The sequence below is a fragment of the Cryptosporangium phraense genome (assembly GCF_006912135.1).
In the GTDB taxonomy this organism is placed as follows: Bacteria; Actinomycetota; Actinomycetes; order Mycobacteriales; family Cryptosporangiaceae; genus Cryptosporangium; species Cryptosporangium phraense.
The window spans coordinates 170,531-222,375 of sequence record NZ_VIRS01000013.1; the positions used below are offsets into that span (position 1 = coordinate 170,531).

The 51,845-nt window shown below is 74.3% G+C and carries 42 protein-coding genes and 1 pseudogene; 23 read left to right on the top strand and 20 right to left on the bottom strand.

The features are described from left to right. Positions 1-113 precede the first annotated feature (113 nt). Positions 114-569: a helix-turn-helix transcriptional regulator gene (locus FL583_RS40990; RefSeq protein ID WP_205752283.1), complete on the bottom strand. Its 456-nt coding sequence runs from the start codon at positions 567-569 to the stop codon at positions 114-116. Next, a complete protein-coding gene (locus tag FL583_RS40995; protein ID WP_205752284.1) occupies positions 566-1,150 on the bottom strand; it encodes a hypothetical protein in 585 nt (194 codons plus the stop codon). Before FL583_RS40995 ends, FL583_RS40990 begins: the two co-directional genes overlap by 4 nt. Before the next feature lie 89 nt (positions 1,151-1,239). Here FL583_RS40995 and FL583_RS19720 point away from each other — a divergent pair, with 89 nt between their 5' ends. From FL583_RS19720 to FL583_RS19735, 4 genes are all read left to right on the top strand, one after another. Then, positions 1,240-1,983 carry a hemerythrin domain-containing protein gene (locus FL583_RS19720; protein WP_142706156.1) on the top strand — a complete coding sequence of 248 codons (744 nt, stop codon included), beginning with the start codon at positions 1,240-1,242 and terminating at the stop codon, positions 1,981-1,983. Between the two features lie 26 nt (positions 1,984-2,009). Further along, positions 2,010-2,399: a YybH family protein gene (locus FL583_RS19725; RefSeq protein WP_142706157.1), complete on the top strand. Its 390-nt coding sequence runs from the start codon at positions 2,010-2,012 to the stop codon at positions 2,397-2,399. 136 nt (positions 2,400-2,535) lie between these two features. Continuing rightward, the gene (locus FL583_RS19730) at positions 2,536-3,498 is read left to right on the top strand and encodes an alpha/beta hydrolase (RefSeq protein WP_142706158.1); all 963 of its coding nucleotides are present in this window, start codon (positions 2,536-2,538) and stop codon (positions 3,496-3,498) included. 43 nt (positions 3,499-3,541) lie between these two features. Further along, entirely contained in the window at positions 3,542-4,816 is a 1,275-nt protein-coding gene (locus tag FL583_RS19735; RefSeq protein WP_205752285.1) for an MFS transporter, read from the top strand. An 8-nt stretch (positions 4,817-4,824) separates the two neighbouring features. Here the strand turns inward: FL583_RS19735 and FL583_RS19740 are convergent, their stop codons facing one another. Further along, positions 4,825-5,862 (bottom strand): thiamine ABC transporter substrate-binding protein, encoded by a 1,038-nt coding sequence (locus tag FL583_RS19740; protein WP_142706159.1) that lies wholly within the window; start codon positions 5,860-5,862, stop codon positions 4,825-4,827. Positions 5,863-6,017: 155 nt separating this feature from the next. Between FL583_RS19740 and FL583_RS19745 the strand changes: the two genes are divergently transcribed. Next, the gene (locus FL583_RS19745; protein WP_142706160.1) at positions 6,018-7,751 is read left to right on the top strand and encodes a thiamine pyrophosphate-dependent enzyme; all 1,734 of its coding nucleotides are present in this window, start codon (positions 6,018-6,020) and stop codon (positions 7,749-7,751) included. Between the two features lie 6 nt (positions 7,752-7,757). Then, positions 7,758-9,797, top strand: a complete 2,040-nt coding sequence (locus FL583_RS19750) for a hypothetical protein (protein WP_142706161.1) — start codon at positions 7,758-7,760, stop codon at positions 9,795-9,797. On the opposite strand, the gene FL583_RS19755 is transcribed toward FL583_RS19750, so the two are convergent. Then, positions 9,791-12,538, bottom strand: coding sequence for an ATP-binding protein (locus FL583_RS19755; RefSeq protein WP_142706162.1), 2,748 nt, complete (start codon positions 12,536-12,538; stop codon positions 9,791-9,793). The genes FL583_RS19750 and FL583_RS19755 overlap by 7 nt on opposite strands. A 141-nt stretch (positions 12,539-12,679) precedes the next feature. Here FL583_RS19755 and FL583_RS19760 point away from each other — a divergent pair, with 141 nt between their 5' ends. Further along, the gene (locus FL583_RS19760; RefSeq protein WP_142706163.1) at positions 12,680-14,707 is read left to right on the top strand and encodes a helix-turn-helix transcriptional regulator; all 2,028 of its coding nucleotides are present in this window, start codon (positions 12,680-12,682) and stop codon (positions 14,705-14,707) included. Between the two features lie 5 nt (positions 14,708-14,712). Here the strand turns inward: FL583_RS19760 and FL583_RS19765 are convergent, their stop codons facing one another. Beyond that, positions 14,713-17,568, bottom strand: coding sequence for a LuxR C-terminal-related transcriptional regulator (locus tag FL583_RS19765; RefSeq protein ID WP_142706164.1), 2,856 nt, complete (start codon positions 17,566-17,568; stop codon positions 14,713-14,715). A gap of 154 nt (positions 17,569-17,722) precedes the next feature. On the opposite strand from FL583_RS19765, the gene FL583_RS19770 reads away from it, so the two are divergent. Further along, positions 17,723-18,436: an alpha/beta fold hydrolase gene (locus tag FL583_RS19770; protein ID WP_142706165.1), complete on the top strand. Its 714-nt coding sequence runs from the start codon at positions 17,723-17,725 to the stop codon at positions 18,434-18,436. Between the two features lie 36 nt (positions 18,437-18,472). On the opposite strand, the gene FL583_RS19775 is transcribed toward FL583_RS19770, so the two are convergent. Beyond that, positions 18,473-19,315, bottom strand: a complete 843-nt coding sequence (locus FL583_RS19775) for a helix-turn-helix domain-containing protein (protein ID WP_142706166.1) — start codon at positions 19,313-19,315, stop codon at positions 18,473-18,475. A gap of 101 nt (positions 19,316-19,416) precedes the next feature. Between FL583_RS19775 and FL583_RS19780 the strand changes: the two genes are divergently transcribed. Then, on the top strand, positions 19,417-20,166 hold the full coding sequence (locus FL583_RS19780; protein ID WP_142706167.1) for an SDR family NAD(P)-dependent oxidoreductase: 750 nt from the start codon (positions 19,417-19,419) through the stop codon (positions 20,164-20,166). A gap of 4 nt (positions 20,167-20,170) precedes the next feature. Here the strand turns inward: FL583_RS19780 and FL583_RS19785 are convergent, their stop codons facing one another. Next, positions 20,171-20,728: a CGNR zinc finger domain-containing protein gene (locus tag FL583_RS19785; protein WP_142706168.1), complete on the bottom strand. Its 558-nt coding sequence runs from the start codon at positions 20,726-20,728 to the stop codon at positions 20,171-20,173. 98 nt (positions 20,729-20,826) lie between these two features. Between FL583_RS19785 and FL583_RS19790 the strand changes: the two genes are divergently transcribed. Continuing rightward, a complete protein-coding gene (locus FL583_RS19790; protein ID WP_142706169.1) occupies positions 20,827-21,588 on the top strand; it encodes an SDR family NAD(P)-dependent oxidoreductase in 762 nt (253 codons plus the stop codon). 1 nt (position 21,589) lies between these two features. On the opposite strand, the gene FL583_RS19795 is transcribed toward FL583_RS19790, so the two are convergent. The 5 genes from FL583_RS19795 to FL583_RS19810 are packed head-to-tail and all read right to left on the bottom strand — an operon-like array spanning position 21,590 to position 25,800. Further along, positions 21,590-22,330, bottom strand: a complete 741-nt coding sequence (locus FL583_RS19795) for an isocitrate lyase/PEP mutase family protein (protein WP_142706170.1) — start codon at positions 22,328-22,330, stop codon at positions 21,590-21,592. Next, a complete protein-coding gene (locus tag FL583_RS19800) occupies positions 22,327-23,781 on the bottom strand; it encodes a DHA2 family efflux MFS transporter permease subunit (protein ID WP_170323748.1) in 1,455 nt (484 codons plus the stop codon). Before FL583_RS19800 ends, FL583_RS19795 begins: the two co-directional genes overlap by 4 nt. 14 nt (positions 23,782-23,795) lie before the next feature. Continuing rightward, positions 23,796-24,080 (bottom strand): hypothetical protein, encoded by a 285-nt coding sequence (locus FL583_RS40210; protein WP_170323749.1) that lies wholly within the window; start codon positions 24,078-24,080, stop codon positions 23,796-23,798. After that, on the bottom strand, positions 24,077-25,057 hold the full coding sequence (locus FL583_RS19805; protein WP_142706172.1) for an RNA polymerase subunit sigma-70: 981 nt from the start codon (positions 25,055-25,057) through the stop codon (positions 24,077-24,079). Before FL583_RS19805 ends, FL583_RS40210 begins: the two co-directional genes overlap by 4 nt. 17 nt (positions 25,058-25,074) lie before the next feature. After that, positions 25,075-25,800: an SDR family NAD(P)-dependent oxidoreductase gene (locus FL583_RS19810; protein ID WP_142706173.1), complete on the bottom strand. Its 726-nt coding sequence runs from the start codon at positions 25,798-25,800 to the stop codon at positions 25,075-25,077. 160 nt (positions 25,801-25,960) lie between these two features. Here FL583_RS19810 and FL583_RS19815 point away from each other — a divergent pair, with 160 nt between their 5' ends. The 4 genes from FL583_RS19815 to FL583_RS19830 all read left to right on the top strand — a co-directional run bounded on the left by FL583_RS19815 (position 25,961) and on the right by FL583_RS19830 (position 29,931). Then, on the top strand, positions 25,961-26,971 hold the full coding sequence (locus FL583_RS19815; protein ID WP_142706174.1) for a hypothetical protein: 1,011 nt from the start codon (positions 25,961-25,963) through the stop codon (positions 26,969-26,971). Positions 26,972-27,154: 183 nt separating this feature from the next. Beyond that, positions 27,155-28,051, top strand: a complete 897-nt coding sequence (locus FL583_RS19820) for an SRPBCC family protein (RefSeq protein ID WP_205752287.1) — start codon at positions 27,155-27,157, stop codon at positions 28,049-28,051. Beyond that, the gene (locus tag FL583_RS19825; protein WP_142706175.1) at positions 28,048-29,223 is read left to right on the top strand and encodes a zinc-dependent alcohol dehydrogenase; all 1,176 of its coding nucleotides are present in this window, start codon (positions 28,048-28,050) and stop codon (positions 29,221-29,223) included. Before FL583_RS19820 ends, FL583_RS19825 begins: the two co-directional genes overlap by 4 nt. Positions 29,224-29,280: 57 nt before the next feature. Further along, positions 29,281-29,931 (top strand): DUF2267 domain-containing protein, encoded by a 651-nt coding sequence (locus tag FL583_RS19830; RefSeq protein WP_142706176.1) that lies wholly within the window; start codon positions 29,281-29,283, stop codon positions 29,929-29,931. Here FL583_RS19830 and FL583_RS19835 read toward each other — a convergent pair. Then, on the bottom strand, positions 29,921-31,546 hold the full coding sequence (locus FL583_RS19835; protein WP_142706177.1) for an alpha-amylase family protein: 1,626 nt from the start codon (positions 31,544-31,546) through the stop codon (positions 29,921-29,923). The two genes, FL583_RS19830 and FL583_RS19835, sit on opposite strands and share 11 nt — an antisense overlap. Next, a complete protein-coding gene (locus FL583_RS19840; protein WP_240746745.1) occupies positions 31,546-32,355 on the bottom strand; it encodes a SigB/SigF/SigG family RNA polymerase sigma factor in 810 nt (269 codons plus the stop codon). Before FL583_RS19840 ends, FL583_RS19835 begins: the two co-directional genes overlap by 1 nt. Before the next feature lie 215 nt (positions 32,356-32,570). On the opposite strand from FL583_RS19840, the gene FL583_RS19845 reads away from it, so the two are divergent. The 3 genes from FL583_RS19845 (at position 32,571) to FL583_RS19855 (ending at position 35,590) form a co-directional block, all read left to right on the top strand. Further along, entirely contained in the window at positions 32,571-34,280 is a 1,710-nt protein-coding gene (locus FL583_RS19845) for a PucR family transcriptional regulator (RefSeq protein ID WP_142706178.1), read from the top strand. An 11-nt stretch (positions 34,281-34,291) separates the two neighbouring features. Next, positions 34,292-34,882, top strand: a complete 591-nt coding sequence (locus tag FL583_RS19850; protein WP_142706179.1) for an MEDS domain-containing protein — start codon at positions 34,292-34,294, stop codon at positions 34,880-34,882. Positions 34,883-34,951: 69 nt separating this feature from the next. After that, on the top strand, positions 34,952-35,590 hold the full coding sequence (locus FL583_RS19855; RefSeq protein WP_142706180.1) for a DUF1345 domain-containing protein: 639 nt from the start codon (positions 34,952-34,954) through the stop codon (positions 35,588-35,590). Positions 35,591-35,599: 9 nt separating this feature from the next. Here the strand turns inward: FL583_RS19855 and FL583_RS19860 are convergent, their stop codons facing one another. After that, complete coding sequence (locus FL583_RS19860) at positions 35,600-35,905, bottom strand: STAS domain-containing protein (RefSeq protein ID WP_170323750.1); 306 nt, start codon at positions 35,903-35,905, stop codon at positions 35,600-35,602. A gap of 163 nt (positions 35,906-36,068) precedes the next feature. Here FL583_RS19860 and FL583_RS19865 point away from each other — a divergent pair, with 163 nt between their 5' ends. Continuing rightward, positions 36,069-36,860 carry an SAM-dependent methyltransferase gene (locus FL583_RS19865; protein WP_142706182.1) on the top strand — a complete coding sequence of 264 codons (792 nt, stop codon included), beginning with the start codon at positions 36,069-36,071 and terminating at the stop codon, positions 36,858-36,860. Positions 36,861-37,788: 928 nt separating this feature from the next. Continuing rightward, positions 37,789-39,099 (top strand): annotated as a pseudogene (locus FL583_RS41765) (putative bifunctional diguanylate cyclase/phosphodiesterase); the annotation flags it as partial. 108 nt (positions 39,100-39,207) lie between these two features. On the opposite strand, the gene FL583_RS41770 reads toward FL583_RS41765, so the two are convergent. After that, complete coding sequence (locus tag FL583_RS41770) at positions 39,208-40,980, bottom strand: sensor histidine kinase (protein ID WP_142706183.1); 1,773 nt, start codon at positions 40,978-40,980, stop codon at positions 39,208-39,210. Further along, positions 40,977-41,660, bottom strand: coding sequence for a response regulator transcription factor (locus FL583_RS19880; RefSeq protein ID WP_142706184.1), 684 nt, complete (start codon positions 41,658-41,660; stop codon positions 40,977-40,979). The genes FL583_RS41770 and FL583_RS19880 overlap by 4 nt, the downstream gene beginning before the upstream one ends. A gap of 97 nt (positions 41,661-41,757) precedes the next feature. On the opposite strand from FL583_RS19880, the gene FL583_RS19885 reads away from it, so the two are divergent. Genes FL583_RS19885 through FL583_RS19900 form a run of 4 tightly spaced genes read left to right on the top strand, consistent with a single transcriptional unit; the run spans position 41,758 to position 45,279 of the window. Then, positions 41,758-42,909, top strand: coding sequence for an efflux RND transporter periplasmic adaptor subunit (locus FL583_RS19885; protein WP_142706185.1), 1,152 nt, complete (start codon positions 41,758-41,760; stop codon positions 42,907-42,909). Continuing rightward, entirely contained in the window at positions 42,906-43,577 is a 672-nt protein-coding gene (locus FL583_RS19890; protein WP_142706186.1) for an ABC transporter ATP-binding protein, read from the top strand. Before FL583_RS19885 ends, FL583_RS19890 begins: the two co-directional genes overlap by 4 nt. Next, positions 43,574-44,758 carry an ABC transporter permease gene (locus tag FL583_RS19895; RefSeq protein ID WP_142706187.1) on the top strand — a complete coding sequence of 395 codons (1,185 nt, stop codon included), beginning with the start codon at positions 43,574-43,576 and terminating at the stop codon, positions 44,756-44,758. The genes FL583_RS19890 and FL583_RS19895 overlap by 4 nt, the downstream gene beginning before the upstream one ends. 8 nt (positions 44,759-44,766) lie before the next feature. Further along, entirely contained in the window at positions 44,767-45,279 is a 513-nt protein-coding gene (locus FL583_RS19900) for a hypothetical protein (protein WP_170323751.1), read from the top strand. 60 nt (positions 45,280-45,339) lie between these two features. On the opposite strand, the gene FL583_RS19905 is transcribed toward FL583_RS19900, so the two are convergent. The 3 genes from FL583_RS19905 to FL583_RS19915 all read right to left on the bottom strand — a co-directional run. Then, the gene (locus tag FL583_RS19905; protein ID WP_142706189.1) at positions 45,340-46,038 is read right to left on the bottom strand and encodes an alpha/beta fold hydrolase; all 699 of its coding nucleotides are present in this window, start codon (positions 46,036-46,038) and stop codon (positions 45,340-45,342) included. Positions 46,039-46,175: 137 nt separating this feature from the next. Next, on the bottom strand, positions 46,176-48,851 hold the full coding sequence (locus FL583_RS19910; protein ID WP_142706190.1) for an FtsX-like permease family protein: 2,676 nt from the start codon (positions 48,849-48,851) through the stop codon (positions 46,176-46,178). Beyond that, a partial coding sequence (locus FL583_RS19915; RefSeq protein ID WP_142706191.1) for an FtsX-like permease family protein occupies positions 48,848-51,845 on the bottom strand: 2,998 nt, incomplete at its 5' end. The genes FL583_RS19910 and FL583_RS19915, both read right to left, overlap by 4 nt.

Genomic DNA, 51,845 nt, shown 5'->3' on the forward strand with positions numbered 1-51,845 from the left:
CGCGCCGGACCGGTTCCGGCGCCCTCTCGAGGAGAGCAACCGCACCTTCCGACGGCCGTGGAGAAACCTTGGAGACGCCTTACAGCCCCTCGGCGGGGGCCTGGGTCCGGTCGTCAGGCCAGGACGAGCTGGGCGATCATCTCGCGGCGGCTGCGGACCCCCAGCTTGTCGAAGATCGCCTTCAGATGGTCCTGCACGGTGTGCGGCGAGAGGAACAGTGCGGACGCGATGGCCTGCGTCGACGCGCCCCGGAGGACGAGCTGGGCGACGTCTTGCTCGCGGGCGGTGAGCCCGCGGGCGGCCAGCGCCATCTGGCCGATGGCCGCCTGCGCGGCCGGATCGATCGTGACGACGACGGACCGGCCGGCGCCGTGGCCGTGGCCGTCGCCGTGGCCGCTCAGAGCCATCGCCCGGAGGGCGAGCCAGCGGCCGGTGCGGGCCAGCACCCGGGTTTCGGCGGGCCGGCCGCCGGACCGGGCCAGCGCCACGACCGCGAGGACGTTCGCCGGCAGCGACCCGTTGTCCCAGCTACCGAGGTCGTCGATCTGCGCCCGGGCGGCCGCGGTCATGTCGTCACCGTGTCGTCGGCGCCGACGAGGAGGACGGCGGCCTCGGCGGACGGGCCCGGTGCGTTCCCGGCGAAGAGGACGCGTTGCAGTTGCTCGGCGATCAGTTCGTGGACCGGCACCAGCAGGTCGGCGTCGGCCTGGGTGAAGGCCGGCTCGCCGGGTCCGCGGTAGAGCGCGAGGGCGCCCCAGGTGGTGTTGCGGGCCCGGCAGGCCAGCCGGAGCTCGTCGGTGAAGCCGAAGACCGGGGCCATGAACTCGCGGAAGCGTCGGCAGCGGCCGGGCTCGCCCCGGGTGTCGAGCGAGAGCACGCCGACCGGCGCCGGTCTTCGGGCCAGCTCGGCGAACTGGTTGACGTCGGGCGCTCCGTACTCGGCGGCGGCGAAGTCCTCGTCGCCGATGTCCACCGGCCGGGACTTGAAGGCCCGGGTGATCAGCTCGCTGGCGGGGTCGGTGGTGGCCAGGCAGGCGAAGTCGAACGGAACGTCCGGCGCGATCGTCTCGAACACGACCCGGGCCAAGGTCTCGACGTCCGGGCAGGTGGCGGTGGCCGCGCGGAGCCGGTCGGCCAGGGGTCTGGGCATGCTCCGATCGTGACGGACGTTGCCGTCGGGGCATAGACCCCAGCTTTCTGGGATGTTCGCCGCGGCCGCGAACAGCGACCGTTCTTGCCATGACCACCGAGACGCACCACCACACCAACCGCTGCTACTGGAGCCCCGGCGACGCCGGCTGGAACTGCGACGGGGGAGGCTCCGAACGGGTCCTCGTCGACGTCCGGGACATGATCGTCGTGCACACCGCGATGCTGCGCGAGTTCCGGCTCGCCCCGGCGGCGGTCCGGCGCACCGAGGCCGGCGACCGGAGACGGGCCCGGGTCGTCTCCGGTCACCTCCGGTTCCTCACCGAGCTGCTCCATCACCATCACGCCGGCGAGGACGAGCTGCTCTGGCCCACGTTGCGGGCCCGGACGTCCGCCTCGGCCCACCGGTTGATCGACGACGTCGAGGCGCAGCACGTCGAGATCGACGTCGCGTTGCGTCGCGGAGAGGAGCTGCTCGACGCGTGGGCGCAGGCGCCCGACGCCGGGCGTCGCGAGCAGCTCGCGGCCGCGCTGGAGCACCTGCACGCGGTGCTGAAGGACCACCTCGACCTGGAGGAGCGTGCGCTGCTGCCGCTGGCCGCCGGCGCGCTCACGGAGGGCGAGTGGCACGCGATCGGCGAGGCGGCGGTCGCGGCGATGCCCAAGCCCGCGCTGGCCTTGGCGTTCGGCATGTTCGCCTACGAGGGGGAGCCCGAGGTGCTCCGCGCGATGGTCGCGAGCGCGCCGCCGGTTCCGCGCACGCTCCTGCCGCTGGTCGCCCCGCGCCTCTACGCCCGCCGGGCCAAGGCCGTCCACGGCACCGCCAAGCCCTGAAGTTCGTCGAGAGAATGGAGTCAGTCATGTCCGAAGCGATCCGTCCCCACGAGTTCAACGAGCAGTGGGGCGACGCCTTCAACGCCGGCGACCTACCGCGGCTGATGGAGATGTACGAACCCGGCGCGGTGATCGTTCCCGGGCCCGGCGCCGAGCCCATTCACGGGCACGCGGCGATCGAGGCCGCCCTGGCCGGCTTCCTCGGCCTGGGCGGGAAGCTCCGCTTCACCCCGCGTCACTGGTTGGTCGCGGGCGACCTCGCGTTCAGCAGCGTCGCGTTCACGATGGACGGCGGCCGCGACCCCGAGGGGAGGCCCGTCGAGCTGACCGGCGTCACCGCCGAGATCCTCCGCCGCCAGCCCGACGGCCGCTGGAAGTACGTCGTCGACCACCCTTTCGCCGACGCGCGGACGTGAGAATCCGCGCCCGGCGGGCCGGAATGGCAGTAATCCGACGGGCGCTTCCCGACGGTCGGTGCGGTCATGCTCGGTTTCGTTCTCGACGCGAACCGGCGTCGCGAAACCTCCGACCCACCGACCAGGGAGCCTCGCCATGCCCGCAAACCCCCACCACGTCTCACTGGAGCCGGCTGCCCAGCAGTTCGCCGAGGCGACCGCCGAGCCTCCGTTCCTGTACGAGATGGACCCCGCCGAGGGGCGCAAGGCCGTCGACGGCGTGCAGGACAGCCCGATCGAGAAGCCCGAGATCGACGACAAGTGGATCACGGTCGAGGGCGGTCCGACCGGCTCGGTGAAGGCCCGCATCGTCACGCCGAAGGGCGCGACCGGGCCACTGCCGGTGGTGCTCTACACGCACGGCGCCGGCTGGGTGTTCGGCGACGCCCACACGCACGACCGGCTCGTCCGCGACCTCGCCGTCGGCACCGGGGCGGCGGTGGTGTTCCCCGAGTACGACCGGGCCCCGGAGGCGCAGTACCCGGTGGCGAACGAGCAGTCGTACGCGGTGGCCACCTGGGTCGCGAAGCACGGCGCCGACGAGGACCTCGACCCCACCCGGATCGCGATCAGCGGCGACTCGGTCGGCGGCAACATGGCGATCGCGCTGACCCTGATGGCCAAGGAGCGCGGCGACGTCTCGTTCCGGGCCCAGGCGCTGTTCTACCCGGTCACCGACGCCGGCTTCGACACCGACTCCTACCACCGCTGGGCCGACGGCTACTGGCTCACCCGGACCGGCATGCAGTGGTTCTGGGACCAGTACACGACCAGCGCGGACGACCGCGCCCAGATCACCGCGTCGCCGCTGCGGGCCACCCCCGAGCAGCTGCGCGACCTGCCCCCGGCGCTGATCATCAACGCGCTGGAGGACGTCCTGCACGACGACGGCGCCGGTTACGCCGACAAGCTGCGCGCGGCCGGGGTCCCGGTCACCCACGTGACGTACTCGGCGATCATCCACGACTTCGTGATGGTCAACTCGCTGCACGGCACCGAGGCGTCGAAGGCCGCCCTCGCCCAGGCCGTCGCGTTCCTGAAGGCGGCGCTGAGCGCCTGATCCACCCTCGTGATCGGAGGTAGGGCGGAGGAGGATGCCGACCGTGGATCGTGACGGGCTGAGCGTGATGCCGGAGACGGCCCCGGCCGAGCCCGCGGCCCGGCGGCGGGGGACGTTCCGGGCGCTCGGGTCGCGGCCGTTCCGGCTGTACTTCGCCGGCCAGGTCGCCTCGGCCAGCGGCACGTTCCTGCAGCAGACCGCGATCGGCTGGCTGGTTCTGCAGCTCACGCACTCGGCGAGCGCGCTGGGCCTGGTGCTGGCGGCCGGCGGCATCCCGTCGCTGCTGCTCGGCCCGTGGGGCGGTGCGCTGGCCGACCGGATCGACCTGCGCCGGCTGCTGCTGGCCACCCAGGCCGCCTACGCGGTCTGCGCCGGGCTGCTCTGGGCCCTCGCCGCGTCCGGGCACGCGTCGGTGGCGGCCATCGTCGCGATCAACGTCGTCGCCGGGCTGGTGTCGATTCCGGACTCGCCGGCCCGCCAGGCCTTCGTCAGCGCGCTCGTCCCGCCGGACGACCTGGCCAGCGCGGTCAGCCTCAACGGCGTCGTCGTCAACGGCGCGCGGGTGATCGGGCCCGCGCTGGCCGGCGCGCTGATCGTCACCGTGGGGACGACACCCTGCTTCGCGGTGAACGCGATCTCCTACCTCGCGGTCATCGTCGCGTTGCTGTTCGTCCGGCCGCGGTCGGCCGGACGCCGTCCGGCCGGCCGCGCGGGCGTCGGAGCCGCGCTGACCTACGCCCGTGGCCGGCAGCAACTCTGGCTCCCGCTGACGATGATGGCGCTGGTCGGCCTGTTCGCGTTCAACTTCGCGGTCGTCCTGCCGGTGCTGGCCGACCGGACCTTGCACGGCGGCGGCGGCACGTACAGCCTGCTCTCGACGATGCTGAGCATCGGATCGGTGGCCGGGTCGCTGGCGGTCGGGCTGGTCCGGCATCCGCGCCGCCCGTACCTGGTCGCGGCGGCCGCGGCGTTCGGCGTCGGGCTGGCGCTGACCGCGGTGGCCCCGGGGGTCGTCGTGGCCTGCGCGAGCCTGCTGGTCACCGGCGTGGCCGCGTTCTCGTTCGTCACGCTCTGCTCGACGACGCTGCAGCTGCACTCGTCGTCGGAGTTCCGCGGCCGCGTCATGGCGCTCTGGGTGTTCGTCTACCTCGGGACCACCCCGATCGGCAGCGTCTTGACCGGCTGGATCGTCTCGGCCGGTGGGCCCCGGGCGGCGCTCTGGGTGGGGGCCGCGGCCTGCCTGGTGGCCGCACTCGTCGCGGGACGCGTCCACACGCCACCGCACCCCGACGCGGCCTACGCCGACCTCCCGCGGTGACCGGCGGGTCAGCGCAGGACGGAGGCCGTCCACCGGGAGATCCAGGCGTCCCGGTGCGCGTCGATCTCCCCGGCCGGCAGCGTGAGCGGCCGGGCCGGGAGCGTCGCGTAGGCGGTGAACTCGCGCGGTAGCGGGGTGCCCGGCAGGACCGGGAGCACGAACTCCTGCAGCGGCAGGTCCCGCTGGAACTCGGCCGAGAGCAGGAAGTCGACGAGCTTGCGGCCACCGGCCGAATTCTTCGCCCCGGCCAGCAGACCGGCGAACTCGATCTGCCGGAAGCAGGTGTCGACGAGGACGCCGGAGGGCGCGGTCGCCGGGCGCTCGGCCGCGTACAGCACCTCGGCCGGTGGGCTGGACGCGTACGAGACGACCAGCGGACGGTTGCCCTGGCCCCCGGAGCCGACGGTGAACCGCTGACGGTAGGCCTCGGCCCAGGTGTCGGTCACCAGCGCCCCGTTCGCCCGCAGGCGTTTCCACCAGCCCGTCCACCCCGCCTCGCCGAAGGAGGCGATCGTGCCGAGGAGGAACGCCAGCCCCGGCGAGGACGTGGCCGGGTTCTCGACCACCAGTTGGTTCCGGTAGGCCGGCGCGGTCAGGTCCTCGAACGTCCGCGGGGGCGCCAGCCGGTGCGCGGTGTACCAGGCCTTGTCGTAGTTGACGCACACGTCGCCGTAGTCGATCGGCGTGACGGCCGGGTCGAGGTCGAAGGCGCGCGGGACCTGGGTCGCGGTCGGCGCCCGGTACGGCGTGAAGATCCCGGCCCGGACCGCCCGGGAGAGGAACGTGTTGTCGACGCCGTACAGCACGTCGCCCTGCGGGTGACCCTTGCTCAGGACGGCCTGGTTGACCAGCGTTCCGGCGTCCCCGGAGCGCAGCACCCGGACCTTCAGGCCGCTGCGGTGCTCGAAGTCGGCCAGCACGCCCGGGCTGATCCGGAACGAGTCGTGGGTGAGCAGCGTGACGACCGTGGGATCGGCGTCCGGCGACGAGCACGAACAGATCGCCAGCACCGCCGTCACACAGAGCAGTGCGACCAGCCGTTTCAACTCGAGTCCTCCGGTCGCTCGTCGGCGCGGGCCATGCTAACTCCCGGGCGAGCGCGGTCCAGGGCTTCGCGTTCGCCTTGGGTCAGATGACGGATGCGTCGGGCCCATCGCTGGGTTTGGCTTAGGTCGTCAGCCGCCGCCGGAGGGAGCATCGCGTGAGCCACACTGTCGCCGATCAACTCGTCGCCTTTCTCGCCGAGGCCGGCGTGCGCCGCATCTACGGCATCGTCGGCGACAGCCTCAACGCGTTCAGCGACGCGGTCCGGCGCAGCGGCCGGCTGGAGTGGGTGCACGTCCACAACGAGGAGGCGGCCGCGTTCGCGGCGTCGGCCGAAGCGCAGGTCACCGGTCGGCTGGCGGTCTGCGCCGGCAGTTGCGGGCCGGGCAACACGCACCTGATCCAGGGCGTGCTCGACGCGCACCGGTCGGGTGCGCCGGTCCTCGCGCTCGCCTCGCACATCGCGTCACGGCAGATCGGCAGCGGGTTCTTCCAGGAGACCAAGCCCGAGGCGCTGTTCGCCCCGGCCAGCCATTACTGCGAGACGGTCGCCCACCCCGAGCAGATGGCCCGGCTGTCCCGGCTGGCGGTCCAGAACGCGGTCGGGAAGAGCGGCGCCTCGGTGCTCGTGCTCCCCGGCGACGTCCTGGCCGCCGACGCGGTGGAGCACGACCGGCCGGAGCGGCTGGTCACCTCCGCCCCGCGGACCGCTCCCGACCCCGAGGAGATCCGCGAGCTGGCCGATCGGATCGCCGCGGCCGACAAGGTCGCGATCTTCGCCGGCATCGGCTGCACGGACGCCCGCGCCGAGGTGCTCGAGCTGGCCGGGCGGCTGCAGGCCCCGATCGGGCACACGCTGCGCGGCAAGGACGTCTTCGGGTGGGACAACCCGTTCGACGTCGGCATGACCGGGCTGCTCGGCTATGGCGCCTGCTACGAGGCGCTGCACGAGGCCGACCTCGTCCTGCTGCTCGGCACCGACTTCCCCTACGACGACTTCCTGCCCGGCGCCCGGACGGTCCAGGTCGACCGCGACCCGGCCCGGCTCGGGCGTCGGACGCCGCTGGTGCAGGGCGTGGCCGCGGACGTCGGGCTGACGCTGCGCGCGCTGTTGCCGCTGCTGGAACAGCGCACCGGGCGGAAGTTCCTCGACACGATGCTGCGCCACACCGAGCACACGCTGCGCACCGCGGTCGAGGCGTACACCGGCGAGCACCACCAGCGCATCCCGATCCACCCCGAGTACCTGGCCCGCGTCGTGGACCGGGCCGCCGCCCCGGACGCCGTCTTCACCGTCGACACTGGCATGTGCTGCACCTGGGCGGCCAGGTACCTGACGCCCACCGGGCAGCGCCGGATCCTCGGCTCGTTCGTCCACGGGTCGATGGCCAACGCGCTTCCGATGGCGATCGGCGCGCAGTTCGCCGCGCCCGGCCGCCAGGTCGTCTCGTTCTCCGGCGACGGCGGTCTGGCGATGCTGCTGGGCGAGCTGCTCACGGTCAGGCGGCACCGGCTCCCGGTGAAGACCGTCGTCTTCAACAACTCCAGCCTCGGCATGGTGCGGCTGGAGATGATGGTCGCCGGCGACCCGCCGTTCGAGACCGACCACGAACCGGTCGACTTCGCCGCGATCGCCGCCGCCGCGGGCCTCTACGCCGAGCGCGTCACCGACCCCGCTAATCTGACCGGAGCGGTCGAGAAATGGCTCGCGCACGACGGCCCGGCGCTTCTCGACGTCGTCACCACGCCCGACGCTCTGGAGGTGCCGTCGCACGTGACCATCGCCGAGACCAGGGGATTCGCGCTGTCGCTGGGCAAGACGGTGCTCGGCGGCGGGGTGGGCGAGGCGATCGAGCTGGCCCGGCAGAACCTCCGCAACATCCCGCACTGAGCCTCCGTGGACGAACTGGCGCGCCGACGCGTCCCGCCGATCCTGGCCGAGCAGCTCGGGCACGGCTTTGGTTCGGCGTCGGAGGCGGCCCGGCAGGTGGCCGGCGTCGCCGCTCTGCTCGGCCGCCGCTGGCGGCCGGACGAGGTCGCGGCCCTGCTCGGCTGGCCGGAACCCGCGGTCCGGTCGGCCGCCGCCGAGCTGACCGCGGCCGACCTGGTCGCGCCCGAGTCCGACTCCGTCGATGTCGACGCCGACGTCGAGAGCTACGCGTTCCGGCACGAGTCGTTCCAGCGGTACGCCGTCCGGTTCGTACCGGCCGCCGCCCGGCGCGGTCACCGGCGGGCCTGGGTCGACCTGCGGCTGGCCGCCGGAGCGTCGCCGGTGGAGGTGGCCTCGGTGCTCGCGGTCGTGGCCGAACCGGGCGACGCCGAGGCGGTCGCGATCCTGGCCGCGGCGGCCCGCGCGCTGGGCGAGAACACCCCGGCCCCGGCGGCCGACCTCTACCTCCGCGCGCTCGACCTCGACCCGCCCGGCACCCCGGAGCATGCCCGGCTGGCCGCCGAGGCCGCGGTCGCGCTGTGGGCGGCCGAGCGCGGCGAGGACGGCTCCGCGGTCAGCGACGCGTCACTGCGAGGCTTCCCGGACGCTCCGACCGAGGCGCGGGCCCGGCTGGAACTGGCCCTGCGGGTGGCGAACTACTCCTCGGCCGAGACGATCCGGCAGTGCCGGCTGGCGCTCGCGCTGCCCGGCCTCGGCGCCGAGCTGCGGGCCCGGCTGCTGTCGCTGCTCATCGGCGCCCTCTACACCGCCGACGAGTACGAGGACGTGCCCGAGCTGCAGGAGCCGGCCCGGGCCGCGGCCGGCCAGACCGACGACGTCCAGGCCCAGCTCACGACGCTGGAGTCGGGCTCGGTGGTGGCGTTCTACGCCGGCGACTGGGAGGCGGCGCTGGCCGCCCAGGACGAGGCCGACGCGCTCCGGACGCTCACCCGCACCGCCGCCCCGCGCCCCGCTCCGTACGACCTCTGGCCGTGCATGCAGCTCAGCGCGGTCGGGCGGGCCGGCGAGGGACTGGCGCTGACCGCCCGCGAGACGCGCCGCGCGTCCGCGTCCGGGCTCGCGTTGCTCCGCTGGGGTGCGGCCCGGGCGCAGCTCCAGTTCAACCTCGGCCGGCTGGCCCTGGCGCTGGCCGAGGCCGAGGGCGTCCGGGAGTTCGACGAGGTAGTCGACCCGGACGGCTTCGCCGGAGTGCTGGTCGCCCGGGTCCACGCGCGCACCGCGGCCCACCGCGGGATGCCGGAGGAGGTGGCCGCCGCCCGCCGCGCGGTGGCCCCGCGGCTGCGCAGCGAACTGCGCTGGCAGCGAGGCACCGCGCTGCTGGACGCCGCCCTCCTGGCCGATCAGGCCGGCGACACCGACGCGCTGGCCGCGCTGATCGGCGAGGCGACCGGGAACCGCGAACCCGAGGGCGTCCGCTTCTTCGCGGGCTCGGACGCCGCCGACGAACTGCTCGTCGGCCGGCTGGCGCTGCGGGCGGGCCACGACGCCGTCGCCCGGGAGGTCCTCGACACGCTCGTCCGGCTGGAGACGCGCAATCCGCGGCTGCCGTTCCTGCACGGGCTGGCCCTGCACCTGAGCGGTCTGGTCGATCGTGACGCGGGCCGGCTCCTGCAGGCCGCGGCGGCCTACGCGACCTCCGACCGCGTGCTGGTCCGGGCCGGGGCGTTCGAGGACGCCGGACGGCAACAGCTGGCCGACGGGCGGGACGCCGACACCGCGCTCCGCCAGGCGCTGCGGCTCTACTCGGCGGCCGGCTGCCGCAACGACGCCGACCGGATCCGGGCCCGGCTCGCCGCGGCCGGCCGGCCGGTCGCGCCCGGCGACGAGCCGCCGCTCCCCGAGGACCCTACGGTGCGCGCGGCCGAGCTGGCCGCCGGGGGCCTGGGTACCCCGGAGATCGCCGAGGCCCTCGACCTGCCGGCCCCGACCGTCCGAGCGCTACTCCGGCGAGCCGCGGCGCGGGCCCGGCAGCGGCCCGGTCACTGATCTTCGGCCAGCACGATCCGGGCCAGCTCGACCCGGGAGCGGACGCCGAGCTTGGCGTAGGTGTTGCGCAGGTGCGTGCTGACCGTGTGCGGAGACAGGAACAGCCGGTCGGCGGCCTCGCGCTTGGTCGCGCCGCGTCCGATGATCCGCGCGACCTCGAGCTCGGTCGCGGTCAGCGCCGCCCAGCCGGTGATTCCGCGGGCCCGTGCGGCTCGGCGGCGCCGCACGCCGAGCTCGCGCAGCAGCGCGCGGACCCGGGCCGCGTCGCGGTGGGCGCCGTGCCGGTCGAGCAGCAGCAGGGCCCGGTCGAGGTAGCCGACCCCGGTGTCGCCGCGTCCGGCCAGCCGACCGGCGTCCTCCAGCGCGGCGGCCAGGACCAGCGGGCGCTCACCCGGCTCCAGCAGCGCGATCGCCCGGTCGAGCTCGGCCGGACTGCGCTCGGTCAGCCCGCGGGCGTGCGCCCCACCGGCGACCAGCGCGGGCAGGTCGGGGTTGCGGGCGGCGTCGGCGGTGGCCCGGGACGCGATGCGCTCGGCCAGCCGCTGGTTCCCGGCGCGCAGCGCGATCCGGACCAGCAGCGCCGGGTCACCCGGGTCGGGCGGCTCGGCCAGCCACGGGCCGACGCCCTCCAGCCGGGCCAGCGCGGGCGCGGCCAGGGCGAGCGCGCGCGCCGGGTCGCCCTGGGCGTCGGCGACCAGCGCGGCGAGCCAGGCGCCGGTGCACCGCACGGCGAGCGACTCCGCGTCGCGCATCCGCTGGGCGTTGCGGGCCGCCCCGGCGATGCCCGCCTCGTCGCCGCTGGCCAGCGCGGCCCGACCGGCCGTGTAGAGCCCGATGATCGCGGCCGTGTGGTCGGGCTCCATCGTCTCCGGGCGCTCCGGGAAGGCCGCGGCCAGCGCGGCCGCCTCGGCCAGGGCTCCGGCGTCGAACCGCAGGCGGGCCCGCAGCGCACGCAGGACGCCGCCCCGCCCGGGCGCGGCGGCGTCGACCGCGGCGAGCGCGGCCCCCACCTCGCCGGCCATGCTCGCGCAGACGGCCGTGAGCAGCGCCGGGCTCCAGAGCAGCGGGGCGTCGACCAGGTCACGGGCCGCGGCGAGCGACGCCCGGGCCGCGGTGATCCCGTCGGTGTGCAGGCGGACGCACGCCTCGACCGCCCGCAGGGCGGACAGCGCCTCGACGTCGCCGGTGGCCCGGGCCAGCCGCATCGCGGACGGGAGGAGCGCGGCGGTGGCCTCGATCTCGTAGTCGCGGATCCGGGTGAGCGCCCGGGTGGCCAGCAACCGGGCCCGGGTGCCGCCGGAGACGCCGGAGAGGCCGAGCGCGGTGGTGCTGTGCCGGACCGACTGGGCGAACGAGTACTCCCGGTGGACGACGGCGATCGACAGCCGGATGCGCGCCTCGACCTCCGGGTCCAACCGGCCCTGCAGCGACCGTTCGGCCAGCGCCAGCCCGTCGGCGGCCCGGCCGGCCAGCACGTAGGCGCCGACCGCGTCCTCGATCAACCCGGCCCGGACGGCGTGGTCGGCCGGGGCCAGCTCGAGCGCTCCGGTCAGCAGCTCGACCGCCCGGCCGGGTACGGCGGCGGACGCGGCCCGGCGCAGCAGTTCCACCGCGGCCAGGTCACCGGGGAGCGCCGAGTCCAGCAGCGCGTCGGCCACCTCGAGCACCGGGCGGCCGTCGGCGAGGTCGGCGTCGACGGCCTGGCGGCGCAGCGCCCGGACCAGGTCGACCGGCAGGTCCTGACTGAGCACCTCGCGGACCAGCCCGGTGCGGAAGCGCCGCTGCCCGCCCTCGGAGGTCAGGAGCCCCTCGCCGGCCAGCTCCTCGAGCGGGCCGGTCAGGGCGGCGGGGGAGCGGTCGAGCAGCGTCGCCAGCTGGGTGACCGTGAACCGGTCGCCGACCGCCGCGCCGATCCGGACCGCTTCCTGGGCCGGCTCGGAGAGCCGCTCCACCCGTCGGCCGATCACCGCGCGCAGCCGCCCGGAGAACACGTCGGCCTGCTCGGCCAGCCCGCGCAGCAGTTCGACGAGGAGCAGCGGCTCGCCGCCGGCCCGGTGGGCGAGCGCGCGTTCGGCCGGCGACGGCGGACGCCCCAGCACGTCCCGCGCGACCGCCTCGACCGCGGTGTCGTCCAGGGGCCGGAGCGGGTGGATCGTCGCGCCGCCGTCGGCCAGCCGGGTCAGCGTCGGGTCGGCGTCCGCGGGCCGGGTGGTGAGGACCCAGGCGACGCGGTGCCCGGCGAGCCGCTCCGGCAGCGCCCGCAGCACGAACCGGGTGGCGTCGTCGGCCCAGTGCAGGTCGTCGATCGTGATCAGCAGCGGAGTCCGCCGGGCGGCCCGCTCCAGCTGGTCCTGGAACTCGTCGAGCACCTGGTAGCGCTGGTCGGTGCCGGTGGCCAGGCGACGGGCCGGCTCCGGGCCGAGGACCGGGTCGACCGGGCCGTGCAGGGCGTCGAGCAGCGGGGCCAGCGGCAGCAGGCGCGACTCGGCCTCGGCCGCCCCGCCGAGCGCGCGGAACCCGGCCGCGGTGGCCAGGCTCCTGGCCTCGGCCAGTAAGCGGCTCTTACCCGATCCGGTGCCGCCCGCGAACACCAGGACGCCCCCGTGGCCGTCCGCGAGCCGGCCGACGAGCGCGCCCAGAGCGTCGAGCTCCGCGGTCCGGCCGCGGACCGGAGTCGCCCGGCGGTCCGCCGGGACGCGCACCGGGCCCACCGGGTCCGGGATCGCCCGCTCCGCCACCATCGCCCCCACCTCTCATCGTTCATCCTCGATCGTGCCTGCTCGGCCCGGGTGCGAATACCGGACGTTCGTCCGAGGTATCGTCCGTTTGCCGAGGACCGGCGGTGCCCCGAGCGCCGGGCGCGTAGCAGAGTCAGGAGCCACGTGCCCGTACTGCACGGCCGAGCCGGGGAACTCGGCGTGATCACGGCGGCGCTGGCTGCGGTCGGCCGGGGCCGCGGCGGCACGATCGTCGTCGCCGGGGCGCCCGGTTCCGGCCGCACCGCGCTGCTGGCCGAGGCCGTCGCCCGGGCGCCCGGACACGGGGTGACCCCGCTGACCGAGCTGCCGGTCGAGCCGTCCGACCGGCCCGCGACGCTCGTGCTCGACCTGGCCGAGCGGCTCGCCACGCCGGAACCCCGGCTGCTGGTGATCGACGACCTGCAGGCCCGGTCCGGTGCGACGCTGCACGTCCTGCGGGCGCTGGCCAGGAGGCTGGCCGGCTCGGCGATCCTCTGGCTGGTGGCCTCCGACGCGCGACCGGCCTCGCCGGACGCCCGGGCCACGCTGTCTGCTCTGGCCGAGGCCGGCACCGAGCTCACGCTCGGCCCGCTGCCCCTCGACGCGATGCGCGCCCTCCTCGGCGACCTGGTCGGTCCGTTCGACGAGACGACGGCGACGCTGGCCGAACGGTGCGGCGGTGATCCCGGCCTGCTCGTCGCGCTGATCGACGCGCTCCGGGCCGACGGCGCGCTCCGGACTTCGGCCGGCGTCACCGCCCTGGCCGGGGGCTTCTCGTCCGATCGGGTACGCGGGCTGGTCGACGTCCGGCTGGCGCAGCTCTCGGCCGACGCCCGGGCCACGCTCGCCGCCGCCGCCACCCTGCCGCCGCGGTTCCGGGCGGACGAGCTGGCCCGGACGCTGCGGCGGCCACCGGCGGCCCTCTGGGGCCCGGTGGCCGAGCTGACCGCGGCCGCGCTGCTGGTCGACCGGAACGGACCGCTGGAGTTCCGGCAGACCGTCCTGCGTGCCGTGCTGGCCGGTGCGCCGGCCGACGCCGACGCCGGCGCGTCGGTGATCCCGCGCCCGATCCGCGAGGCGTACTGGCGCTTCGACTGGGAGCAGGTCCTCCTCGGGCTGGACGTCGAGCTCGACCGGGCCCCGGACGAGAGCCGGGGCCTGCTCGGCGCGCACCGGGCGCTGCTCTACGGCGTCGTCGGCTGGGCCGAGGCGGCGCTCACCGAGACCGCGGCCGCGCTGGCCGAGAAGCGCGACCGGGGTGACGAGTTCGCCGCGCGGTGCTGGCAGAAGGTGCGTTTCCGCCTGCTCTGGGACGCCGGCCGGCTGACCGAGGCCCGCCACCACCCGGCCCCCGCCCCTGGGGAGCTCAGCCCCGGAGAGTCCGGCTCCGACGATCCCGGCGACGTGATCGACGTGGCCGTGCTGGACGCGGCCGGCCGTCTCGCCCTCCGGTCGGGCGATCGGGACGCCTACCGGCGGGCGGTGGCGCGGGCGGGCGAACTCGAGGCGAAGGGCCATTCCCCCTACCGCCTCGTCCGCGCCTGGTTGACCGCGCTGAGCACCGACGACCCCCGGGCGGCGTTAGGGCTGGCGGCCACCGGCGACCTCTTCGCTCGGACCGACGTGCCCGCCGGTATCGCGTTCGACCCGGCCGACCAACCGCGGTTCGTCCGGTTGGCGCTGGCCGCGGGAGCCCGCCGGGACGCGTCCCGGGCGGTCGAGGTGGCCGAGCAGCGGGCCGGGCGCAACCCGCGGTTCACGCTGCTGGCCGCGGCGGCGGCGCACGCCCGCGGCCTGCTCGAGGACGATCCGGCCCGGCTGCTCGCCGCGGCCGCGCTCTACCGCGAGACCTCCCGACGTCTGGACCTGGCCGCGGCCTGGGAGGACGCCGCCCGGCGCGGTGCCGACCCGGCCCGGCTGGACGCCGCCGCGGCGCTGCTGGAGCAGGCCGGCGTCCGTCGTCCCCGGGTGGCCGGGAGCGGGCAGCCGCTGACCGCGGCCGAGCGTCAGGTGGTGGAGCTGATCGTGGCCGGCGTCCCCAACCGGGAGGTGGCCGAGCGGCTGCACTGCTCGCCGCACACGGTCAACGCCCGGCTGCGGCGCGCGTTCGTCAAGCTCGGCGTGCACTCCCGGGTCGAGCTGCTCCAGCTGGCCGCGGACGACGGCATCTGACCGGCTCATTCGTTGCCCGAGTCGAGCCGGGCGAGCACCTCGTGGAGCTGGGCCCGGGACGAGATCCGCAGCTTGGGGTAGATCCGGTAGAGGTGCGAGCTGACCGTCCGGTGCGAGAGGTAGAGCTGCCGGCCGATCTCCCGATTGGACTTGCCGCTCGCGGCCAGCCGGGCGATCTGCAGCTCGGCCGCGGTCAGCTCGGTCAGCCCGGCCGTCGACGGGGTGTCGCTGCGGATGCCCGAGCCGAGCAGCTCGGCCCGGGCCCGGTCGGCCCAGAGCGGGAGTTCCAGCGCGGTGAACGCGGCCTGCGCGGCCGCCAGCTGGTGCCGGGCGTCGGCCACCCGTCGGCGTCGTCGTAGCCACTCGCCGTAGCTGAGCTGCAGCCGTCCCCGGACGAACGGGCCGGTCAGGTGCTCGCTGGCCAGCGCGGCCCGGAACAGCTCCTCGGCCTCCTCGTCCGCGGCGAGCAGCGGCCGGGCCTGCAGCAACGCGATCCGCGTCTGCGGGCTACCGGTCCGTTCCGCGCCGACCTCGACGACGTCCAGCAGCGGCCGGACGTCAGCCGTCCGCCCGGCCCGGACCGACGCCTCGGCCAGGTCGCCGATCATCCAGCCGCCGGCCAGCACCGAGCGGGCCGGGTCACCCGGCGTGAAGAGGCGCAGGAACGCGTCGGTCGCCGGGCCGAACCGCCCGGCGGTCAGCAGCGTGAGGCCCAGGGCGATCTGCACCTGGGACAGCAGCCGGCCCGCGCCCTGCGGCTGGACGGTGTGCTCGACCTGGGCGATCGTGGCCAGCGCCGGTTCGACGTCGCCCCGCAGGCCCTGGACCGCCGCCTCGGCCAGCGCGCTGGAGGCGGCGCACCGCGGCCGGCCGGTCCGCCGGGCCAGCCGACCGGCCTCGACGGCGTCGTCCAGCGCCGCCGACCACTGCCGGAGCAGCACGTGCGCCCAGGCCCGTTCGGTGAGGGCCTCGGCCAGCAGACCCTCCCGGTCCTGCGTCCGCAGCCGTCGGACCGCCTCGCTGAGCAGCGGGATCGCCAGCGTGAACTGGCCGATCGCGCCGGCCGCGGTGCCGAGGAGCTTGCTGCGGTCGCCGGGAGCGGGCTCGTCGTCGGGCACCGGCGTCTCGGCCAGGAGCCCGGTCAGGCGCCGGGCGGTGGCCTCCGGTGCGGCCAGCGCCTCGATCGCGAGCCGCTCGGCGTCCGGCAGCCGGCCGGCGGCGGCCCGCAGCGCCTCCCAGGTCGGGCGGCCCGGGTCGGCCCAGTGGCTCTGCTCGGCCACCGCGAGCAGCAGCGCGCCGGCCGCCTCGGGCGCGGCGGTCGCCGCCTCGCGGGCGGCGTCGCGGACCACGGCCGGTGCGGCCGGGGCGGCGTGCTGGGCCAGCCGGAGCAGCCGCACCCGCTGCCGGTCGGCCGGGACGAGCGGCAGCTCGTCGGTGAGGTCGGCCGCGCGGAGCGTGTCGTCCCGGTCGCCGAGCTGGTCGGAGAGGACCGCGGCCTGCACCAGCCGCCGGCCCCGGTGCGCGGGGTCGGCCGAGAGCGCGGCCGCGAGCTCGTAGCACCGGGCGGCCGGCGCGACCCGGCCGCGCCGCCGGGCCCGTTCGGCCACCGCGTCCAGTGCGTCGGCGAGTGCGGCGTCGGGCCCGGCGGCGATCGCGGCCCGGTGGTAGACGCGCCGGTCGGCGCCCGGGTCGTCGTCGGCGGTGGCGTCGACGACCCGGGCGAGGGCGTGGTGGGCGCGGTAGCGGTTGGCTTCGGAGGCATCGGCGTAGACCGCCCAGCACAGCAGCGGCTCGGTGAACGCGGGCCGTCCGGCGGTCATCGTGACCAGCCCGCCGTCCAGCGCGGGCAACAGCTCGGCGGCGTCCAGCGGACGGCCGGTGACCAGCGCGCCCGCGGCGAGCAGTTCGGCCAGCGTGCTGTCGGTGTCGGCGGCCAGCAGGAGGAGCAGGGTCCGGGTCGTCGGCCGCAGTCCGAAGAGCTCGGCGGCGAACGCCTGGGCCAGCCGCGGGGTCACCGGCACGCCGTCGAGCGGCCCGGTCCCGGCGCCCCGGCCGAGCGGCCCGGTGCGGGTGCTCCGGCCGAGCGGGCCGGGGTGGGTGCTCCGGCCTAGCGGGCCGGTGTGCTCGGCGCGGCCGAGCGGGAGCTCGTGCAGGGCCAGCGGGTTTCCGGCCGCCGCGCGTAGCCAGCGGTCCCGCTGCACCGGCCGGGCGTCCGGGTGTTCCCGGGCCAGCAGCCGGGCGGCGAGCTCGGGCGGGAGCGGCCCGAGCTCCAGCTCCGGCAGGTCGAGCGCGCCCAGGCCGCCCGCCGCGCCCAGGCCGCCCGCCGGGCCCGAGCCGCCCGCGGCGCCCGGGCGGTGGGCCAGCACCAGCGCGACGGACTCGCCGCCCAGCCGCCGGGCACAGAACGCCAGTGCGTCCAGCGTCTCCTCGTCCAGCCAGTGGGCGTCGTCGACCAGGACCAGCAGCGGGTCGACGCGGCCGGCGGCCGACAGCAGGTCCAGGGCGGCCAGCGAGACCGCGAACGGATCGGCCGCCGAGCCGCCGAAGGCGGCGCTCAACGCGGCCGGACGATCCTCCGCGCCGACCGCCAACGGACGCAGCAACCGGTGCAGGCCGCCCCACGGCAGACCGAACTCCGAGCGGCACCCGGCGACCCGCAGCACCCGCCGGCCGCTGCGCCGGGCGTACCCGGCGACCAGATCGAGCAGCAGGGTCTTGCCGGTGCCGGGGCCGCCGCGCACCGAGAGCGCCGCCCCGCCGCCGGCGTCGACGAGGGCCAGCAGCCGGTTGAGCTCGGCGTCCCGGCCCAGCGGTGCCGACTCCGGCCCGGTGCTCTGGGCTCGTGTGGTTACAGCGGTCATGACCCTACTGTCGGAGCTCCGGCCGCCGCGCACATCGCACGATCATGTGCGTCCGTGAAGAACTCCGGCCGCAGTAAATCGACGGATGCATCGCCCGGACGCCGTTGCGCAGCATTCGGACGGAACCGATTTCGTCGATCCGTAGGAGCTCGTGATGCCCAGTCCCACCATCGTCCTCGTCCACGGCGCGTTCGCCGACTCCGCGAGCTGGGCGCCGGTGACCCGGTTGCTGCTCGACTCCGGATACGACGTCCGGGTGCCGCCGGTGTTCAACCGCAGCCTGTCCGGTGACGCGGCGTACATCAAGCGGTTCGTCGAGCAGATCGACGGCCCGGTACTGCTGGCCGGCCACTCCTACGGCGGCGCGGTGATCACGGTGGCCGGGGTGGCCGAGAACGTGGTCGGGCTGGTGTACGTGTCGGGCTACGCGCTGGCCGAGGGGGAGAGCCTGGGCCAGCTCCAGGGCGGTTTCCCCGACTCCGACCTGGCCGCCAACCTGGTCTACGAGCCCTACACGCTGCCCGACGGCACCGACGGCACCGACGTCTCGGTGAAGATCGACGCGTTCCCGGCGATCTTCGCGGCCGGCGTCGACCCGCGGACCGCCGAGGTGCTCGCGCACTCGCAGCGGCCGCTCTCGGCGATCGCGTTCGGGGAGGGTGCGACCGCGGTGGCCTGGGAGACGAAGCCGGCCTGGGGGATCGTGTCGAGCGCCGACCACACGATCAACCCGGAGGTCGAGCGGTTCGGGTACAAGCGCGCCGGCCTGCGCGGAGTCGTCGAGATCGACGCGCCGCACCTGGTGATGCACTCGCACCCGGCCGAGGTGGCCGCGGTGATCACGGACGCGATCGCCGACCTGGGCTGACGGCTCCGACGGCTTCGGCGAGGTTCGCCCGCGACCCTAGGGCGAACCCGCCGACGCGGCCCAGCTCGCGAGCATCGGCAGCACCCGCGCCGTCGGGGAGTCCGGTTCGACGGTGTAGACGACGAGACGCTGCTCCGGGTCGAGCGGCCCGACCACCGACTCGATGCCGAAGCTGAGCGGCCCGGCCGTCGGGTGGGCGATGTGCTTGGTCACCGACGTGCGGAACGTGACCCGCTGGTCGTCCCACCACCGGGCGACGTCCGGATCGCGGCGGAGCTCCTGCACCAGGTCGACGAGACGCCGGTCGTCGGGATGGCGGCCCAGCTCGAAGCGCATCGCCCCGACCGCGGACTCGGCGAAGTCGGCCCAGTTGGTGATCCGCGCCCGGGCGTCGGGGCTGAGGAACAGCCAGCGGGCGAACGACGTGCCCGGCTCGAGCGCCGGGCCCAACACCGCGCTCAGCAGGCCGTTGCGGGCCAGCACCTGGGAGCGCTGCCCGAGCAGCAGCACCGGGACGTGATCCAGCGCGCCCATCAGGCGCAGCATGCCCGGGTCGGGACGCTGCGCGACCTCCGGCTCGGCCCGCCGCCGGCGAGTGGCCGGGGCCGCGAGGTCGCGCAGATGCGCGGTCTCGATGTCGTTCAGTTGCAGGGCCCGGGACAGCGCCTGGAGCACCTCGTCGGTGATCGTGTGCTGGCGGCCCTGCTCCAGGCGGCCGTAGTGGTCGGGGCTCAGCCCGGCGAGGAACGCGAGCTCCTCCTTGCGCAACCCCGGCACTCGTCGCGGCCCGGGAAAGCCGACGATGCCGGCCTGCGCGGGCGTCAGGCGGTCACGGCGGGACCGCAGGAACGCCCCGAGGGCAGCTCGGTCGGTGGGCACCCGGCCAGTCTAGGAGCTGGTCGGGTGTTCACCCTGGTCATGGCGTGACCAGGCAGGACGCGCCCTGGCGAGTGAGGCGTCGCGCCGGTGGAGTAGGGGCCATGACCGACACCCGTACCGTCCTGATCACCGGCTCCACCAGCGGCATCGGCGCCGCCACCGCGCGTGGGCTGGCCGCCCTCGGGTGGCGCGTCGTCGTCACCGGGCGGGACCGGGCACGCGGCGACGCCGTCGTCGACGGGATCCGGGGCAGCGGCGGCGACGCGGTGTTCGTCGCCTCCGACCTGACCGGGCCGCCCGAGGCGCTCCGGGAGTTCGCCCACGCCGCGACCGACGCGGCCGGCGGACGGCTGGACGCCGTGGTCCACAACGCCGCACTGTGCCCGGCCGTCGACACGGTGTCGCTCACCGACGCCGATCTGGAGGCGGCGCTGGCGGTGAACGTCCGGGCCCCGCACGTGCTGACCGCGGCGCTGGCCCCGGCGATGGCCGCCCGGGGTTCCGGCGCGATCGTCGTGATCGGTTCGTGGATGGCCCACGTCGGGCACGCGTTCGTCGGGCTCTACTCGGCGACCAAGGCGGCCGAGATCCAGCTCGCCCGCAGCTGGGCCGCGGAGTTCGGGCCGCGCGGTGTGCGGGTCAACACGGTCTCGCCCGGAGCGACCCGCACCCCGATCAACGCCTCCGACGACGACGTCCTCGCGTCGATGACCGCCCGGACACCGGCCGGACGTCCGGGAACGCCCGAGGAGATCGCGGACGCGGTCGCCTGGGTGCTCGACGACCGCGCGGGCTACGTCCACGGCGCGGAGATCGCGGTGGACGGCGGCATCACCGCCACCCGGGCCTGAACCGTCACGTCGTAGGGGTGCGGCGGCGGGCCCGGGAGGCTCTGAGGTTGAGTTGGTTGCCGCAGGTCTTCATGTCGTGCCAGACCCGGGTGCTGTTGCGGGACCGGTCGTAGAACGCGGCCGCGCAATCGGGGTTCTGGCAGGTCTTGAGGCGGGCCAGCGTGCCGGTGTGGGCGGCCAGCAGCGCCTCCAGCGTCACCAGGGAGGCGAGGCCTGCGGCGCCGTTCTTGCTCGGCCGGTACGTGGGCCGGCCGGCGCTGATCGAGATCTCCGCGGCCAGCGCGTGACCGGCGCCGCCGCCGGTGATCCAGCCCCGGACGTCGTCGCGCAAGGAGCGGAGCGGGGCCAGGTCGCGGGGGCCGACGACGAGCGCGGGTGGCTCCTGCCCGGTCTGCTCGCTCCAGGCCCGGAGCGACTCGTCGAGCCACTGCTGGGCCGACATTTCGTCGTCGAGCCGGTCCGGCAGGCCCGCAGCGGCGATCGGGGACGTGTTGACCAGCGCCTGGACGAGGCTCAGCCCGCCGGGAGCGGGGGAGACCGCACGGCGGCCATCGGACGACATGCGGCGACCATAACCCGATCGACCGACAGGTGCGTAGCACTGACGGCAATGTCACACGACGTTGCCGTAGCGCCTACGGTGGTGTCAGGCTGCTCGTCATGACAAACACGCTCAACGGAACCGTCGCCCTCGTCACCGGCGCCAGCAGCGGTATCGGCGCGGCCACCGCCCGCGCCCTCGCTGCCCGGGGCGCGAGCGTCGCGCTCGTCGCCCGCCGCAAGGACCGCCTCGACGAACTCGCCGCCGACATCCGCGCCGACGGCGGTACCGCGCTGGCGATCGAGGCCGACATCACCGACCCGGCCCAGGCCCGGTCGGCGGTCGAGCAGGCCGTCGCGAGCCTCGGCCGGCTCGACACGCTGGTCAACAACGCCGGGGTCATGCTCCTCGGCCCGATCGAGGACGCCCCGGTCGAGGAGTGGGACCGGATGGTCGCGATCAACGTCCAGGGCCTGCTCTACACCACCCACGCGGCCCTGCCCCATCTGCTGGCCGCCGCGTCGGCCGGTCCCCGCGACTCGGCCGACGTCGTCAACGTCAGCTCGGTGGCCGGACGCGTCGCCCGCAGCGGCTGGGGCGTCTACAACCTCACCAAGCACGGCGTCGGCGCGTTCAGCGAGTCGCTGCGTCAGGAGGTCGCCGGCCGGCACGTCCGGGTCACGCTGATCGAACCGGGCGCGGTCGCCACCGAGCTGGCCAGTCACATCCGGCCGGAGATCCGGGCCGCCGCCCAGCGCGCGTTCAGCGACCTCGAACTGCTCACCGCCGAGGACGTCGCCGAGACGATCGCGTTCGCGGTGACCCGGCCGGCCCGGGTCGTCATCAACGAGATCCTGCTCCGGCCGGACACCGCGGCCTGACTCACAGCGCCGTGATCGCCTCCGCGAACGCGGCCAGACCGGCCCGGTAGAAGCGCGGGCCGTAGGAGACCCGCGCGACCCCGAGCTCCCGGAGGACCGGCAACGTCAGCTCGGGACCGCTGTTGCCGTTGACCGGGCCGCCGATGCCGTCGACGAGCTGGGCGAGGACGTCCCGGCTCCCGACCCCGATCGGATACACGCAGTCGGCGCCGGCCTCCCGGTACAGTCGCCCGCGCCGGGCGGCCTCGGCGACCCGGTCGCCCTCGGCGACCAGGCTCGTCGGGAGGAAGACGTCGACGCGCGCATTGATGACCAGTGAATCCCCGGCCGCGCGCACGTCGGCCAGCCAGCCCGCCTGCTTCTCGGCGTCCTTCAGGCCGCCGGCCGCGTGGTCGCTGTCCTCGAGGTTGCACCCGACGACCCCGATGGCCAGCAGACGCTCGACGAGCTCGGTGGGCGCCAACCCGTAACCGGCCTCGGCGTCCATCGTGACCGGCACCGACACGGCCCGGGCCAGGCGCGCGTTGGCGGCGAACATCTCGTCGACCGGAGCGCCCTCGCCGTCGGGGTAGCCGAGCACCGCGCTGATGGCCGCGCTGGCGGTCGCGACGGCGGGGAAGCCGGCCTCCTCGACGACGCGGGCGCTGGCCGCGTCCCAGGCGTTCGGGAGGAGGAGCATCTCGCCGTGGTGCAGGTCCCGCAGGGTGGTGGCGAGCCGCCCGAGGTCGCTGGTCGTGGTCATGCGTGTTCTCCTGTCGGGTGGTCGAGGCTGATGAGGACGGTGGCGCGGCCGTCGGCCGTCGCCGTGCGGTCGCGCGGGACGAGGAGCGCGACCGGGAGGGAGAGCACGGCGATCGCGCAGCAGGCCCACCAGGCGTAGTGGAACCCTTCGGTCAGAGCGACCGGCAGCGACGCTCCGCCGGCCAGCACGGTGCCGGTGTGCGTCGTGGCGACCGTGCTGGCGATGGCGACGCCGAGAGCGCCACCGATCTGCTGGGCGGTGTTGAGCAGTCCGGACGCGACCCCGGCCTGGTGTTCGGCGACCCCGGCCAGGCCGGCGACCGAGACCGGGATGAACCCGAACGCGGTCCCGGCGCCGGTGAGGACGAACGGCCCGGCAAGGTCCGGCCAGAAGTGGCCGTCGACCGGAACCCGGGTGGTCCAGGCGATCCCGCCGGCGATCATCGCCATGCCGATGGCCATGACCGGGCCGGCGCCGATCCTGGTCGTGAGGAACTGCGACAGCCCGGCCAGCGCGATCGACATGAGCGAGGTCGCCAGCCAGGCCAGCCCCGTCTGGAGTGCGCTGAAGCCCAGCACCTGCTGCAGGTAGAGCGTCCCGATGAACAGGAAGGCGTAGAAGCTGCCGCCGAGCGCGAACCCGACGACGTCGGCCCGGCCGACGGAGCGGTTCGCGAGCATCCGCAGCGGCAGCAGCGGCTCGATCACCCGGGCCTCGATCGCGACGAACGCGAGCAGGAGGAGGCCGGAGACCATCAGCAGACCGATCGTGCGACCGGTCGCCCAGCCCTCGTCCGGAGCGGTGGAGATCGCGTACACCAGCAGGAGCAGCCCGGCGGTGACCGTGGTGGCCCCGAGCAGGTCGTAGTGACGGGTCGTGGCCTCCCGCCGGGACTCGGGCACGACCCGGAAGGCCAGCGCGATGGCGGCGAGCCCGATCGGGACGTTGAGGAAGAAGATGTACTCCCAGCTGCCATAGCGGGTCAGCGCGCCACCGGCGAGGAGCCCGACGGTGGCGCCGGCCGCGGCCAGAGCCCCCCAGACGCCCAGCGCCCGGTTCCGCTCCGCGCCCTCCGGGAAGAGCGTCAGGACGCTGGAGAGCCCGGCCGGGAGGACGACCGCCGCACCGGCGCCCTGCACCGCGCGGAAGACGACGAGCACCAGCGAGTTCTCGGCCAGTGCGCAGGCCAGCGAGGCCGCGGTGAAGACGGCCATGCCGACGACGAACATGCGCCGCCGGCCGAGCAGGTCGGCGAGACGGCCGCCGAGCAGCAGCAGGCCCCCGAACGCGAGCCCGTACGCGGTGACGACCCACTGGAGGTCCGACTCGGAGAAGTCGAGATCCCGGCCGATCGTCGGCAGGGCGACGTTGACGATGGTCAGATCGACGATGGTCATGAAATATCCGACGGCGAGCACGCCGAAGGCGCGCCAGCGGTACAGCGTGGTCATGGAGAGCCTCGTTTTCAGGCGACCCGGGTGATCGTCTTGAGCACCAGCGGGTCGAGACCGAAGTTGGTGACGTAGCGGAGGTCGAGGCCGGTCAGGAACAGGACGGTGCCCTCGTCGAACGAGCCCTGTTCGCCGGACCAGCATTCGAGGTGGAGACGGCCGCGCAGCACGACGACGACGGCGCCGGCCCAGTCCGCCTCGGAGTAGTCGAGGCGGTCCGCGGGCGGGATCGTGATCGTGGTGCTCCGGCAGCCGGGGATCGGGCGGTCGCCGCGGAAGAGCGACTCGGGGTCGGTCATGGCCGCAGGGTCGGAGCGAGGCCGAACCAGCGGCCCACCTCGGGCTCGAACCGGGTGAGCGCGCTGACCAGTCCGCCACGGACGGCCACCACCTCGACGGCGGCCAGGTGCAGCAGCCCGGTGGCCGGGTCGGCGTGGTAGTGACCCCAGGCCGGCTGGGTGTTCGCGCGGGTCGGAACCGCGAGCGCGATCGGTTGCCGGTCGGCCGCCAGCGCGCTGAAGAACCGGTGCGCCGCGTCCCGGCCGTGGTACTCGTACGGCGCCGGTGGCATCGTGAGCCACACGTCGTCGGACATCAGGTCCACCATCGCGTCGACGTCGAACGCGAGGAACGCGTCGACGAAGCGCTCCAGGAGCGCCTCGTCCTCCTTCGAGGGCGTGTCCGGAATCGGCGGGCTGCTCCGGCGCAGCGTGGCCCGGGCCCGCTTGAGCGCGTTGTTCGCCGCGACGACCGTGATGTCCAGCATCTCCGCGGTGTCCTTGGCCGGGTAGCCGAGGACGTCACGCAGGATCAGCGTGGCGCGCTGCCGCGGGGGGAGCTGCTGCATCGCGGTCACGAACGCGAGCGTGATCGCCTCCCGGGACTCGTAGCGGGCCTCCGGGCCGGGCCGGCGGTCGGGCACCGCGTCGAGCAGGGCGTCCGGGAACGGCTGCAGCCAGGCCACCTCGCCCAGGCTCGCCGGGGCCGGGACGCCCGCGGGGAGCGTCGGCTGGGGACGCCGGGTCGCCGAGCGCCGGTGGTTGAGGCACCGGTTGGTGGCGATCCGGTAGAGCCACGTCCGCACCGAGGAGCGGGCTTCGAACTCGGCCAGCCCGGTCCAGGCGGCCAGCAGCGTCTCCTGCGTGACGTCCTCGGCGTCCTGCAGCGACCCGAGCATCCGGTAGCAGTGGACCTGCAGCTCGGTCCGGTAGGGGCCGACCAGCGCGTCGAACGCGTGCTGGTCGCCGCGCCGGGCCAGCTCCAGCGGCGAGGGCATGGGACTCCTTCCCGGGATCAGACGCCGGCCGCGAACATCGCCAGGTTGGTCCGCTCCAGGGTCTTGACCGGCCCGGCGTCCCATCCGCTGGCCGCGCCCGCGGACAGGGCGTCGGGGAAGATGTCTTCGGCTCCGGCCTCGTATCCGTCCAGGATCGCCGCCGCGACCTCGGCCGGGGAGGCCTTGGGGAGGTCGAGGTCCCGGACCATGTCGGTGTCGATCGGTCCGGCGTAGACGCCGTGCACGGAGACGCCGGCGGCCAGCAGCAGCGCGCGCTGCGACTGGGTGAGCGAGGCGGCGGCGGCCTTCGACACCGCGTAGGACGGCATGACCGGCACCGGCGCGATGGCCCCGAGCGACAGCACGTTCACGATCGACCCGGCGGCCCGGCTGAGGTGCGGAATGAACGCGGTGCTGACCGCGAGCAGCCCGAAGAGGTTGACGGCGAGGTGGTCCTCGAGCGTCTCCCGGCCGTCGAGCCGGTCGGGCAGGCAGAGGCCGGCGTTGTTGACGAGGACGTCGAGCGCGTCGATCCGCGCGGCCGCCGCGGCGACGTCGGCCGGGTCGGTGACGTCGAGCGGAACGGCGGCGACGCGCGGGTCGGCGTGGGGCACCGGATGGCGCATGCCCGCGTAGACCGTGCCCGCCCCGCGGCGCAGCGCCTCGGTCACGAGGGCGTATCCCAGCCCGCGATTCGCTCCGGTGACGAGGACGGTCTTGTCGGCGATGGTGCGGCCGGCCATGGTGGCTCCTGTTCTCGAAGGTGTCGGACGACTGGGTAGACACCACGGCCGGACCGAAGTGGTCGGTCCGGCGCCGAGAAGTTGCGCCCGGGGGTGTGCCGAGCCGATCAACGGGAAGGTCGATGCGCCGAGACCGCCTACGCCTCGGTGAGGACATCCCATGATCCACAGTGAAACGACCGTCGGGCTGGTGGCGACCCCGCCCGACCATCCGGCCCGCGTGACCGCCCGGCTCGCCGCCGAGCTGGCCGACCGGTGGACCGTCCGCGAGGGCTGGGGTGAGGTGGCGCCCCGCCGCGACGGCGGGGCCGAGGCCCTGCTCGACGACGTCGCCCGCCGGCGCGCCGACGAAGGCTGGGACGTGGCGATCTGCCTGACCGACCTGCCGCTGCACGCCGAGCGGGTACCGCTGGTCGCCCAGGCGTCGACCCGGCGCCGGGTCGCGATCGTGTCGCTGCCCGCGCTGGGCCTACGTCAGCTGGCCGCGGTCCGCGAGATCGTTCCGGATCTGGTGGAACGGCTGCTCGGCGATGCGTCCGACGATCGTCGGCCGGCCGCCGTCCACCGGGTGATCGGCGACGACGAGGCGCGCTACGTGGCGTCGTCGCTGATCGGGCGGGTGCGCCTGCTGGCCGGGATGATCCTGGCCAACCGCCCGGGGCGTGCGTTGCCGGGCCTGTCCAAGCTGCTCGTCGGCGCCTTCGGCACCGCGGCCATCGCGCTGGCCAACTCCAGCGTCTGGAAGCTGGGGGAGGCGCTCGGCGCACTACGGCTCACCGTGATCATGCTCCTGGGGCTGGGCGCGCTGGTGACCTGGCTGATCGTCGCCCACGACCTGTGGGAGACGGCCGGCGGTGACACGTCGGTCGAGCTGGCCCGGCTGTTCAACCTGGGGACGATCGGCACGCTCGCGCTGGCCGCGGCGGTGTGTTACCTCGTGCTGTTCGTCGGAACGGTGCTGGTCGGGGCGCTGCTGATCGACACGTCCGTATTGGGGGAGGCGTTGCAGCGGCCGGTGCACCTCACCGACTACCTGACGCTCGCCTGGCTCATCAGCTCGCTGGCCACGGTGGGCGGCGCGATCGGCTCCGGGCTGGAGGACGAGGAGACGGTGCGGGCCGCCGCGTACGGCTACCACCCCGAACCCGGCGGCTGGCGGGACGAGCGGTGATCCGCCGGGTTTGCGGCTTCTTCCGGAGGGTAGTCGGCGGTCCACTCGGCGCGCCTGGGGCCGTCGGGATCCGCTATCGGAGGCTTATCCGTGACTCGACTAGAAACCCGACCACCGGAAATCCGGGAAACGACGAAGGACAGACACGACGAGGTACAGCGGCGGGGCCGCGGGCTCGGCTGGATGAGCCTCGGCTTGGGCGTGGCCCAGCTGGTGGCCCCGAACGCGGTCCGCCGGATCAGCGGCGTCGACGATTCCCCGACGTCGCGGGCGGTCGTCCCGCTGGTCGGCGCGCGGGAGCTGGTGCACGCGGCCGGGCTCCTGACGAGCCGGCGCAAGGGCGCCTGGGCCTGGACCCGGGTGATGGGCGACGCGATGGACCTGACCGCGCTCGGCGTGGCCATCTCCCACCGCGCCGGCCAGCGTCGCCGCCGGCTCCTGGGCGTCACCGGGGCCATCGTCGGCATCACGGCGGTGGACCTGCTGACCGCCGTGCAGGCCACCCGAAGCACAGCAACCTCAGGCCGAGGAGGACCCATGGAACTGACCGCCACCACGACCGTCCGCATACCCGCGCCCGAGGTCTATACGTTCTGGCGCGACCTGCAGAACCTCCCGACGTTCATGGCGCACCTGGAGGAGGTCCGCACCACCGGTGACCGGACGAGCCACTGGACCGCGGGTGCGCCGTTCGGTCAGAACGTCGAGTGGGACGCCGAGATCGTCGACGAAGCGGCCGGCGAGAGGATCGCCTGGCGGTCGACCGGGGACGCCGACGTCCCGAACGCGGGCACGGTCCGGTTCGTCCCGGCTCCGGACGGGGTGAGCACCGAGGTGCACGTCGTCCTGACCTACGACATCCCGGGCGGCCCGGTCGGCAAGGCCGTCGCCAAGTACTTCGGCGAGGAGCCGCACCAGCAGCTCGACGACGACCTGCGCCGGTTGAAGCAGGTGCTGGAGACCGGCGAGGTGGTCCGGTCCGACGGAGCTCCGTGGGGCAAGCGGGCCCGCAAGGAGTTCCCGCAGCGTCCGGCCCAACCGCTGTCGGACGACGAACTCGCGAAGGGAGCGGACGCATGAGGGCGAACACCTGGGCCGGCCGGAACAAGGTCGAGGTCCGTGACGTACCGGATCCGAAGCTGCTGAACCGCCGCGACGCGATCGTGCGGATCACCTCCACCGCGATCTGCGGCTCCGACCTGCATCTGGTCGACGGCTACGTGCCGACGATGCAGGACGGCGACGTGATGGGGCACGAGTTCATGGGCGAGGTGGTCGAGGTCGGGTCCGACGTGCCCGGGGACCGGCTGCGGGTCGGCGACCGGGTCGTCGTGCCGTTCCCGATCGCCTGCGGCGCGTGCGGGGCGTGCGCGGCCGAGCTGTACTCGTGCTGCGAGAACACCAACCCCAACGCCGGGATCGCGGAGAAGATGTTCGGTCACCCGGTCGCCGGCATCTTCGGCTACTCGCACCTGACCGGCGGCTTCGCCGGTGGTCAGGCCCAGTACGCGCGGGTGCCGTTCGCCGACGTCGGCCCGCTGAAGATCGAGTCCGACCTCACCGACGAGCAGGTCCTGTTCCTCTCCGACATCCTGCCCACGGGTTACATGGGGGCGGAGATGTGCGACATCCAGCCCAGCGACGTCGTGGCGGTGTGGGGCGCCGGTCCGGTGGGCCAGTTCGCGATGGACAGCGCCCGGGTGCTGGGCGCCGCGGAGGTCATCGCGATCGACAAGGAGCCCTACCGGCTGGAGATGGCCGAGCGGGCCGGGCACACCCCGGTGAACTTCGACGAGGTCGACGTGCGGTCCCGGCTGCTGGAGCTGACCGGTGGGCGCGGGCCGGACAAGTGCATCGACGCGGTCGGCCTGGAGGCCACCCACGGCAGCGCGCACATCGCCGCGTTCGACCGGGTCAAGCAGGCCGTGCGGTCGGAGAGCGATCGTCCGCACGCGCTGCGCCAGGCGATCCTGTCGTGCCGCAGCGGCGGTGTCGTCTCGGTGATCGGCGTGTACGGCGGCCTGGTCGACAAGTTCCCGGCCGGGGCCTGGATGAACCGGGCCCTGACCCTGCGCACCGGGCAGTGCCACGTGCAGCGGTACATGGAGCCGCTGCTGCGGCGCATCGAGGCCGGGGAGATCGATCCGACCCGGATCATCACCCACACTCTCCCGCTCGACGAGGCCGAACGGGGCTTCGAGCTGTTCAAGAACAAGCAGGACAACTGCGAGAAGGTCGTCCTCAAGCCCTGAGGACCACAAAGTCCCGGCCGTCGTGCATGAGAACGCGGCGGCCGGGAAGGCGCGGCTATGACCAAAGAAATGGAAGGCGACAACCGGAAGCGGCGCGCGCTCGCTCGCGAGGCGCGCGAGGAGGGCCGGAGCCCGAGCGAGAGCGGAGCGACGCTGGGCTCGTCCAAGCAGCGCGAGCACATCCGCACGGGCCGGCGGGACGGTCCGCCGCCGGCCGGCCCGCACAAGCCCGGGCCGCAGGCTCCGGTCGAGCGCGGCCGGCCCGAGGACGGCGAGCCCGCCACCGCGCGCGACTCCGGCGGCGGCGAATCCGCCACTCCGGACGAAGGGGCGCTGCGCCTGCGCTACCGCGAGGTGGTCGGTGGGGCCGCGGAGCGGGCCGGCGTGGAGTTCGACGACGCCAAGCGCGCGGCCCGGGCGGCGATCGCCGTGCTGGCCGGCGTACTCGGCCCGGCCGACCGGCGGCGCCTGCTGGCCGCCCTGCCGGCCGAGCTGACCGACGGGCCACGCTTCCTGGCGCCGACGCCGCCGGCCGCGGAGGCCGACTTCGTGCGGGCCCTGGCGCTGCTCGCCGGCTGCGAACCCGAGCAGGCCCTGCGCCGGGCCCAGGCGGTGTTCGCCGCGATCAACCACGAGGACCCCGACCTGCTGCGGGCGTTGGACGTACCGGACGGGCTCGACGACCTGGTGCTGACCTTCAGCGGGTGAGGCGGATCCAGCGGTAGCCGTACCCGTTCAGCGCGAGCGCCCCCAGGTCGATGTCCCGGCCGTAGTCGCTGTCGCCGAACAGGTTGAGCGGACGGTGCCGACCGGTCAGCGAGTCGTGGAGGTCCAGGCAGCACGGCACGTCGTCGAGGTTGTGGAGGAAGACCGTCGTCGTGTCGTCCAGGTCGGCCCGGTGGACGAGCACGCCCGGCTGCCCGGTGGTGAGGACCTCGTGCTCGCCGGCGCCGATCTCCGGGCATTCGCGCAGAGTGTGCAGTATCCGCTCGAACCACGACAGCATGCTGGTCTCGTCGAGACGCTGATCGGTGACGTTGACGTGCTGGTAGCCGTAGTCGCCGACGTCGATCACCGGCGTGATCACCCGCTCGGCCGGCGCGCCGGAGAATCCCGCACCGGGGCCACCGTCCCACTGCATCGGCGTCCGGATCGCCCGTCGCTCCGGGAGGCGCAGGTCCTCGCCCATGCCGATCTCGTCGCCGTAGCGCAGCACCGGCGTGCCGGCCATCGTCAGCTGGAGGCTGTAGGCGAGCTCGATGCGCCGGCGGTCGCCGCCCAGCATCGGCGCCAGTCGACGGCGGATGCCCCGGTCGTAGAGCTGCATGTCGGGCTCCGGCCCGAACTCGGCGAACACGTCGGCGCGCTCGGAGTCGCTCAGGCCGCCGAGGTCCACCTCGTCGTGGTTGCGCAGGAACGTCGCCCACTGCGCGTGGTCGGGAAGATCGGGCAGCGCCGCCAGCGTGTCCCGGATCGGCTGCGGATCGCGTCGGGCCAGCGCGAGCATCATCGCCTGGTTGAGCCGGAACGCGAACAGCATCGTCGTCCGGCTGGAGGTGCCGTCGGCGCTGCCGAAGTACTCGAGCAGCTCGGCGTCGGCGACGTTGGCCTCGGCCAGCAGCACGGCGTCGCCGGTCCGCCAGGACACCCGCTCACGCAGGTCGCGCAGGAACCGGTAGTCGGGCCGGCGCTGCCTGCCGGTTTCGATCAGGAACGGCGCGGCGTCGATCCGGAACCCGGCGACCCCGAGCCGTAACCAGAACTCGGCGATCTTCCCGATCTCCCGGCGCACCGCCGGGTTGTCGGTGTTGAGGTCGGGTTCGGTCCGGTAGAACCGGTGCCGGTACCAGGCCCCGGCCCGTTCGTCGAACGTCCACGTCTCCTTCTCGACGCCGGGGAAGACCTGACCGCTCCAGCGGTCGGGAGGCTCGGTCTCGGACCAGACGTACCAGTCGCGGTACTCCGACGCCGGGTCCTCCCGGGCCGCGCGGAACCAGGGATGCTGGTCGCTGGTGTGGTTGACCACCAGGTCCATCAGGACGCGCAGCCCCCGCTCGTCGGCCTCGGCCAGGAACAGGGCGAAGTCGCCGAGGTCGCCCAGGCACGGGTCGATCGCGTAGTAGTCGACGATGTCGTAGCCACCGTCGACGCCCGGCGACGGGTGCACGGGGTTGAGCCAGATCGTGTTGACGCCCAGACGGGACAGATAGTCCAGGCGATCGGTCAGACCGGGGAAGTCTCCGATGCCGTCGCCGTCGGAGTCCTGGAAGAGCCGGACGTCCACCGAGTAGATGACCGCGTTGCGGTACCACCGTCCGGGCATCACTCCTCCACGAGCAGGCCCTCGCGGAGCCGGCTCAGCGTCGCCGAGAGCAACCGGGACACCTGCATCTGCGAGACGCCGATCTCCTCGGCGATCTCGGCCTGCGTCTTGTCGAACACGAACCGCAGGTGCAGCACGTACCGCTCGCGGGACGGCACGCCCTCGAGCAGCGGGATCAGCGACTCGTGGTTGTCGACCGCCTCCAGCGCCCGGTCGTCGTCGCCGAGCGTGTCGGCCAGCCGGGCCGCGCCCTCCTGCGGGCGGACCGGGGTCTCCAGCGAGACCGCCGAGAAGGCCACGCCCGCGTCGAGCCCCTCGATCACCTCCTCCTCGCTGAGGTTCAGGTAGGAGGCCAGATCGCCGGTGCTCGGGGCGTGGTCGTCCCGCTGGGCCAGGTCCCGCCGGGCCGCGTGCACCAGGAGGTACAGCTCCTTGATCCGCCGGGGCACCCGGACGGCCCATCGGCGGTCCCGGAAGTACCGCCGGATCTCGCCCATCATCGTCGGCACGGCGAACGCGAGAAACGGGGAGCCGCGGTCCGGGTCGAACCGGTCGATGGCCGAGATCAGCCCCACTCGAGAGATCTGGACGAGATCGTCGAACTCCACCCCGCGCCGCGCGTACCGGCAGGCGATGTGGTCGGCGAGCGGCAGGTGGACGACGACCAGGTCTTCACGCACCCCGGCGCGCCGCGGATCGTCGGCCGGCAGCGCGGTCAGACGCCGGAACAGCCCTTCGACGGTCGCGTAGTCGTCGTAGCGGGGTTCGGAATCGGGCGGGCGGTCAATTTCGAGGACGCCGGGGGACACAGGCCATCACTCCTTCCACGACGGACGACGGAGACGGAACGGCCACACCGCACGTTCACAGAGCCGATCGAGGACGCGCATGCACCTGGAGGGGCGAACTATCGCGGTCCCCTCGGCCCGGGAGCACAGAGATTCGCGGAGGGGTTTCGTCCCGGACGAATAGGGCAGGGGGCGGGAGCCACTGTTCTGTTTGAGCCCGAGGAGACGGGGCACAGATGTCGCCCGAAATGCCCGGCACGAAATCCGACGAGCCGGAACGCCCGGACGACTGGTGGCGGGAGCAGCTGTCGAACCTCTACGGCCTGTTCGTGGTCTCGATGATGATGTTCGACGGGCGCGATCCCGACGACATCCTCCGCCTGGCCACCACGTCCCTGCCCGCGCTGTGCGCGTGCACCCTCGACTCGGTGTACCTGCGGGTCGAGGAGGTGCTGGCCCCCGCGCACGGCGACCGGCCCGATCCGGTCCTGGTGGAAGCCCTGGTGAGCCTGGACGGCCACAGCGGGCCGATCCCGGCCGCGGACGGCGGGTGGCGCTGGGCGATGGCGCTGGGAAGCCCGGCCGAGCTGCTCGGCTATCTCGTCGTCTGCTCCGCCGACGCCCCGTCCGCCGACGAGTTCTTCCTGGTGAAAGCGCTCGCCCAGCAGACGTCCGGCGCGCTGGCGAGCGCGCGGCTGCATCAGCGTGAACGCGAGCAGTCGGCGGCGCTGCTGGCGCTGAACACCGAGCTGCAGACGCTCAACGGCCGGCTCTCGACCACGGTCGCCCGTCTGGAGAAACAGACCGAGGTGCTGGAGCGGCTCAGCGAGGCCACCGCGTCCGGCGCGGGCGAGGCCGGGATCGTCCTCGCCCTGCACGAGCTGACCGGCCTGCCCGCGGTCGTGGAGGACCGGTTCGGCAACCTGCTGGCCTGGGCCGGCCCGGACCGGCCCGACCCCTATCCCAAGGCGGTCGCGCACCGGCGGGAGGGGCTGCTCCGGCAGGCGGCCGCGGTGCCGCATCCGATCCGCGTGCAGTCCCGGGTGATCTCGCTGGCCAAGCCGCGGCAGGAGGTGCTCGGCGTGGTCGCGCTCGTCGATCCGCGCCACGCGGCCGGTGACCAGGAGGTGTTCGCGCTGGAGTACGCGACCACGGTCCTGGCCCTGGAGCTGTCGCACCAGCGCAGCCTGGCCGAGGCCGAGCTGCGGCTACGCCGTGACCTGGTCGACGACCTGATCGCGGGCACCGACGAGCACAGCGCCTATGCCCGGGCCGACGCGCTCGGCCACGATTTGCGCGGCCCGCACCACGTCGTCGTCGTCAAATGGAGCCGGACGCAGACCGACGACGCGGTGGCGTCGGCCGCGGCCGGGACGGTGGGCGCGTTGCAGCTGCCGAGCCTGATCTCCCGGCGGGCCGGCAGCGTGGTGCTGCTCGCGCACGGGTCGCTGGACGGCGACGGTCTGCACCGGGCCCTGGCCGAGAAGCTCGGCGGGACGGCCGGAGCGATCGGGATCGGCGGCCGCTGCCGGGGGCCGACGGACGTCCCCCGCTCGTACTCCGAGGCGGTCCGGGCGGCCGACGTCCGGCGCGACTCCCGATCTCCCGATGGCGTGACCTCGTACGACCAGCTCGGGCTCTACCGGATCCTGGACACCGGGGCCGGTAGCGGCGCGGTCGAGGAGTTCGTGCAGGAGTGGCTGGGGGAGCTGCTGGCCTACGACCACCGCAAGAACACCGACCTCGTCCACACGCTCTCCCAGTACCTGGAGTGCGGCGGCAACTACGACGAGACCGCCGCCGCGCTCCTCATCCACCGCAGCACTCTGCGCTACCGGCTCGGCCGGATCCGTAAGATCGGTGGACACGATCTCAACGACGTCGACGACCGGCTGAACCTGCACGTAGCCACTCGAGCCTGGCAGGTGCTCCAGCGGCCGGAGTGAACGGAGAGCCAGTGCCGGAGACGACCATGGCCGCGACGCTCGGCGGGGTGTCGCTCGACGCCGGTGACCACCTCTGCGTCTTCTACCGGGGGCAGGAAGAGCGCGACCGGTTGCTGCTCCCGTTCCTCGCCGAGGGGCTGCGGGCCGGTCACGCGGTGCTCTACCTCGGTCGGGAGGGCGAGAAGGACACGATCGCGGCGCGGCTCGGCGGGCGCGGCAACCTCGAAATCGGCGAGCCGGAAGACGGGCACCTGCGCGACGGCCGGTACTCCCCGGAAGACCTGTTCGAGCGTCTCGACGACTGGGTCGCGCGCACTCTGTCGTCCGGGGCCGCGCCGTTCGGCCGAACCGCCGGCGACATGAGCTGGGCGAGCCGGCTGATGTCGCCGGGGCTGGTGCCGGAGCTGGTCGGCGAGGAGATCGCGGTCACCCGCTGGCTGCGTCAGTACCCCCTGGTCGTGCTGTGCCTGTACGACCTCGATCTGTTCGGCGGCGAGCTGATCATCCCGATGGTCAAGGCCCATCCGAAGGTCTGGATGGCCGGCACGCTGGTCGAGAACCCCTACTACCTGCGGTCGACCGAGAGCGTGGTCCGTCGCTGACATCGATGCGCGTTCGACGCGCATCCGTTCGGACCGTTTCGGCGGCCCCGGCCGGGTAGCCCCGCCGGCATGGGTGAGTCGGCAATTCTCTCGGCCCGGAGGGCCTTCGTGTCGTTAGGGGCCGGTGCGGCCGTGGCCGCCGTGGCGGTGGTTCTGGGCGTTCCGGACGTCGCCCCGCTGGCCGGCTGGGTGGTGGCCGCCACGACGATCCTGGTCTGGGTCTGGCGGACGAGCTGGCCGCAGGGCGAGGCCGGCACCAAGCGCCTGGCCGAAGCGGAGGCCCACACCCGCTCCACCGACACCTGGGTGCTGCTGGCCGCGGTGGCCAGCCTGGCCGCCGTGGTGTGGACGCTGGTGCGCTCGTCCGGCCAGCAGGATCCGCAGGCCGTCGCGGCGGTGATCCTGAGCGTGCTCGCGGTCCTCCTCTCCTGGGCGCTGGTGAACACGGTGTTCGCGCTGAAGTACGCCCGGCTCTACTACCTCGACACCGACGGTGGAATCACGTTCAACCAGCCCGACCCGCCGGCCTACAGCGACTTCGCCTACCTGGCGTTCACGATCGGGATGGCGTTCGCGATGGCCGACAACGAGCCGAACACCAGCGAGATCCGGAAGGTGGTGTTGGCCCACTCGCTGCTGTCGTACGCGTTCGGCACCGGCGTCCTCGCGGTCGCGATCAACCTGGTGACGAACCTCGGCCAGAGCTGACCCACCTCCTCAGAACACGATCGGCAGGATCCCGGTCAGCCGGGTCGCGGCGAGCATCCGGCACAGCAGCGGCGTGGGCTCCGCGAGCCCGAGGGAGACACCGTTACCGCCCAGGTACGCCCGCGCGTCCACCAGCCCGGTCAGCCCTCGGGCGTCGACGAACGACAGGCCGGCGCAGCCGAGGACGGCACGGTCACCGATGGCCGTCTCCAGGTGCCGGACGCAGCGCCGCAGCTCGACCGCTCCCTCCCGGTCGAGCTCGCCGAGGAGGTCGATGCGGTGATCGCGATCGGTCCGCGCGACTCGTACTAGCATGTCGCCACGTTCCTCCGCGGGCGGCTCCCGGCGCCTGAGCACCGCAGGTCGAAAAGTCCGCCGTTCGTGGGCCTGGCGAATCGAACCCGGCCTCGTCGTCCACATCGGAGGGGCGGGTAGGCTGGCGGCTCCAGGTGACGGACGCTTCCGAAAGGCCACCGCGATGACCCCCGACGCGATCCGCACCGACGTGGCGCACTCCGCCCGGATGTACGACTTCCTGCTCGGCGGCAAGGACAACTTCGAGGTCGACCGGCAGGCCGTCGCGCAGCTGCTCGTCGCGTCTCCGCAGATCCGCGACCTGGCCCGGGACAACCGGCGGTTCCTCCGCCGGGCCGTGCGGTACCTGGCCGGCGAGCGGGGCATCCGGCAGTTCCTCGACATCGGCACCGGCCTGCCGACCTCGCTCAACCTCCACGAGGTCGCCCAGGGCGTCGCCCCCGAGGCGCACGTCGTGTACGTCGACAACGACCCGCTGGTCCTCGTCCACGCCCGGGCCCTGCTGGCCAGCGCGCCGGAGGGCCGCACCGCCTACGTCGAGGCCGACCTGCGGGAGCCCGCCACGATCCTCGGCGCGGCCGAGCTGCGCGACACGCTCGACCTCGACCGGCCGATCGCGCTGAGCCTCCTGGCCATCCTGCACTTCTTCACCGCCGAGGCCGACCCCTACGGGATCGTCGCCACGCTCGTCGACGCGCTCCCGTCCGGCAGCGCGCTGGTCATCAGCCACGCCACCTCGGACTTCCTCACCGAGGAGATGCGCCGCACGGCCGAGATCTACCAGCGTCAGGGCATCGCGGGCACGGCCCGCTCCCACGACGAGGTGCTGCGTTTCTTCGACGGTCTGGGGCTGGTCGATCCCGGGCTGGTCCTGGTCAACGACTGGCGGCCCGACGGCGAGTCCGCCCCCGACGCGCCCCGCGGCATCTACGGCGGGGTCGCGTTCAAGCCGTAGCAACGTCACATCCGGCACTACTTGACCCGGGCGGCGAGCGGCCGACGACGAGGACATGCCCCCTGTCAAGGTTCTCCGAGTCGCCGCCGCCCTGGTGCTGCTCAACGCCGGCTGGCTCGCGCTCGGGCTCGTCCACGTCTGGAGCCATCCGGCTCTCGGCTGGGTGACCTTGCCGGTCGGGGCGCTGCTGGCCGGGCTCGCCTGCCGACAGGTGGCCCGCGCCCCGGAGCTGGACGTCTCCACCCGCCGGTTCTGGGGCCGGATGGCGCTGGCCTGCGTGTTGCTGACCGCGGCGATCGTGTCCAACGCGGTCGACGCGGTCGGCGGGGCCACGCTGTCGCAGCGGGTCGGGCCGGTCACGGTCACGCTGTACCTGCTGATGCTCGCGCTCGTCCTCTGGGCGCTGTTCCGCCTGCCGTCGTGGGAGCGCAGCCGCAGCGACTGGGCCCGGTTCGGGCTCGACGCGTTGATGGTGATGATCACCGTCGCCGCGCTGACCTGGCATTTCCTGCTCCGCAACCACCAGGAGTGGAACGCCCAGACCGGCTCGGCCGGGGCCCTGATCTCGATCGTCGTGGTCACGTTCCTGTCCGTGGCCACGTTCACCAAGGTCGCGTTCGCCGGGGCCGGCCGCCTCGACCGGCGGGCGATCCGGATCCTCGCGGCCGGCGCCGCGATCGCCTCGACGTTCGGCAGCCTGTCGCCGCTCCTGGTGTCCCGCCCGTACCTGTCCACCAGCCTGATCGCGGTCCCGATCGCGTCGCTGACGATCCACCTGGCCGCCGTCCGGCAGCTCCGCGCGGGCAACCGGCCGCCGGCCCGGCGGCGCCGGTCCCGGCGCGTCAGCCTCGTCCCCTACCTCGCGGTCGCCATCACCGACGCGTTGCTGCTGGCCACCAGCACGACGGACGGGAACGAGACGTTCGTGATGGAGCTCACCGCGGTGACGCTCACCGTGGTGGTCGTCATCCGGCAGATCCTCGCGCTGCGCGACAACAACCGCCTGCTGGGCACCGTCGACGCCCAGCTCACGCACCTGAAGGGCTACCAGAACGAGCTCGAGTACCAGGCGACGCACGACAGCCTGACCGCGGCCGCCAACCGGGCCCTGCTCGAACGGCACGTCCAGCGGCTGCTGGCCGAGCGGGAGCCGTTCCACCTGATGCTCCTCGACGTCGACGACTTCAAGACCGTCAACGACCGGCTCGGGCACGGCGTCGGCGACGCCCTGCTCACGCTCGTCACCAACCGGCTGACCGACGCCGTCGACTACCGCGGCCTGGTGGCGCGCCTCGGCGGCGACGAGTTCGCGATCGCCGTTCCGGCGGTCGCGGCCCCCGGTAACGCGATCGAACACCTCCTGGACGACGTCGTGGCCGCCGTCCGCGAGCCCGTCGAACTGGCCGGCCACACGCTGGTCACCGGGACCAGCGTCGGCATCGCGACCAGCCGCTCCGACGACACCGCGTCCGAGCTCCTGCGCCGCGCCGACGTCGCGATGTACTCGGCCAAGGGCGCGGGCGGCAACGGCTGGCGCTGGTTCGATCCGGCCATGGACCAGGCCGCCGACGAGACCGCCCGGCTCTCGGCCGACCTGCGCACCGCGCTGGCCGACGGGCAGATCTTCGCGCTGTTCCACCCGATCACCGACCTGGAGACCGAGACGCCGATCGGTGCCGAGGTGCTCATGCGCTGGCAGCACCCCGAGCGCGGGCTCGTGCCCCCGGACGTCTTCATCCCGCTGGCCGAGCGCAACGGCAGCATCGTCGAGCTCGGGTACTGGGTGCTCGAGTTCGCCGCCCGGCAGGCCGCCGACTGGCAGGGCCGGTTCGGCGACCGGGCGCCGGCCAAGGTGAGCGTCAACGTCTCGGCCCGGCAGCTGGCCGAGCCGGACTTCGTCGACCGGGTCGAGGCGATCCTGCGGGAGACCGGCGTCGACACCTCCGGGCTCGTCCTGGAGGTGACCGAGACCGCGGTGCTCACCACCGACGTCGCGATCGCGCAGTTGCACCGGCTCAAGGACCTCGGTCTACGGGTGGCCCTGGACGACTTCGGCACCGGCCACTCGTCGCTGAGCCTGCTGCTCGACAGCCCGGTCGACGTCCTCAAGGTCGACAAGTCGTTCGTCAGCGGCACCAGCGCGAACGGCGCCGGCGCGATCATCACGAAGAACCTGGTCGGGTTCGTCAACGACTTCGGCATCGAGGCCGTCGCCGAGGGCGTCGAGACGCAGGCGCAGGCCGCGACCCTGCGCCGGGTCGGTTACCGGCTCGCGCAGGGACACCTGTACGGCCGCCCGATGGCCGCCGAGGACTTCGAACGCCTGTTCACCGCGCACCTCGGCGCCTCAGAGCGCGGCCCCGGGCAGGGTGAGGGTGAACGTCGAGCCGTGGCCGGGGGCGCTGGTCGCGGTGAGGTCGCCGCCGTGGGCGCGGGCCAGCTGGCGGGCGATCGGCAGGCCGAGGCCGCTGCCGCCGGTGGCGCGGGTACGTGACGTGTCGGCCCGCCAGAAACGGTCGAAGATCCGGGACAGGTCCTCGGGCGCGATGCCTGCGCCGGTGTCGGTCACCGCGATCTCCAGCGCGCCCGGCCGCGCCGGCGGCACCGCCGTTCCCGGCGGCGCCGGCGGCACCGACAGCGACACGGTGACCGTGCCGCCCGCGGGCGTGTGCCGGATCGCGTTCGACAGCAGGTTCCCGACGATCTGACGCAGCCGCACCGGGTCCACCAGAACCTCCGGGTCCGCGTCGGCGGTGAGTCCCAGCCGCACCGCGGTGCCGGCCCGCTGGGCGTCGAGCAGCTGCTCCAGCAGGTCCCGCACGTACACCGGCTCCGGGTGGACGCGCAGCGTGCCCGCGTCGGCGGCGGCGAGGTCACGCAGGTCGTCGACAACGTGGTTGAGCAGGATCGACTCTTCGACGAGCACGTCCAGCACCTCGTCGTCGACCGTGACCGCGCCGTCGCGGGCGCTCTCCAGCCAGGCCCGGATCGTGGCCAGCGGGGTGCGCAGCTCGTGCGCGATGTCGTTGACCATGTCCTGGCGCTGCCGTTCCAGCGCCTCCCGGCGCGCGGACAGCTCGTTGAACGCCTCGGCCAGGTACCCGATCTCGTCGCGGGTGGTGACCGGCACCGGCCGGCGGACGTCCCGGCGGGCGGCATCGGTGAGCGTCCGCAGCGGGCGGACGAGACGGCGTCCGGCGACGACCGTGGCGACGCCGGCGATCAGCACCACCAGGACGGTCGTCCCGACGATCCCGAGGACGTCCCGGGCCGAGAGCGGGGCCGCGGTCGCGGGGGCGGCGACGCCGGTGACGAACAGCAGCGCGGGCGGCGCGACGAACGGCTCGAGCTGGGCCCGGCGCTCCAGGTCGAGGCACCGCTGCACCTCCCCGTTCGGTTCGACGCCGGCGATCGTGAACGTCGGGGTGACGGTCAGTCCGGTCCGGCCCGAGCATCGGGCGACCGCGGCGCTCAGCGCGGCCAGCGGAGCCCGTTCGGCGCCGACCGGGGTGTCCAGCGCGGTGCCGGAGCAGAATCCCGACTCCTCGGTGTCCGCGCTGACCCGCTGGATCCGCGGCCGTCCGCTCGGGGTGCGGACGATCTCGGCCGCGACCCCGGTCTTGCGCAGGCACGACACGAGCGCGCCCGCGGCCTTGTCCAGCAGCTGCCGGTCGGCCCCGCTCACCCGGTACGGGCCGACCGCCCGCGGGTCGATCAGTCCGCCGGTCGCCCGGGTGATGCCGGCGTCCAGCGAGAGCGGATCGACGGTCGCGGTGGGGACGTCGGAGACCGCGGCCGCGTCGGCGGCGTCGGCCGGGGAGGCCGCGATCACCCGGCGGCGCGCGTCGGTGAGCGCGATCCGGCTGCCGGTCAGGTCGGCCAGCCGGCGCACGGTGGACTCGGCGCCGCTCCAGTCGGGGTGGGTCGCCGCGTACTCGATCAGCGTGTCGTAGACGTCGGTGTCGGACGTCAGCGTGCGGCTGCGCTCCTGCGTGACCGCCCGGCGGGTCAGCTCGGTCGAGAGCCAGGCGGTGGCCGCGCTCGCGCACACCGCGATGAGCAGCGACGTCGCCAGCAGCCGCACGACCAGACTCCGCCGCAGCGGAACGGCTCCCTTCACCGGCTCGCGTCGATCAGCTTGTAGCCGACGCCGTAGACGGTCACCAGGTACGCGGGCCGCCGGGGGTTCGGCTCGATCTTGCGGCGCAGGTTCGAGACGTGGGTGTCGATCGCCCGCTCGGTCGAGTCGCGTCCGTAGCCGTTCGTCTGCTCGAGCAGGTTCGCCCGGGTGAACACCCGCTCCGGGTGGCGCACCAGCGTGGCCAGGATCGCGAACTCGTCCGGCGTGCAGTCGACGACCGCCTCGCCGACCCGGACCTCCCGGCGCGGGACGTCGACCGCGATCGGACCTACCCGGAACACGTCGGGAACCATCGGGTCGGCCCGGCGCAGCAGCGCGCGGACCCGGGCCACCAGCTCACGCGGCCGGTACGGCTTGGTCAGGTAGTCGTCGGCGCCCCGGTCGAGGCCGGCCAGCAGGTCGTCCTCGCTGGTCCGGGCGGTCAGCATCAGCACCGGTACCCCGGACTCCCGACGCAGGGCCGCGCACACGTCCAGGCCGTCGAGCTCCGGCATCATCACGTCCAGCACCACGAGGTCGGGGCGCAGCCGCCGGGCCTGGTCGAGCGCGGTGCGGCCGTCGTGCGTGATCGTCGTGCGGTAGCCGGCGGACTCCAGGCAGCGGCGCAGGATCTCCGCGTGTTTCCGGTCGTCCTCGGCCACCAGGAGGTGGGCGGACACCCGGCCGACTATAGGTCGCGAACTGCGCGGACTCCCGGAACGACGGATTTCTCGCACGCCGACAACTTCCTGACATTCGCCCGCCAGTCTCCTCGTCATGCTCATCGACGGACGACGACGCGCGGTCATCGCGGCGGTGGTGACGGTGGTGGTCCTCGGGGTCGGCGCGGCCGTCTGGGCCGTGGCGACCCGACCGCCGGAGAAGACCGCCCGGACGGCCCGGGCGGTCGCGACCGTCGCGGTCACCCGCGCCGATCTGTCGACCGGCCGCTCGCTGAAGGGGACGCTCGGCTACGGCGCCCCGCGGACGCTGAAGGCGGGCCGGGAGGGCGTGGTGACGTGGCTCCCGGCGGCCGGTGACGTCGTCGAGCCGGGCGAGACGCTGTACCGCGTCGACGACGACCGGATTCCGCTGTTCGTCGGGAGTCCGCCGCTGTACCGCACGCTCTCGGCCCCGAACACCGTCGGGCGTGACGTCGCGATGGTCGTCAGCAATTTGAAAGCGCTCGGGTACCACGTCGGCCGTCAGCCGAAGGCGGGTTCGTACGTACCCGAGCCGTCCCCGTCTCCGGAACCGTCGGAAACGACGGACGAGCCGACCGCGGACCTTTGGGTGCGGGTCCGGGAGGGTGACGGCGTCCTCACCGACGCGGTGATCCGCGCGATCGAGGCCTGGCAGCACGACCTCGGCCTCACCGAGGACGGGACGCTCGCGGTCGGGGACGTCGTGGTGCTGCCCGGCGCGGTGCGCGTGGACGCGGTCAGCGCCCAGCCCGGCGATCCGACCGGCGGAGACCTGATGCAGGTCACCCGTACTACCAAAGTGGTGACCGCCACCGCGCCGCCCGAGGACGCCGACGCGTTCGCCGAGGGCACCACCGCGACCCTGCACCTGCCCAGCGGGACCGACACGACCGGCAAGGTCACCGCGGTCGCGACCACGATCCCGACCGACGACACCACCGGCGACCAGCCGCCGCAGCTCTCGATCACGCTCGCGCTCGACGACCCGGCCGCGGCCGGCCGCCTCGACGCCGGCGACGTGGACGTGGAGTTCGCAGGGGAGAAGCGGCCGGGGGTCCTGGTCGTCCCGGTCACCGCGCTGCTGGCGCTGCGAGAGGGCGGCTACGCGCTGCAGCGCGAGGACGGAAGCCTGATCGCGGTCACCACCGGGCTGTTCTCCGACGGGATGGTCGAGGTCGAGGGCGCCGGGGTTGCCGAGGGTCTGAAGGTCGTGACGACCTCGTGAGCCCGGTGCTGTCCGTGCGCGACGCCTGCCGCACGTATCCCGGTGGGCTCGTCGCCCTCGACCGCGTGAGTCTCGACGTCCGTCGGGGTGAGCTGCTGGCGATCGTCGGACCCTCCGGTTCCGGCAAGTCGACGCTGCTGAGCCTGATGGGGACGCTCGACCGGCCGACGTCGGGGAGCGTGGAGCTCGACGGGCAGGACGTCGCCACGCTCAGTGACCGGCGGCTGTCCGCGCTGCGCGGGCGGCGGCTGGGCTTCGTGTTCCAGCAGTTCCACCTCACCGACGGGCTGAGCGCGACCGAGAACGTGGCCACCGGCCTGCTCTACGCCGGGGTGCCGCGGCGGCGGCGCCGTCCGCTGGCCGAGGCCGCGCTGGAGCGGGTCGGGCTCGCCCACCGCCTCGGTCACCGGCCGCACCAGCTCTCCGGCGGCGAACGGCAGCGGGTCGCGATCGCCCGGGCGATCGTCAACGAGCCCGCGCTCCTGCTGGCCGACGAGCCGACCGGCGCGCTGGACACGGCCACCGGCCGGGCCGTCCTGGACTTGTTCCACCGCCTGCACGGCGAGGGCTCGACGATCGCGATCATCACCCACGACCGCGACATCGCGGCCGGCCTGCCCCGCCGGGTCGAGGTCCGCGACGGCCGGATCGTGAGCGACGGCCGATGACCGTGCACCCCGTCCGGCTGGGCCTTCGCGACCTGCTCTCCCTCGGCACGATCGGCCTGCGGACGCGACGCCTGAGGGCCGCGCTCTCGGCGCTCGGGATCGCGGTGGGCATCGCGACGATGGTCGCGGTCACCAGCATCCCCGAGTCCAGCGAACGGGCGCTGATGGACCGGCTGGCCGCGCTCGGCCCGAACCTGCTGCAGGTGGCGCCCAGCGAGAGCGCGGGCGACGAACCACGGCTGCCAGTCGAGGCACCGGCGATGGTGGCCCGGATCGCGCCGGTCACCGCGGTGGCCGCGGTGGCGAACACGCACGCGGTCGTGCGCCGCTCGGACCTGATCGATCCGAAGGACGGCTCCGGGCTGACCGTCCTGGCCGCGCGGCCCGGCCTTCTCGGCGTTCTCGACGCCCGGCTGAGGGAGGGACGCTTCGCCGACGAGACGTTCCCGACCGTGGTGCTGGGGTCGGTGGCGGCGACGCGGCTGGGGGTGCCGGCGGTTTCGGCCGCCCCGGTGCAGGTGCTGATCGGCGACGTCCGGTTCTCGGTCGTCGGGATCCTCGACCCGACGCCGCTCTCGCCCGAGATCGACCGGGCCGTGCTGGTCGGCTGGGGCGCGGCGGCGGCCCGGCTCGGCTTCGACGGCCACCCGACGACGCTCTACGTGCGGGCCGAGGAGCCGGCGATCGAGGCGGTCCGGGCCGTGCTCCCGGCGACCGTGAGCCCCGACAACCCGGGCCGGGCCGTCGTCAGCCTGCCGTCCGACGCCCTGGTCGCCAAGCGGGCCACCGAGCAGACGTTCTCCGTCCTGTTCGTGGGGTTGGCGCTGGTCGCGCTGCTGGTCGGCGGGATCGGCGTCGCCAACACGATGGTGATCTCGGTGCTGGAGCGCCGGTCCGAGATCGGGCTGCGCCGGGCGCTCGGCGCCAACCGGGGGCAGATCCGGGCGCAGTTCCTCACCGAGTCCGTCGTGCTGTCGGCCCTCGGTGGCGGGGCCGGGACGCTCCTGGGCGTCGCCGGGACCGCCGTCTATGCCGTGCACCACGGCTGGCCGGTCGTCGTGCCGGTCGGCGCGGTCGCCGGTGCTCTGGGCGGTGCGCTGCTGGTCGGCGTGGTCGCCGGCGTTTATCCGTCCGTTCGTGCGGCGCGGCTCACTCCGACCGCGGCGCTCGCGTCCGTATGACACCTATCGTGAAGGACCTCATGATCCGCATCAGCCTGCTCGCCGTGCCGCTGTTGATCCTCGCCGCCTGCGGCGGTACCGCGGCCGAGGACGAGCCCGAAGTGGCCACGCTCCGGTCCAGTAGTCCCAGCGCGTCGCCGACCCCGGGTGAACGTCCGCTGATCCGTCCTGACACGTCGGCGGAGGAGGAGGACCGGCTCACCGCGGTCTGGCTGACGTGCCTGAAGGAGCACGGTCACCCGAAGCAGGCCGACACCCCGGCGGACCTGCCGAAGGAGGAGTTCGAGGCGAGGGCCAAGGTGGCCGAGAAGGCCTGCGAGAGCAAGCAGCCCGAGCAGCTCTGGGAGCGGTCCAAGCGCTTGGACCCGGACTACGCCGACAAGCTCCGCGACTGGATCACCTGTATCCGCGCGCACGGCATCGACGCCTGGGAGTCCGACGGGTTCGTCACGTACCAGAGTTTGCCCCCGGACAGCGACCTGAAGAAGGTCGACGAATGCGAGGCCAAGGCGTTCGCCTGAGCGCAGGCGTCCTCACCGGGGGAGAGGGTGACCCGGGCCGTCCCGGGTCACCCTCCCTGCTCAGCGCGCCGCTTCCTCGATGAGCTCGACGAGCGCGGCCGCCTCCGGGATGGCCACGGTGTGCGATCCGCCGGCCAGTTCGACCGTCCGCCGCGACCCGGCCCGCTCGGCCATGAAGCGGTGCGCCTCCACCGGGATGTTGAGGTCCTCGCTGCCGAACAGGAACCACGAGGGCAGCGTCTTCCAGCCGGGTTCGCCGGACGGCTCGCCGAGCGCCGCGTCGGTGATCGGGCGCTGGGTCACGGCCATGATCGCGGCCTCGGCCGCGGGGGAGTCGGCGGCGAACTGGTGGTGGTACCGGTCCTGCTTGATGTACAGGTCGTTGGTGCCGTCCGGGAGCTTCGTCGGGGCCAGGGTCTCGCCCAGGCTGCTGCCCGGGAACCGGCCGGCCAGGTCGCCGGCGCTCTCGCCGGCGTCCGGCGCGAACGCGCCCACGTAGACCAGCGCCTTCACCGACGTGACGCCCGGCGACGCGTTCGAGATCACCATCCCGCCGTAGGAATGGCCGACGAGGACGACGTCGCCCTCGATGCCGGTGAGCGTGGTGCGCAGGTAGTCGGCGTCGTGGCGCACCCCGCGTAAGGGGTTGGCCAGCGCGACCGCCGGATAGCCGGCGTCGAGCAGGCGCTGGATCACGCCGTTCCAGCTCGCTGACTCGGCGAAAGCGCCGTGGACGAGGACAATCGTGGGCTTACTCATGGTTCCACCCGATCTCGCGGTCCAGTGACAGTCGAATTCTGTAACCACAGTGTTGCCGACGCATCAGTCAGCCGACTGACGAAGCCGAACGCGTAGCCGCCACCCTGCGCGACCGCACCCGGCCGGCTGCAGGCCGGTCATCCGGGGGATCCGACGCGTAGGACGTCGCCCAGGCGGTGGGTGTGCCGGGCGGCCGCTTCCGCCGCCACCACCGCCACCAACGCACCCAGCAGCACGACGACCGCGGTGCCGAGCAGCCACCACGGCACCACGGTGGGCGGGTCGCCGGCCTGGCCCGTCAACGTGCGCAACGCGAGCGCGTCGAACGTCAGCCTCACCAGAAGCAGGCCCAGCAGGGGCCCGCAGACCGCGGCCACCAGCAGCGGGGGCAGCAGTTCGGCCGCGGCGACGCGCTGCGCGTCGCGTGGCCGCAGACCCAGCGTGCGCAGCCGGGCCAGCGTCGTCCAGCGCTCGGGAGCGCTCGCGGCCGCGCTGAGTGCGAACCCGAGCAGGCCCAGCACCAGGAGGGCTCCCGCGGCGGCCCGGTCGAGCGTCACCAGGCCGGCGTTGAGCGGCGCGGTCCGCAGGTCGTGGACGACGTCGGCGCGGACGAAAGTCCGGCCCCCGACGGCCGCGCCGACGACCGCGCGGGCCGCGCCGGGGCCGTTGACCCACACGGTGTTGGGGACGAACGGCCGGCCGGGCCCGGCGTCGATCATGATCAGGTCGGGGGCGTCACCCACGTCCGGCGCGACGCCGACGGCCTCGAGCTCGAGCGCCGGAGCGGCGCCACGGAGCAGGCGCATCGACATGCCCGGCCGGAGGCTGCCGTCGTGGGAGCGGACCAGCACCGGGATCCGGTTCCCGGACGGCCGGAGCCGGGCGAGTTGCGGCGCGTCCGGCAGCGGGTTGTGCGCCAGCAGACTCTCGAGCCGGGCGGCCTGGACGGTCATCAGGCTCGGCGTGACCGCCTGACCGTCGGCGATGACGCTGACCGTGTCCTCGACCTGGGCGGCGGCGACCTGCGTCACCCCGGGCGCGGCGGCGATCTGCCCGACCGGCGTCGCCGCTCCGGCGGGTAGGTCCAGCCGGGCGTCGGCGCCGACCGTGCGCCAGGAACCGTCGGTCATGCCGTGCGACGCGGTGGTCTGCAACGTGGCGGCGAACGCGGCCAGCGCGACCGTGGTGGTCAGGGCCAGCAGCGGCAGCGCCCGGCCGGCGGTCGCGCCGGCCCGGGCGGCCCCGAAGACGGCCAGCGCGCGCCGGGAGCGCAGCGCCTGACGCAGCGCCAGCCGGATACCGGCGGGCACCAGCCGCAGCAGCAGGAGCGCCCCGGCGACGACGCCGAGCGTCGGCGCGCTCGCCGGGAGGGCCGAGTCGCCCACCCCCCGCTGACGCAGCGCGACCAGGGCCGCGGCCGCCGCGGCCAGCACCGCGACGTCGATCGCCGTCCGGCGCAGCTGCCGGGTGCGTTGCTGCCAGCCCCGGGCCGACCGGTTGGCCGGCCGCCGCCGGTCACTCGTCGCCCGGGCCGCGGTGAGCGTGCCGAAGACCGGGCCGGCCACGACCGCGCACAGCACCACCCACGGCGCCCACCGCAGCGCCGCCCCACCGGCCAGCAGCCCCGACAGGGCCAGCCCGGCCAGGAAAGCAGGCACCGCCACCAGCACCGACTCGACCACCAGCTCGGTGGCGACGTCCGGCAGCCCGGCGCCCCGCCGCCGGGCGGTGATCAGCGCACCGGCGCGGCGACGGCCCAGCAGGTCGGCGGCGAGCAGCAGCACCAGCGCGGCCCCGGCCAGCACGGCGATCACCAGCACCGACGCGCTCGCGTAGGCGGCGTCGACCTGCTCCCGGACGTGGCCCAGCACACCGTCGAGCTGGGTGTTCCACTTCAGCGACGTGTCGCGCTGCGCCGACGAGCCGGACGAGGCCTTGAGCGCCACCACGGTCGCCGCCAGCCGCTGGGCCGACTCCCAGGTCAGCCGGTCGGGGTCGGCCTGGTACCAGACCGTGCGCACGAGCTGGTCGGGCAGCAGCGCGAGCCGGCCGTCGGGCAGGGACTCGGCCGACAGCATGCCCCCGAGCCGGGTGCTGCCCGCACCGTCCAGACCGGTCGCCGGACGCAGCAGCCAGGGCACGACCTGCCAGGCCGGATCCTTCGGATCCACCGGCCGGAAGATGCCGCTGACCAGGACGTTGTACGGGTTCCGCTGGTCGTCCTCGACCGGGACGTGGTCACCCGGACGCACCTTCAGCGCGGCCGCGTCGGCCTCCGACAGGCCCACCTGCGCTTCCCACGGCGGTCCGGCGTCCGGCGTCTCGACGGTCCCGGCGACGGTTCCCCGGGGCGCGCGGCCGGCGACCCAGGTGACGTCCGGGCCGCCGCGGTCGGTCTGGACGTAGTCGAGCTGGAAGCGCCGCTGGATGCTGCCGTCGGTGACCAGCAGCGAGACGCTCGTGGCGGTGAGCACCGGCGCCCCCAGCGCGGCGCGCAGCTCGGGGTCGAGCGCGTCCTTGGCCTGTCCGCGGAAGTCGTCGACGTCGGTCGCGAGCTTGTCGTTGCGGATGCGACCGCCGTAGTTGCCGTAGTCGTCGGGCCAGCGCGACTCGACCTGGACGGCGGCGTCGGGCCCGGCCCGGCGGATCGCGTCCTGGGCGGCGTCGTCGGCGGTGGCGCCCATCAGCGGCGGCACCGCCGCCGCGAGCATCGTGACGACCAGGACCACGCCGGCGACCAGCGTCAGCGGTCCGGCGTCGGCCCGGGCCCGCCCGCGAACGCTCGGCCAGTGCACCGCCGGAAGCCGAATCACGACGCCACCCGCAGATGCGCCGCATCGGCCCGGCGGGCCTGGATCGAGACCACCGCGGCGACCGCCAGCCCCCCACCCACGACCAGCGCGGCGAGCAGCGCCGACCCGGTCGCCCAGGGCCACGCGGTCGTGGCCGGTGGCACCGCGACCGCCCCGGTGTCGGACCGCACCAGCAGCGGCGCGACGGCCCAGTTGGCCGCCGCCCCGACGACCGCCCCCAGGGCCAGGAGCGGCAGCAGGACGGCCGCGTGCTCGGCGAGCAGCATGAGACGCAGATCCCGCCGGGACACCCCCAGCCCCCGCAGCCGGGCCACCTCGAGCGCGCGTTGCCGCACGTCGTAGACCACGTGCAGCACGACCCCTCCCAACAGCAGCAGCACCGACGCCGTGACCAGGATCCGGAACATCGCCGGGAGAGACGCGCGCAACGGCCCGTTGGTCAGCCGGGCCGTCTCGCCGGACCTGGTCGTGACCTCACCGAGGTGCAGCGCGTCCACCGTGGACCCGGCCCGCGGATGCCCGACCCACCACGCGGTCACCGGCGAGGTGAACTCGCCCCGGACGGCCAGCGCCCGGGTCAGCGTGTCCACGTCGGCCAGTGCCCCGGGCGCGCCCGGGGCCGACGGGATCGTCGGCACGACGTCCTTGACGACCCCGACGATCGCCGTCGATCCGAAGCCCAGGCTGAGCACGGAGCCCCGGTGCGCGCTCACGTCCCGGGCGAAGCGCGTCGAGACCACGAGCGGCACCGGCCCCGGATCGGGGAAGGCCGTGGCGACCAGCGTCCGGCTCAGCGCGAGCGGGTCGGAGAACCCCACGTCGGCGCTGACGTGCAGGCGGTCGCCGGACGCGCTGACGACCCGCCGGGACGTCTGCCCGGACAGCGGCGCGGCCGCGCGGAGACTCCACTGGGCCGGGAACGTCGCCGGCACGGTCAGGACCACGTCGACGTGGGCGTTGATCACCTCCCACGACGTGCTGGTGACCGGGATCGACACGGCCACGAGCCGCAAGCCGTCCGCCGGCACGCAGCCGGGCACCGGATGCGGACGGCCGTCGAGCTCGATCGGCGGCCCGCTGCACGCGGTACGCAGCCCGGTGGCGTCCTGCAGGAGCAGTTCCGGGGTCACGACGATGGACCCGCCACCGGTCGCCGTGCCGGTGAGCGTCAGGGTCGCCGACCGCGGCAGCACCGGGCCGGTCACCGTCGACGTCGGGGCGGCCGGCCGGGCCACGTCGGACCAGCGGTCGTCGCTGCGCCCGCGCAGCAGGCGGCCGGCCTGCCGGGTGTCGAGAGCCACCAGCTGCGGGGCCGAGCTCCCCTCGCCGAGGTACTGGCCGACGGCCACGTTGTGCTCCACGACCGGGGTGATCGTCCCGCCGGTGGCCGCGCCGACCTGGACGCCCTGCCCGGCCGTCGGCGGCTTGGCCAGCGCGATCGCCAGGTCGGTGCCGACCGCCAGGTCGGCCTGGTCGCGCTGGGACGCGGCCCAGGTGGCGCCGAACGCGGTGCCGAACGTGGCGGCCGCGCAAGCCAGGCCGATGAGCAGCGCGGCCGCGACCGCCTGGGGCCGCCGTGCGGCCTGGTGGGCGGCCAGCGGCCAGACGAGTCCGCGGGCCCGGGTCGCGAACCGCTCGGCCCGAGCCAGCGCGAGCGGCAGCAGCCGCAGGACGATCGCGATGCTCGCGGCCAGGATCAGCGCCGGGGCCAGCACCCGGACGACGTCGGCCCGCGAGCCGCCAGCCGCCGGTTGGGCCCGCAGCTGCCACCAGCCGACGGCGGCCAGCGCACACAGCAGCACGTCGACGCCGGAGCGGGCGAGCAGTTCGCGGCGGGACCGGCGGTCGCCGCTGTCCGGAACCCGCCGCACGGCCAGCCCGACGTGCAGGACCGCGAGCGCCAGCGCACCGCTGACCACGGCCACGACCTGGGCCGGCGTCACGATCGGACGGCTGGTGAGCCCGGCGTCGGCGAGCGGCGACAAGTGGGTGAGCGTCGAGTGCAGTGCGGTCGACGCCGGGATCGACACCGCCGCCGCGAGCACCGCGAGCACGACCGCCTCGACCGCGGCCAGGAGCGCGAACTGCCCGCGGTCGAGGCCCAGCGCGCTGAGCAGGGCCCGTTCGTCGGTGCGTTCGCTGGTGGCCAGCCGCCCGGCCAGCGCGAGCGCGATCGCGGTGAGCACGACGCCGATCAGCGCGAACGCCAGCACCGAACTGGCGATGAGCTCCTGCTGCCTGCGGGCGTCGAGGAGCGTGTCCGGGATCGGCGAGGTGACCCGGTCGAACTCGACGCGGTCGCCGAGTTTTCCGGAGAGCATGCGGTCCGCGCCGAGCAGCGAGGACGTCAACCGGTCGAGGCCGGGGCCGGTCGGCGCGGACAGGTCCGGACGGGCGGTGACCTCGAGCCGGTCGAGCGCCGAGCCGCCGGCCAGCAGGTCGTCCAGCGTGACCAGGAACGGTCCGTACGCGTTGACCTGGGAAGCGTAGGCCAGGTCGGCCGGGTGCGGATCGAAGCCGGCTCCGCCCAGCGGGTCCCGGTCCCAGCCGGCACCGGCCTCCGGACGCACCAGCCCGACGACGACCACGTCGACCGCCGGGGCGGGCGCCCGCCCCACCTGCGCGCCGAGATGCACCCGGCTGCCGACCGTCAGCCCGAGCAGGCGGGCGGTGCTGTCGAACAGCACGGTCTCCAGCGGTCGGGCCGTGGCCCGCGGCCAGCGCCCGGCCCGCAGGGTCGCCACCGCGGGCAGGTTCTCGACGCCGGACAGGTAGGCCTCGGCCAGCAGGCCGCGGTCGTCGTCGCTGGCCATCGGCAGCTTGTGCATCGGGGACGACGCCCGGGTGGCGGTCGTCGCGGCGAACGGTGCGGTCGCGTCCAGGAGGACGCGCCGGGTGTCGGCCGCGACCGGCCGGGCGTCGGCGGCCGCGATCTTCACCGTGTAGGCGGTGGCCTGCACCTGGTCCGGACGCAGCCGGGACGCCGCGACCTCG

What these genes read in the sequence shown, in the direction of transcription:
- FL583_RS19855 (WP_142706180.1), top strand. Translation starts at nt 34,952, where the DNA reads ATGGGTGAGTCGGCAATTCTCTCGGCCCGGAGGGCCTTCGTGTCGTTA.
- FL583_RS19905 (WP_142706189.1), bottom strand. Translation starts at nt 46,038, where the DNA reads ATGAGTAAGCCCACGATTGTCCTCGTCCACGGCGCTTTCGCCGAGTCA.
- FL583_RS19865 (WP_142706182.1), top strand. Translation starts at nt 36,069, where the DNA reads ATGACCCCCGACGCGATCCGCACCGACGTGGCGCACTCCGCCCGGATG.
- FL583_RS19720 (WP_142706156.1), top strand. Translation starts at nt 1,240, where the DNA reads ATGACCACCGAGACGCACCACCACACCAACCGCTGCTACTGGAGCCCC.
- FL583_RS19790 (WP_142706169.1), top strand. Translation starts at nt 20,827, where the DNA reads ATGACAAACACGCTCAACGGAACCGTCGCCCTCGTCACCGGCGCCAGC.
- FL583_RS19885 (WP_142706185.1), top strand. Translation starts at nt 41,758, where the DNA reads ATGCTCATCGACGGACGACGACGCGCGGTCATCGCGGCGGTGGTGACG.
- FL583_RS19815 (WP_142706174.1), top strand. Translation starts at nt 25,961, where the DNA reads ATGATCCACAGTGAAACGACCGTCGGGCTGGTGGCGACCCCGCCCGAC.
- FL583_RS19805 (WP_142706172.1), bottom strand. Translation starts at nt 25,057, where the DNA reads ATGCCCTCGCCGCTGGAGCTGGCCCGGCGCGGCGACCAGCACGCGTTC.
- FL583_RS19830 (WP_142706176.1), top strand. Translation starts at nt 29,281, where the DNA reads ATGACCAAAGAAATGGAAGGCGACAACCGGAAGCGGCGCGCGCTCGCT.
- FL583_RS40210 (WP_170323749.1), bottom strand. Translation starts at nt 24,080, where the DNA reads ATGACCGACCCCGAGTCGCTCTTCCGCGGCGACCGCCCGATCCCCGGC.
- FL583_RS19780 (WP_142706167.1), top strand. Translation starts at nt 19,417, where the DNA reads ATGACCGACACCCGTACCGTCCTGATCACCGGCTCCACCAGCGGCATC.
- FL583_RS19730 (WP_142706158.1), top strand. Translation starts at nt 2,536, where the DNA reads ATGCCCGCAAACCCCCACCACGTCTCACTGGAGCCGGCTGCCCAGCAG.
- FL583_RS19845 (WP_142706178.1), top strand. Translation starts at nt 32,571, where the DNA reads ATGTCGCCCGAAATGCCCGGCACGAAATCCGACGAGCCGGAACGCCCG.
- FL583_RS19785 (WP_142706168.1), bottom strand. Translation starts at nt 20,728, where the DNA reads ATGTCGTCCGATGGCCGCCGTGCGGTCTCCCCCGCTCCCGGCGGGCTG.
- FL583_RS19770 (WP_142706165.1), top strand. Translation starts at nt 17,723, where the DNA reads ATGCCCAGTCCCACCATCGTCCTCGTCCACGGCGCGTTCGCCGACTCC.
- FL583_RS19860 (WP_170323750.1), bottom strand. Translation starts at nt 35,905, where the DNA reads ATGCTAGTACGAGTCGCGCGGACCGATCGCGATCACCGCATCGACCTC.
- FL583_RS19755 (WP_142706162.1), bottom strand. Translation starts at nt 12,538, where the DNA reads ATGGTGGCGGAGCGGGCGATCCCGGACCCGGTGGGCCCGGTGCGCGTC.
- FL583_RS40990 (WP_205752283.1), bottom strand. Translation starts at nt 569, where the DNA reads ATGACCGCGGCCGCCCGGGCGCAGATCGACGACCTCGGTAGCTGGGAC.
- FL583_RS19765 (WP_142706164.1), bottom strand. Translation starts at nt 17,568, where the DNA reads ATGACCGCTGTAACCACACGAGCCCAGAGCACCGGGCCGGAGTCGGCA.
- FL583_RS19810 (WP_142706173.1), bottom strand. Translation starts at nt 25,800, where the DNA reads ATGGCCGGCCGCACCATCGCCGACAAGACCGTCCTCGTCACCGGAGCG.
- FL583_RS19795 (WP_142706170.1), bottom strand. Translation starts at nt 22,330, where the DNA reads ATGACCACGACCAGCGACCTCGGGCGGCTCGCCACCACCCTGCGGGAC.
- FL583_RS19835 (WP_142706177.1), bottom strand. Translation starts at nt 31,546, where the DNA reads ATGCCCGGACGGTGGTACCGCAACGCGGTCATCTACTCGGTGGACGTC.
- FL583_RS19800 (WP_170323748.1), bottom strand. Translation starts at nt 23,781, where the DNA reads ATGACCACGCTGTACCGCTGGCGCGCCTTCGGCGTGCTCGCCGTCGGA.
- FL583_RS40995 (WP_205752284.1), bottom strand. Translation starts at nt 1,150, where the DNA reads ATGCCCAGACCCCTGGCCGACCGGCTCCGCGCGGCCACCGCCACCTGC.
- FL583_RS19725 (WP_142706157.1), top strand. Translation starts at nt 2,010, where the DNA reads ATGTCCGAAGCGATCCGTCCCCACGAGTTCAACGAGCAGTGGGGCGAC.
- FL583_RS19825 (WP_142706175.1), top strand. Translation starts at nt 28,048, where the DNA reads ATGAGGGCGAACACCTGGGCCGGCCGGAACAAGGTCGAGGTCCGTGAC.
- FL583_RS19895 (WP_142706187.1), top strand. Translation starts at nt 43,574, where the DNA reads ATGACCGTGCACCCCGTCCGGCTGGGCCTTCGCGACCTGCTCTCCCTC.
- FL583_RS19820 (WP_205752287.1), top strand. Translation starts at nt 27,155, where the DNA reads ATGAGCCTCGGCTTGGGCGTGGCCCAGCTGGTGGCCCCGAACGCGGTC.